This is a genomic window from Emticicia sp. 21SJ11W-3, from assembly GCF_024138715.1.
Taxonomy (GTDB): domain Bacteria; phylum Bacteroidota; class Bacteroidia; order Cytophagales; family Spirosomataceae; genus Emticicia; species Emticicia fluvialis.
Map to the genome: position 1 here is coordinate 749,730 of NZ_CP092074.1, position 57,671 is coordinate 807,400.

Below are 57,671 nucleotides of genomic sequence, written 5' to 3' on the forward strand. Positions count from 1 at the left end.
AAGATATTACCATGCTAACGGCAACCGAGTTTAAGCTGAGCCCGGTTACGGCGGCCTTAAACGGAGGAGAAGACTACCAGCTGCTGTTTACCATCAAGCAGTCTGACTTTGATAAAATCAAGAATGTAACTGATATAACGCCTATTGGCTACATGACAGAAAGCAAGGCCGTAGAACTGGTACTGAACAGCGGCTCAAAAGTGGGTATCACAGCCCAGGGGTGGAATCACTTACAATAGTAATAGAACATGTATTGCAACCTGAAAACTTTTCGCAAACTTACATTAGTACTTATTTTTTTAGCGACGGGCTTCAATCTTATGGCGCAGGTAGCGCAAGCCCCCCTTGCGCACCCAACAGTACCGGCTATAATTGAGCAGGTAAAGAAAAAATATGCCCCTGATAAACGCGTAGCTGTTTTTCAGGTTGAGCTGGATAGCAACAAACTGAGAGGCAAGACCAATTTGCCCCTTGCCAAAAAAGAATTGCTGGGCAGGTTGAAAAATAATGGCTTCGAGCTGATTGACGAAGTAAAGCTTTTGCCTGATGTAAAAGAACTGGAAGATAAAATATATGCGATAGTAAATGTATCGGTGGCTAATATCCGCACGCAACCCAAGGAAGCAGCCGAGCTGGCAACACAGGCCCTGCTGGGTACTACACTTAAAGTGCTTGATAAAGACCGTTACTGGTATCTGGTACAAACGCCCGATAACTACATTGGCTGGGTAGAAGGTACTACCATTAAGCGATTCGTTAAAACAGATATAGAAGTATATAGCAGTAAACCAAAACTGATGTTTGCCAAGCCATTCGGCTTTGCGTTCACCGAGGCAGATGAAAACACTCAAACGGTTTCTGACCTTACCTGGGGCAACCTGCTAACCGTAAAAGACACCCTGGCCAATTATTTTGAGGTGGCGTATCCGGATGCACGCAAAGGATTTGTGCTGAAACACGAGGTAGTCTCTTATCAGGAATGGAAGAAAATAACTTCACCAAGCCCTGAGTCATTAACAAAAACTGCTTACCGCATGATGGGCCTGCCGTATCTGTGGGGTGGTACCTCATGGAAAGGTGTAGATTGCAGCGGTTATATGCGCATGGTTTTTCAGACCAGCGGCATTCTGCTGCCCAGAGATGCTTCTCAGCAGGCCTTTGTAGGCGAAGAAGTAGCCTATGAAAACCTGCAGGTAGGCGACCTGCTGTTTTTTGGTGAAAAATCTACTGCCGATAAACCCGAAAGAGTAGTACACGTAGGTATGTGGATAGGCAACAATGAGTTTATACATTCTTCGGGTATGGTGCGCATCAGTAGTTTTGATAAAGAAAGTACCCGCTATGATGCCGGTAATGCAGCACGTTATCTGCGTGCCAGGCGTATCCTGGGTCTGGGAACTGACAAAGGTATCGTTTCTCTCAAAAATTAGTCCTCGTACATTTTATTTGTCAGATTGACACCAATTCCGTACTTTTAAAGTATCTATTCAAAGCCTTTAACAATGTATTTACCTGCAATGAAAAAATCAATCATTTTTTCTATCACTGTTCTATTGTTATCAGTTGCCTTTAGGCAAGACTCAGGGAAACTCTCAGACGAAGAATATGCCAAACTGACAGAAGAAGATAAACGGAAAGTGCAATATGCACTGGATGGCGTAAAACTGGCCGACCCTGAACTGGAGGTAACACTTTTTGCCTCTGAGCCAATGATGATGAACCCCACCAACATGGATATTGACGCCAAAGGCAGGGTATGGATTTGCGAAGGCTACAATTACCGCAATCAGCTAAATCCAAAGAATCCATATAACAAAAAGGGCGACAGAATTTTGATTCTGGAAGATACAGATAAAGATGGAAAAGCCGATAAAACCACTGTGTTTTATCAGGGTGAAGAGATTAACTCGGCTTTAGGCGTATCGGTGCTGGGCAATAAAGTAATTGTGTCTTGTAGCCCTAATGTGTTTTTGTTCACCGATGAAAACGGAGACGACAAGGCAGATAAAAAGGAAGTGATTTTTACCAACCTGAAAGGGGTACAGCACGACCACGCCATTCATGCCTTTACATTTGGGCCTGATGGTAAGTTGTACTTTAATGGGGGTAATGAGATAGAAACCCTGAGTGATAAAAACGGAGTAGAGCTGAAAGACGACCTGGGCAGACCTTTTTCAAGCTACAAGCAGGGGAAGATTTTCAGATGTGATGTGGATGGCTCGAACGTGGAGATTCTTGCACACAATTTCAGAAATAATTATGAAGTAGCCATTGATTCTTACGGCAGAATGTGGCAATCTGATAACGATGATGACGGCAACAAGGGCGTGCGTATCAACTACGTAATAGATCATGGCAACTATGGCTATAAAGATGAAATGACCGGGGCAAGCTGGCAGGAACGGCGCACGAACTGGGAAAACGAAATACCTTTGCGCCACTGGCACCTGAATGACCCCGGCGTAGTGCCTAATCTGCTACAGACAGGGGCAGGTTCACCAACCGGCATGATTATCTACGAGGGCGATTTGCTACCGCAAAAGTACCGCAATCAGATGATTCATTGCGATGCCGGGCCAAACATTGTGCGCTCTTACGCAGTAGAAAAAAGTGGCGCTGGATTCAAGGCCACCATCAACAATATTCTGGATGGCTCAACCCGAGACAAGTGGTTCCGCCCGTCTGATGTAACAACAGCGCCCGACGGCTCTATTTTTATTGCCGACTGGTACGACCCGGGCGTGGGCGGCCATGCCATGGGAGACAGCCTTCGCGGGCGAATTTATCGTGTAGCACCCAAAGGAAGCAAATTCTCGGTACCGGTCTTTGATTTTGAAACGCCTGAAGGCTGCGTAAAAGCCCTGCAGAATCCGAATCTGGCTGTGCGTTATTTGGCCTGGACAAAACTAAACCAATGGCAGGAAAAAGCTGAACCTGCATTGCAGACCATGTGGACTTCTGAAAACCCGCGTATACGCGCCAGAGCCTTATGGTTGCTGGCTAACATAAAAGGCGAAGAGAAGAAATATATTAATGCCGCTCTGACAGACAAAAACGAAGATGTACGCATGGTTGGTCTGCGTTTGGCGCAGGAGCTTAAAATGACAGATTTTGCAGTACTGACCAAATTGGCGCAAGACCCTTCGCCGCAAATCAGAAGGGAAGTGGCATTGGCTATTCGTCATAGTAAAAATCCGGAGGCTGCCAATATCTGGGTATCACTGGCTAACCAATACGATGGCACCGACCGATGGTATCTGGAGGCGCTGGGTATTGCTGCCGATAACCAATGGGATAGCTTTTTTGCCAAATACATAGAAAACATAGGCGAAAGCTGGAAATCTGATGCCAAAGCCAAAGATATGGTGTGGAGAAGCCGCTCGACCGACAATATTTACCGGCTCGCTGAATTAGCCAAAACTTCAGAAGGCGAGGCCAGACTAAGATATTTCCGTGCTTTTGATTTTCAGTCGAATCCGGAAAAAACCACAGTGCTGCTGGGTATGCTGGATGGTGGCAAGGCACCTGCCGATGTAATGACCTTGGTTTTTAAGCATCTTGATGTTGAAAGTGCTAAAAAAGATGCGCGCTATGCTGCGCTTTTGCCTAAAGTGCTGGCGGGTATTCAATCGCCCTCCGATTACCTGGATATTGTAAAACGTTATCAGTTGAAAGACCAGTCAACTCGTTTGGTGAATATGGTAATGGACGACAAAACATTTGGTGGTGAGGCAGCCAGACTACAGATTAGATTAAATGGGCTGGATGCATTTAAGAAACTGACCACCAGCAAGGATGAAAAAACAGTGCTGAAAGCGATAGATATGTTTGGCGGCGTTGACGAAAAGCCAGTTACCGATTATCTGATAACCTTATACAACAATAAAGCGAAGAGCATGGCAGTACGCGAAAGAGCCATGTGGGCCATGACTGGCTGGAACAGTGAAGAGATTCTGTGGAATCTGGTGAAAGCCAATAAGGTGCCCGAAGATGTAATGCCGATTGCACAGAAAATACTATTGAAAACCTGGCATGGCGACATCCGTTCAGAGGCCATGAAAATGTTCGGAGCAAGTGTTGATAAGTCGGTTGGTAATATCAATGACCTCGTGAAACTGACCGGTAATGCATCAAAAGGACAGGAAGCATTTAAGATGTATTGTACTTCATGCCACGTGGGTAAGGGCGAAGGCGTTAATTTTGGCCCTGCCTTGACCGAGATTGGTAGTAAATTATCTAAAGATGCTTTGTATTCTGCAATTCTGAACCCAAGTCAGGGTATCAGTTTCGGTTTTGAGGGCTTTACGGTAAAATTTAAAAACGGCACTGAAGTAGACGGAATGATATTGACCAGAACCGAAAACGACGTTACAATGAAAACGCTTGGCAGCGCTAACCCTTCCTCATACAAGCGTTCTGAGATTGTATCTATCAAAGAACACAAAGAGTCGCTGATGCCACAGTTTCCGTTGCAAAAACAAGAACTTGTTGACCTGGTAGAATACCTGTCGACCTTGAAAAAATAATCACTGCCACGGTTTGCCTTCAAACCGCGGCAAGGTTGAATTTAGTAATTATGAAGCCCAAAATTACACTGGAATATTGTCCGAAATGCCATTGGCTGTTGCGTTCGGCATGGTTGGCACAAGAGTTACTCACTACCTTTGAAGAGGAGCTGGGCGAAGTAAGCCTACGCCCAAGCGAGGTGCCCGGTAGTTTCAAGGTTTTATTGAATGAAGAGGTAATCTTTGACCGTAAAAGAGAAGGACACTTTCCGGAAATAAAGGAGCTAAAGCAACTGGTAAGAGACCTGATTGCACCGGCGAAATCGCTAGGGCATAGCGACAGGAAGTAGCGCCAAGGTAGCCGAAATTCAAATGGCAGTAAAAATTTAAAAACAAACGGAGCAGGTAGTATTACCAGGCTCCGTTTTTGTTTTCAACTTTATCAGGTACAGCAAACTAATTTCTTTCTAAAACAACTTTGCGAACAAATGTTTATATAATGGATGAAAGCCAGGCATAAGGCTCAGGACTTCTTCATTTGTTTAATCCACTCTTTTATCAGCTCAATGCCCTCTTTGTGATTGGTTTTACGGCCTACCTCGGGCATCATTTCACCCGGGTCGGTTGATTCAATCCTATACAGCAGGATAGACTCTTCGGGTTTTCCAGGTACAATATCAAACTTCCTGTTTCCGGAACCTCTCCCGGCAGCTACCGGGGTTTTCATGATACCATAGGCAAGCTGGTCGGTCTCATGTATACTCAGATTAAGGCCTGAGGTTTGCGCAGGGCCCCCTAATCGGTGGCAGTGGGCACAATTGATGTCAAGCCATATTCTGGCTCTTTCGTCCAGGGTCCCGGTTTCAGGTTTATTCCAAACCGGCGCTTTGGGTACCAGTTCAAGAGCAGGCAAATGCTGCAGTTCTCCTGTTTTTTGCCAGGCAATAAGCTGGTTTTCAGTTTCTTCCTTTGTTCCCCATGCTTTGTAGCTTCCATTAAGTTGCCGGGCAGAAGGCCCAATGGGCGACATCACCTCGTTTCGGTTATGGCAACCTTTGCACTGGTTCAGGTTGGGTACGCTATACTCGTGCTTTTTCTTTTTACCGTTCAGGTCAATGTAGCTTACTTCTTTGGTGTCACCCGCCACCTCCAGATAAGCCTCTGTTTGCTCGTCGTTCCATACATAAGCCAGTGCTTTCCAGCCATCGGGTTCATGTATCAGCAGGCGGGTTTCCATAATTCTTCTGCCTTTATCAGTATTTCTGAAATCGTTGGGGTAATAAAACGTTTTTATAAGGGTTGAACCAACCGGGAAATCTAACACTTCTGTGGCATTATAAGGCACTTTTGCACCTTCGGGTAGTTTTAAGAATCTCAATTTCTCGGCGTAATCACTAAACAAGGGCGTATTTAAAGAGTAGGGTACTACACCTGCCGCAGGTTTCTGAGCAGCCATGTTACCCTCAAAAAAATGATAATCTGATAGTTTCTCCCTGGGCATGCTTGCCTTTACCTCTTTTGTTGCAGTTTCCTGCTTCAAAGAAGTAAAAGCAAAAATGCCAAGTGCCAGGAGTAAAAAAACAATTTTGTGCATTAAAGAAAGAGAGGTCAAACGCTTAGGTCGGAAAAAAATAATTAATCAATTGAGGCCACTTTCAGACTTTCCAGCGAACAGTTATGAACTGAGGCATCGCGTGAAACATTCTTGAAATTATGTTCCACATCAAGATTGGCAAAAGAGGTATTTTTATTGTTTTTAATACACAAAACTTTCTGATTATTTTTGGCGTCAACAATGCCATCCCACTGGATATGCGGCACATTTTTGCCGAATCGTAGTTTAAAACGATACATCTGTCCGAAACGCCCTTTACTGGTAGCCTTTACATGCTGGCGCTCAAAAACATTGTCATGAATATTGATGGCCACCGGATACGGATAATAAGTTGGGTCTTTTATGGGGTTTTCGGTAGTAAAATAACTGATAATGCCAGTACTTACCGATTTGTTATTTATAATCTGATTATTGAATATTTCCACATTATTGGCAGCCAGAATCAGCACTCCTGTGCCATCAGGTACCTTACCCACAATATTACCTTTCGGGGCAAAATTGCGCAGATTGTTATGGTGAATATTGTTGTTGAACACACGGGTATAACCACCTTTTTTAAGAATCAGGTCTGGCAGGTCAAATACCAGAATACCGCCTGTGTTTTCAGTGGCTTCGTTTTCATACACATCTGCATTGAGCGAGTTTTCAATTTCTATGCCTGCCACATTACGAAAAGCACGCGATTTACGGACAATAATATCTTTCGATTGCCCTACATAAATACCTGCATCAGAAGCGCCAATGGCTTCGCAGCCTTCAATGAGCACTTTTTCGCATTGTACCGGATATAGGCCATACGAACCATTTTCTTTTTTGGGGCCACCCGTCCATTCGGTTTTTACGTTTCTGAAAGTAATGCCTTTTACGTTCATGGTTTTTACGGCATCTCCTTTACTGTCCTGCACGGTCAGATCCTGTATAATAATATTTTCTGCATTTGACACACGAATACCCTCTGCACCTTCGGTCTGCCCTTTAAAAGACAAAATGGTTTTATCTTTCCCTTTTCCCTTGATTATGATGTTTTTCTTACCTTCCATAGAAAGGCTGGCCGTGAAAGTGAAAGAACCCTCGTCCAGCTCAATAGTAGAGCCGTTTTCAGCCATAATAAACTGTGTCTGGTAGCGTTTCTGAATATCTTTTTGCGCATAGACAACAGCCGAACAAGCCATTAGGGTAGTTATAAAAAAGGCAGTCTTCTTCATTTTGTTTAGGATTGAATGAACAGATTCCAAATCTTGCATTTTTTCGGGATATAATTGTTTGATAAATGTCAAATAATTAAAGGCTGCTCAAATAAAGAAGTTGTGCTGTTAATCTTTCTGCCCTCTTACCCGGCTGAGGGTTTCCAGCTTGATGCCTAAAAATGAAGCCAGATACTTAAGCGGTATGCGTTGCACAAATTCGGGTTTGTGTTGCAGCAGGTACTGGTAACGTTGCCTGGCTGTAAGCGTTTGCAGAATAATCTTCATCTCTTCTATTTGCACCAGATATTGCTCGGTTATTATACGGCCCAATCGCTCTATTTCATGAAACCTGCCATATAGTTGTTGAATATCATCATACTTCAAAACAATTGTTCTGGTGTCTTCCAGCGCCTGAATGTGCGTGAGGCTGGGTTTTTGAGAGAAAAAACTATGGGTTGAAATGGCGATTGCGTTTTCGAAGCCAAACCAGGTGTTTATTTCATTGGCATTGGCGTCTTCAAAATACTCTCTTACAGAACCTGAAATGATAAAATGAAGCTCATCAGATACATTGCCCTGCAAAACAAGAAAGTCTTTCCGGCTGAAGGTTCTCTGATGTAAGAAAGGAACAAGCGCATTGATGCTTTCCTGCGATAAGGGAGATAGTTTTAGAATAAACTGAAGGTAGTTTTCGTATTCGGGAAGCATAGTGAAAGAAATAGCTCTACAATATTAGTAGAAAAGTATCAGAAACAATATTTTTTTCCAACTTTGTAAATTATCCGTCTGTTAAACAACCAATTAAAAATTGCTCAATGAAAAAATTGTTTTTAATGCTATTTACCTCGGCTGTTATGTCTAATCTTTATGCCCAGAACGAAACTATTTTACTGTATTCTGATGCAGTACCCGGCTTAAAAAAGCAAGTACCGGAGGACTCTAAAACCACCGACGGCATCACGCGTGTAAAAGATATTACCCAGCCCGCTCTGATTGTTTATCCTGCCAAAAAGAAAACCACCGATGCAACCGTAATTATATGCCCGGGTGGTGGTTATGGTATTCTTGCCATAGACCACGAAGGCTACGATATTGCCAAATGGTTTAATGCCAGAGGCATGACAGCCTTTGTGTTGAAATATAGATTGCCGCAGGAAGAGTTGTTTGATAACGACGAGATCAGACCTTTACAGGATGCCCAGCAGGCCATTAGAATTGTACGTAAAAATGCCGCTAAGTATGGAGTGGCCGCCGATAAAATAGGTATTATGGGCTTTTCGGCAGGGGGGCACCTGGCCTCTACGGCGTCTACGCATTTTACAAGCCAGGTAGGAGAGCTTACCGACCCATCGGTAAGTGTGCGTCCGGATTTTTCTCTGCTCATTTACCCTGTTATATCATTTGGCGACAGGTTTACGCACATGGGCTCAAGAGACAACCTGATTGGAAAGAACCCGCCGGTAGATAAAATTGAACTATATTCAAACGACAAACAGGTAACCAAAGATACCCCTCCCACATTTTTAATCAGCACTACCGATGACGGCGTACAGCCTGAAAACAGTATTGCGTATTTTCTGGCCTGCAAAAAAAATAAAGTGCCTGTTGAAATGCACATTTATGAAAAAGGCGGCCATGGCTATGGATTAAAGAAAAAAGGAAGAGGCCCAGTAGAAACATGGGCCAACCGCATGGAAGACTGGCTGAAAGACAGAAAACTGATGAAGTAATCAACAAGGGGTGGAATAAAATTCCATCCTTTTTCTTTTACGCCAACCTCCGCATAATCAAACCCTTTATTAAATCATAAAACTGGTGGGGCTTTAGAGTCCGCCAGTTACCGACCTGTAGTGTTCCTCCGAAATTGATGTAAGAGTCCAGATGGTAACGTCTGAACTCGTCAAGAATAAAATCCCTGAAGTTAACGGCGGCTATCCAGCCATCTTCTACGTCTTCAAACCATTCTTCGTAGTAGTCTTCCTCTCCACCATGAAATTGTAACAGGTTTTCACCAATCAATATATATTGATTAATACCTTTCTTAGTAAGATGGTCTACTACGGTTCTTTTCAGAAACATGACATCATTATGAAGTGTGTCGTTCCATTCGCCGAATACTTCAATAATGGCATAATGATGTTCATAATCTGCCATCAGAATTTTACAATACAGTGTTTCTGAGCCAATAGAGTCCCAGTTAGGGTCAATATAATAACCATATATGGTATCCTCGTATTCAATACCATACGTGCGGCCATAAAAGGGTGAATTTTCGTCTTCTTCCGACAGGTAATATCTTTGCCAGTTATAAAAGGGTTCAATTTCGTGCATGCGGACTTGGGATTGATTTAATCAGAATAAGATTACCGGTTTTATGATTATTTTCTCTGAGTTTTGTGGCTGATGATAGTCATCTCAAACTTCAGAATAAATAAAAATAATGCAATTAAAGGCCAAATTTAAAACAGGAAGTTAAGCTGCCAAACAACTACAATTTATTAAAGATATCATCACAACATATTTTTCAAAAGAGTGTTTAAATTCTTTATCTTGGCGGGGCAGTTGCAAAACCTTTCTGGTAAACAAAACTAACTCTTAATACAATTTTAAACTTTAATGTAAAATGAAAAGGACTCTGATTATTGTGTTTTTGATGTGCCTATGCGCATCAGTATTTGCTCAGACTAAAGAAGAACCTAAAGTTAAGGCTGACCCTATGGATATATCAAGGCAATTGGAGATGATAGAAAAGTATGGTGTGCCTACCATTGCTAGTGTAGATGCAATGAAAAAGAAAGCAGATGCCTTATATGAGGCACAATCGTGGAAGGAAGCAGTCACTGCTTATGAGGCTTACTCTAAAAATGTAAATTGGCTTGCAAATTTGCTATCACAATGTGTTGAGCCGTACTATTCTGCCAGTTATGATGAAAAAAATAGATTTTCGATTTTTAAAATAAAGTCTATCGTACAATTTGAAAGAAAAGCTAATGAGTGCAAGGCTAATAGAAACATAGCTTACGTGAAAATAGGGTTGTGTTATAAAAATTTAGGAGACACAAAAAATGCTGTGGTTTACCTGCACAAAGGGCTTGATTTGATAGGTATAGATGAAACTGAGTATTGGACATTGGCAAGAAATGCAATGGCTGAAATAATCCAGTTTACACCCGAAAAATAGGTTATTAATTTAGCAGAGGGCCATTTATAGTGCTTCTGAATTTATTTTTTCAACCCGTAGTACATCAGAAATTCCAATATAACGTTCTGTGTTTGCTATCTGGAAGAACAATTTCTTTTATGTGCCAATAACCCTTTTCATTGCTTTTGTTGGTGAAAATCGGGATAAATGAAGCATGTCTCTACAAATGTACTACGGGTAATTTTATACTTGACTTTAAAGATACTATTGGCATTAGTAACAAAAATATAAGGTTGTACCCTGAAAACGCGAAGCGGATTTAAGAAAGGCTAATCAACTGATAAGAAAAGAAATACGGTAATTTACAGCTGATAAATTTTAATAATACCAACGCGCGTGGGTAGGAGAACAACACCTGCAATAGTGCTCAAAAGGGCAATCTATGTTGTGTACTTTATCTTTTTTTGTAATTTCGCCCCTGAAAAAATTGCACAGGAACTTCTGATTAAAACGAAATCGATTTACAATGAGTGCAATTTAGTTTAATCCACTCACATTCATCAACAATAGAATTCTACTCAATTATGAGAAAAAATCTTTTTTCAATCTTAATGATTGTCATTTCGTTCACTTCATTTGCGCAGGATAAAGTAAATTTTTCAGAGAAATTCAAAAAAGAAAATCAGGGGAAATATAAAATTGAAATCAACGAAGTAAAAGAGTTGATTAATATCATGGTTGCCATTACCAATACCGGCAAAGAAAACGATGATATGGTTCAGCAGAAAGGGCAGTATTATCAGGACCTACGTACTTATTTTAAGCCATACGAAAATGAAAAAATTATCAAGACTTTTGATTCATTAATGGTCTCCTCTATCTTCAATTATATTTTTCTTACAGGAAACGCAATTTCATATAATTTCAAAGGGAATAAACTTGTAAAAAGTGACGTTTTCATTTTTCCGGCTACCGGCGTGGCCAATATGAAAATTGATGAAAATCCGATTACCAGGTATAGAAAGGATATAGAAGATTTTGCAAAAAAATCTAAATTCAGAAAATTCTATTCTAATCATCAGCCATTTTATGCAGGAATTATTTCTGACTATGAAAAAAATGCTAATCTCGGAAGACAATGGAAATGGTTAGAAAATAATTTTGAAACAAAAAAAGACAGTTACATTATATTGTGCTCTCCGTTAATAAACGGATTGAATTATACGGGACAATTTGACAACAATAATTTTTCGTTGATTCACATGAATCTACCACCTGTTGATAATTATCCGAATCTTACACCTCTTGAAAACGAGTTGCTGAACACCAGGGTCATGTTTACTGAAATTGACCATAATTACGTTCATGCCCCGACAGAGGCTAACAAAGACCTTATCAATAAAATTTTTGCAGACCGAAAAACCTGGGTAGATGAAAAAGTGGAAGGAATATTTGCTTATCCTAAGCCTGTTAGTGTTTTTAATGAATATATGACTTATGGTGTTTATGTGCTTTATTGCAAAGACCAGTATGACCAAGCCACCTTTGAAAAGGTTAACAAAGATATTATTTCAATAATGACTGAAAGGGGTTTTACAAAAATGAAATTATTCTCGGAAAATCTTCTTAAAATCCGTCAGGCGTATCCGAAAGAAAAGATTGATAAGTGGTATCCCGAATTTATAAAGCTGTTTGCTGAGTAAATTACAAGGCACTGTTTTTAACAAAAGAAGATAGTTTTCTTGTAAGCCACATAGTGTTTGGCTAGAGAAAACTATCTTCAACAGCAGTTTAATAGCTGCCTGCCTTACCAGTTCAATTGTCAGGCAGATTGCCTATTTTCTTTCCAGAACTCGCTTCATTCGTTCTACAGCCTCTACCAGCCGGCTCATTTGTGTGCCGAAATTAAGACGGATGAAACCTTTGCCGTCAAAAAAGAATTCACCTTCCGAAATACCAACCCCGGCATCTTCCAGTTTTTGAGCCAGATTTTCAATCCCGCTCTCGCGTACATCTATCCAGGCCAGGTAAGTGGCCTCTAAAGGCAGCATTTTAAAGCCCTTGAAGGCATTCATTTCTTTCAGAATATACGCATAGTTTTTGCGCAGATAAGCCAGCAATTGCTGGTGCCAGTCGGCGCTGTCGCGGTATGCTGCCAGTGCAGCTTCATAGCCGTAGGCAGACACCATAGGTTCAAGAATATATCTTAAATCAGCATATCTGGCTCGTAATTTATCGTCAGGAATAACCGCAAAAGAGCAGCCTAGACCTGCAATATTGAAGGTTTTGCTGGGAGCCAGTAAGGTAACTGTGTTCTTTGCAATTTCCGGACTAAGCGTGGCAATTGAAATATGCCTTTTGGTTTCGTCCAGTATCAGATCGCAATGAATTTCATCTGCGCAAATCACTATATTGTTCGCTACGCAAATATCTGCCAGTGTTTGCAGTTCTTCTTTAGAAAAAACCGTACCGCCCGGGTTATAAGGATTACACAACATAAATATCCGGGTGCGCGGAGTAATGGCTGCCTTTATGGCTTCAAAATCAAACGTCCATCGGTTATTTTCTTCTTTCAAGGGTACTTTTACCAGTTTTTTACGGGCAGCAACGGGCGCTTTCATGAATGGCCCGTAAACGGGTACAGTGGTTATAACCTCGTCGTCGTCATTACCTACGCTCATACAGGTCAGTGTCAGGCCGGGTACCATTCCGGGCAGCCATACCAGCCATTCTTTAGGCACTTTCCAGTTATGCCGTTCTTCCAGTCGTTTCAGAGTTACCTCCACCAGCTCGTCTGGTATCTGCCAATAGCCAATTACTCCTTCTCTGGTTACTTTATCAAGCGCTTGTAATATGGCCGGCGACGCCTTGAAGTCCATATCTGCCACCCATAGAGGTATAATGTCTTTTCCCGCATATTTTTTCCACTTGGCGCTGTCTGTTTGTGTGCGGTCAATTAGTTCGTCGAAATCGTAGGTCATGTAATATTTATAATTTTTTTAATATCTCCTTTACCAGGGTTGCCGAATTGTCGGAGGCAATTTTTTTAAAGGTCTGAAAGTCTACCGATGCTTTTTCATTGGCTTTATCACTGATGCTTCTGATAATCAGAAACGGGATATTCTGCTGATAACAAACCTGTGCTACTGCAGCACCTTCCATTTCGGTGGCATCGGCCTGTAAGGTTTTCTTAAAAAGGCTTACTGCCGTGCTTGAAGTAACAAAGGTGTCTCCTGTTACAATAGTTCCCACCGATACCGTTGGTTGTGGGCTATCTGTTGAGATTTTAAGTAAGCGGATATCTCCTGATGCCTGTATGGCTTTAGAAACCAATAACGAGTCAGAGGAAAAATAGACCGGGTTCAACTGCTTGGTTATCGGGTTGCGTGTGGCATTGGTGCTTAAGCCTTCATTGGTTAACCGGCCGTAATCATGGTAAGTCAGACGATTACCAATGACAATGTCGCCCTGATTAAGGTTTTCGCTAATTCCCCCGGCAATACCCGTAAAAATAATCGATTGCGGACGAAACTCTCTGATTATCAAAGTAGTAACAACGGCTGCATTTACTTTTCCGATGCCTGTTTCGGTAAGAATTACCTTTTTGCCGTTTAGTTTTCCGGTTTTAAACTGAAAGCCGAGTATATTCTTTGTACGAACCCGCGTCAATTGCGATTCCAGCAATTGAATCTCCTCAGGCATGGCGCCCAGAATGGCAATTTTTTGCGCTACCGCCAACTGAGGGGCACAAATGCTGAGAAAAGCAGTAAGCAATAGTAAATAAACAGAACTCTTTTTCATTTTATGCGGTATTAATGACCCAGATACAAGGCCCAAAGTGCGAAAATATCTATTATTATTAATGTATACGAAACTTCCTTCGACTTTCCGGTAATCAGCTTAATGATGGTCCATGACAGAAACCCCCAGATGATTCCCTGCGTAATAGAGTATGTGAAAGGAATCAGTACCATAGCCAGAAAGGCAGGAATAGCATCATCAAGTTTATCCCAGTTTATTTTAATAATGGGTTTTATCATTAAAACACCGACTATTATCAGCGCAGGAGCCGTAGCAATGGCCGGAATGATGCTAAGCAGAGGAGACAAAAACATGAAGGGCAAAAACAGTATGCCGGCAGTTATGGCGGTTATACCCGTGCGCCCTCCCTGGCTGATACCCACGGCAGATTCAATATAAGCCGTACCCGGGCTTGTGCCTAGTAGCCCACCCAGTGTGGTAGCCACTGCATCTGTTAATAATGATTGTTTAATATTGCGGGGTTCTCCATCTGCGTCGTATAAATCAGCAGCTTCGGCTACTCCTACAAAGGTAGAGAGGCTATCGAACAAATCGGTGAAAACAAAAGCAAATATGACCGGTATGAGGCTTATTTTCAGTGAATTAATTATGTCTAGCTGAAATAATAAACTGAAATCAGGCGCAGCAAATACTCCCTGCCAGGTTACCAGTGTCGCCTGCCCGAAATTAATGGCTGAGGCATCGCCCCACCAACGGCCTACAGGTATGGCCAGCAGGGTGGTAGCAAGAATACCCATAATAATGCCGCCCTGCACACGCTTTACCAGTAAAACCATGGTAATGGCAAGGCCTGTCAGAAAAGTGATAATGATAGGGTTGTGCAGGTTAGTGATGCCAATGATGGTGGCTGGATTGGGTACAATAAATTTGGCATTGGCAAAGCCAATAAGTGTAATGAACAGCCCTATACCTGCCGAAATGGCATAGCGCAAAGGTTTGGGAATAGCCTTAACAATTTGAGACCTGATATTGAAAACTGATAAAAACAAAAACAGTACACCTGCCCAGAAAACCGCCCCCAGTGCCACCTGATACGAAATACCCATGCCTTTTACGGCTGTAAAGGTAAAAAAGGCATTCATGCCCATTCCGGGCGCTACCACAATGGGGTTTCGGGCATAGATACCCATCATCAGGCTACAGAAAAACGAGAGCAGAACCGTGGCAGTAAGCACACCGTTAAACGGCATACCGGCCTGGCTCAGAATAGCCGGGTTTACCACAATGATATACATAGTTGCCAGAAAAGTAGAAACACCGGCGAGGATTTCGGTTTTGAGCTGAGGTTTCGTAGGCATTGTGCAATCTTTTATAAATTGTTTTGCAAGATAAAGCGATAAAACTTAATTTTCTGAAATTCTATTCAAAACACTTAATTAAATGATGAATCGTAAAGAATTTATTCGCACTTCTGCATTGGCAACGGGGGCGCTTGTCTCCCGTCCGCTTATAACTTATGCCTCACAGGCCAGATATAAAACGGCTTTGATTGGCTCAGGATGGTGGGGAACCAACATCGTTAGAGAGGCTATCAAATCAGGCGAATGCCAGATTGTAGCCATTTGTGACGTAGACGACAAACAAATTAAGCAATGCCTGGGTGAAATAGGGAAACTGACCAACGACCAACCTAAGATTTACAAAAACTATCAGGAACTTTTGCAAAAAGAGAAACCTGAAATTGTAATAAATGCCACACCCGACCACTGGCATGCGCTGATAGCCATTGATGCCATGAAAGCCGGTGCGCACGTGTATCTGGAAAAACCTATCGGGCATACCATCAATGAGGGTAAGGCCATTGTAAAAACTGCCCGCGATACACAGAGAATCTGCATTACAGGGTTTCACCGTCGGTATTCGCCACATAACGTGAGCGGGCAAGAGTTTCTGAAGTCGGGTAAGGTAGGTAAAATAAAAGAAGTGCGTGCTTTTGTAACCTATGGCTTTGGCCAGGGTAAAATGATACCTGACGAGCCAACCCCAGCCGGTATTGACTGGAACATGTGGTGTGGCCCGGCACCTCTGGTGCCGTATAATCCGGCCATACATCCGCGCAGTTGGCGAAACCACGTTGAGTTTGCCAACGGCACCGTAGGCGACTGGGGCCCACACTGGTTTGACCAGATATTGTGGTGGACAGACGAAATTGGCCCGAAGAAAGTGTTTTCAATAGCCACAGATAAGTTCAATACAAACAATAACAATGCCCCTGAAAGCCAGATAGTAGTGTATGATTTTGAGGACTTTACCTGCACCTGGGAGCACAGCACTTTGAACGGTAGACCGACCTCAAAAAGTGAAAATGTGGGTGTGTATTTTCATGGAACCGAAGGTACCTTTCACATGGGATGGATGAGCGGCTGGACGTTTTATCCGCGTGATACCCGAAAAGAGGTGATTCATCAGAATCCGGTGCTGAATATGCCTGACCAACAGAACATAGACCTGGTTTTTGCCGATTTGCTAAAGTCAATTAAAAGTAAAGAACTGCCATTTGCTGATATTCTGAAAGGCCACAGAGCTACCAACATGAGCTTATTGGGAATGGCGGCTTTGAAGGCAGGTAAAAGCCTTGAATGGGATGCCCGCAAAGAGGTATTCACTAACGACACGGCTGCCAACAAGTATCTGAGCCGCCAGTATAGAAATGGCTGGGTGTATCCGAAAGCCTGATAATAGCGATTCTAAAAATTTTTATTAACAAGAGGCAAGTCTGTTATCAGGCATGCCTCTTGTGTTTTTAATACCTCTTTTTCTATCAGGTAAATTCAGGACCTGTTCCTGCTTTTCGTGCTGCTCATCATTTATTCTATTGTTTTAAACTAAATTATAGGCGTAATTTAGACCAACAAATTATCTGAATGAAATGCCGACCTACGGACAAATCAAGCGACAAATAGATTTAAACCCTTTTGCTATTCTCATGCTCCGCAATGAATTAAAGGCGCTGCCTGAGATTATTATGGAAGACGAATACATTGATGCCTCTGTACATGGCTACTGGAATAACCGCCATGCCCTGTTACTGGCTACCACGCAAAGAATTTTGCTGGTTGACAGCGACACACAAGGTGATGTGGAAGTTATAGAATTTCCTTACGATAACACTGTTACCGTGCGTTGCCCCACACCCGACTCGGTGGTGTTTGGAACCGAAACCAGAAAAATAAGGATTGATAACACCATTGAAGAATATATAGCAGCTTTTTATAAGGTGGTGAATGACAGGTTGGATGGCAAAGAACCACAGATTTACCGTGAGCGTGATATTTACTCAAAGGTTAGCAAAGAGCAGCAGGATTATCCGGAGCAACCACAACAGGAGCAAGGCAGTAATCCTTTCCATGTGCTTTTAAAAGGGCTGGATGGTATCACTAAAATGATTAATCCGGATGTGCGGGTGAGTCAGTCTGATAAAACGGCTGAGAAGCCTACTGCCCACAGCCAGCCTGCCGAACCCGAAAAAACTCTGGACGAATTGCTGGCAGAACTGAATGCACTGATTGGCTTGCAGGATGTAAAAGATGAAGTTAGCAGCCTTGTGAATGTGCTGAAGGTTGAAAAAATAAGAAAAGAACAGGGTATAAAAGTGCCTGAGCGCTCGTTACACATGGTTTTTCATGGCAACCCCGGCACGGGTAAAACCACCATTGCCCGTTTACTGGCCAGAATTTTCAAGGCTTTGGGCGTTTTAAGCAAAGGGCATTTGTATGAAACCGACCGTAGCGGATTAGTGGCTGGATATACAGGGCAGACGTCGCTGAAAACAATGGAGGTTTGCCAGAAATCGAAAGGTGGTATTTTGTTTATTGATGAGGCTTACGCTTTGAATACCGACGATACCTATGGCCCCGAGGCGGTAAACACCATTGTGAAGTTTATGGAAGATCACCGCCACGATTTTGTGGTAATTGTAGCCGGATATGAAGAGAAAATGACCGAATTTATTAATTCAAATCCCGGGCTGCATTCCAGATTCAATAAGTACATCGGCTTTAAAGACTACACGCCAGAAGAGATTTTAGAAATATTTCTGATACAGGCACAGAAAGTGCAGTTGACCGTTGAAGAGGCCGCCAGAAAAAAAGCTTACAAGCTTTTCAAGAAGCTGTATGAAGGCCGCGATGCCTCGTTTGGAAATGGCCGCCTGGCCCGGAATGTCTTTGAAAAAACCTATGAAAAGCAAGCCAACAGGCTTGTAAAAGAGGGTGTTGAAATTGCCGACATAAGCCTGATAAAAGAGGCAGATATACCCGTGATAGAAGATTAACCACATCCTTCAAAAAGACCTGTTATCCATAGGGTAGTCCGTCTTTATAAATTTAATAGATTTTGTCAGGTTAAAGTATATTTTTACCTTATAAATACAGAGATAAGATGAGAAACACGTTCAACTACATAAAAAAGGCACTGGATAATAAAATTGGAATTCTTGAAAGAGAAACAGAGGTAGGCTTTGTACAATTTGGCAATTTCAAGACAGATGTGGCCGGGGTTTTTAAAGATAAGAAATACCTCTTCAAAAAGAAGAGCTTCTGGAGCTCAAACTACGTTATTTACCGCGACGATAACCAGCAATTGATTGGTGAGGTGATTTTTTCGAACTGGAAGCGCAAAGCTGAAATTAGCCTGGCTAATGGTGAAAAGTTTGTGATGCAGTCTAAAAATTTCTGGAGTACTCAATGGAGCCTTGATGATACCAACCGAGAGGTGGTAGATTTTGTGCAGACCAGAAACTTCTGGACAAATGAAGGAACTATAACAGCAGACGTGAAAGACAACGAAAAAATGGGGCTGCTGGTGCTGTTGAGCACTTTTGTGAACTTCGTTTATAAAAGAAGAGCTGCAGAAGCTGCGAGTTAAGTTAGAATCCGGACGAGCATTCTGCTATGCCTCTACGCCCATCAGGTATTTTTTCTTGAAATTAGAAGGGCTTTCGCCCGTCTTTTGTAAGAACTGACGGCTGAAATAGGCGGGGTCTTCATAACCCAACTGATAGGCAATTTCTTTGGCGGTCAAAGAGGTATGAATCAGTAATCGCTTGGCTTCCAGCATAATACGGTCTTTGATAACCTCATTAGGCTGAGGCAGGTTAAGGCGCTTAAATTTATTGGTGATGGTCTTGGCAGCCATGCTCAGCAAGTCGGCGTAGTCGGCAACGCTGTGTTTTTCTTTATAGTAGGCATCAACCAACACACTAAAACGACGGAAAAAATCAAGCTCGTTGTTACTTTGCAATAGTTCCTGCCCCAGGTGTTGTTTCTTCCATATCCGGGTCGATTTAATGAGCAATTGTTTCAGATAGGTACGAATCATTTCTTCCTGCGATGTATCGTTCAGACCGAATTCTTCATCAATACAATTAAAAAGAGGGTCAATAGCCATAATTTCTTCATCTGCCACCCGTACCATCGGCATTTTGTTGATGTTGTTGAACAGCAGCCCGTCGCAAGCTACTTCGGCATCATGAATTTGAATACAATAAAAATCTCGGTTATAAAAAATCATGTACCCTTCTTCCTGTCCTACAGTTTCAATATGCAAAAACTGATTAGGCCCAACAAAGAAAAGGCTATTTTGCGTGGTAGTGTAAACGTTAAAGTCTACCGTTAGCTGGTAACCTGTCGGAAGGTACAGAATCTTGATATAGGCTTTGTAAGCGCCATTATTGATAACTTTACTGCTCTCGTTGTTGACGTTTAAAAGACCCAGTTTTTTAAGACTTGCTTCAAACAGACTTTGCTTTAACATATATGCTCTGATTTAAAAAAGAAACCGGTTAAGTTGATGCTCTACTGCATACGAACTATTACTAAATGAAACTTTAAATGTAGTAATTAAATAAGCAGAGGCCATGTAAACCTCTGCTTATTTGATAGCAGTGTTATTGTCTGGCAAATTTTTCCAGTTCGGTGTTGAATTTGTCCAGCTCCTCAATGAAAAGGGCATGGCCGCTGTTTTCAAATCTGACAATGTAAGCGTTCTTTATTCCTTTACGAGTTTGTTCTGCCAGCGAAAAATCATTCAGTTTGTCTTTTACACCGTGAAAAATAGCTACAGGTATGGTTATTTTAGCCAATTGTGGGCGAAGGTCGGTATCACGCAGGGCAATTATCGATTGGGTTGCGGCATACGGCGAAGCCTCCAGATTGATGCCGCCAAGCCAGTTGGCCAGACCTTTCGAGATGCCGTCTTCAGTGGCAGCAAACCCTTTACCGAAGTTTTCTAGCAATTGCGGGCGGTTAGTTCTGCTCAAATGTATCAACGCCGCTGCGGCTTCATCCGAAACGCCATACGGATAATCGGCTCGTTGTTTCCATGAAGGAGATGCTGTTCCGAACAATGCCAGTTTAGAAACATGAGCCGCATTGTACTTAGCCACATAATGTGTTACTACGGTTCCGCCTAAAGAAAAGCCACCTAAAACTGCATTATTTATTTTCAGTTTTTCAAGCACCACCTTAATGTCATCAGAGAAAACATCGAAATCATATCTGCCATAAGGTTTGTCTGATTTCCCGAAGCCCCTCAGGGTGATACCAATAACTCTGAAACCTTTTTGAACCAGATATTGATACTGGTATTCATACATGGCGTCGCTTAAAGGCCAGCCGTGTATCAGCACAATGGGCTGACCGTCTCCGAGGTCGGTAACATGCAGTTTTACGTTTTTTTCAACCTCAATGTATTCTTGTCTGCCGGCTGATGCAGGCTTGCGGGTAACCTGAGCGTTGACAGAACTTCTAAATGCCAGACCGGCTAAAAGTGCAATGATTAAAGATGTGGTTTTCATTTTCTTACTTGTGTTAATATAGTTTCTGATTGTCATAAAAGTTTAATACTGATTAATTGAGATAGGCTTCAAGCGTAATCTCCAGATTATAAGCCTTGCTCACAGGGCAGGTTTCTTTTGATGCAAAGGCAATTTCAATAAATTGTTCCTGCGTAATACCCGGCACAATGGCATGAACCGTAAGGGCTGAACGGGTGATAACACCATTATTTAAAGAAACCACGGCTTCGGTGCTTAGCTCTTGAGGTGTAAAGCCTGCGGTTGTGAGGTCGGCACTTAATTTCATGGTAAAGCATCCGGCATGAGCGGCGGCCATTAGTTCTTCAGGATTAGTGCCTGGCTGGTTCTCGAACCTCGATACAAAAGAGTAAGGAGTTTTATTCAATGTCTGACTTTGTGAGGTTAGTGTACCTTTGCCTTCTTTGATTGTGCCATTCCAGATGGCTTTTGCTGAACGATTCATTTTGTTTTTATTTTAGATGATTTACTGTTTTAATTTGATAGCACAAAGTTCGGCTGAATTTGCAGGCCAGCCAATGCACAGATTTCTATAGATATTGTACTTTTTTCCTTTTGAGGGAATAATTTAAAAATAGAACTAGAATTTTATTGATTATTGGTGATTGGAGGGAGTTGGTAGAAATAAGTCCGGATTGAGTTTAGGAAGCTTATATCACTCCTCCTAAAATGGTTAGAACCCAAAGAATGAAATTAAACCCGTAGATTTAAGGAATACTAAGAGATATGACTCATTTAAAACGAAACCTTAAAAGTAGTTTTTGGATTGCAATCGTGTTTTACATAAGTTCCTGTAATCGAAGTACAGAAGAAAAGGCTTATCTTGTAAGTGCTGATATGCAGAGCACGCTGGACAAGACAATTACTTCTGTTTTGGCAAGTGTACCCTATCCCGATTACGTGACCGTATATTTCACAGAATCGGAAGCAAAAAAGTACATTTTTGTAACGCCTCATCGAGCTATAGAGAACATTAGAAGCAAGTATTATTTTAAGAAAGACGATAAGTTGATAATTGTAGCCTATAAAAGCGAGATATTAGAAAAGACGTTTGCGAACTTAGAATCTTCAAAGCCTGAAAGAGTTTTCAATTTCACTAATAACAAAGCAGAAATATATGATGGCAGACGAGTTGTTTTCGAGATTTTAAACAACAACAGTATTCAGGAGATAAACCCTACCGAAGAAATTCTATTATTAAATAATTATGGCGGTGTAATGTTTATTCCACCTAATAAGAAAGATGCTGACCCAAAGTAATTTGTTATGGTAATTGGAAAATTAAATTTTCAGAGCGCAAATGTTCCGGATACTTCTATTATACTTGCGTTAAAGCCTGAAGTTGAAAAACTTAATGAAAATCATTTAACGGCAAATCATCTACAACATCCCATCCGGGTTAGGTACAAAATTAAGGAAGGAGTCAGAATGTGACCGGTACTTTTCTGTATCGAGTTTGTAAAGAAATGCGCCTTTTTTAGAGAAACCTTTCTGTTTTTCTTTCAGTTTGATTAGTAAACCTGTTGAGAGTATTTTTCTGCTGAAATTACGTTTATCGAAATTACTGCCATAAATGGCTTCGTAAAGATTCTGTATCTGAGGTATGGTAAAGGTCTCAGGCATTAGCTCAAAACCAATCGGGTGAAACGCCGCCTTGTATCGCAGGCGCTCAATGGCCATTTTTATCATGGTCGAGTGGTCAAACAACAATTCGGGCAGGTCATGCATCGAAAACCACTGCGCTTGGTAGGTGTCTGAAATTTTCGTTTCATAATCCATCACATTCACTAAGGCATAATAAGCCACGGCCACGGTTCTTTCCACAGGGTCACGGTTTGGATCACCGAAAGCACCCAGTTGCTCCAGAAATACACCAGTTAGTCCTGTCAGTTCAAACAAAATACGGTTAGCGGCCTGGTCGAGGCTTTCAGAAGGATTAAGCCACCCACCCATCAGCGACCACGTGTCTTTATCGGTCTGCACCCCACGTTTTACCAATAATAATTTTAATTCTTCGCCATCAAAGCCAAAAATAATTGAATCGAGGGCTACCAGACATTTCGTTTGCTGCTTGTAAAGTTCTAACATCTCAACGGTTGAGCTTGCGGTATTTTTTAGGTGGTTCATAATTTATCAACAATATTAGGAAAGTGAATGCCGTTGCACAACAAAAAACAGAAAAAAGACATAGTTTTGTAATAAAAAACCCATGCCCCTGCTTAAAATACAGAATTTGTCCAGATCTTTTGACGACAAGAAGGCAATTAACAACATTTCCTTTGCATTAAGGAAAGGAGAGATTCTGGCGATTCTGGGCGAGAGCGGCTCAGGTAAAACAACCCTGCTACACCTGATTGGCGCATTACAGGAACCCGACGAAGGAGAACTGCTTCTGGAGGGTAACCGTATCACGCCTCCATCGCGCAAACTAATTGCCGGGCACCCTGATATTAAACTGGTACGGCAGGACTACGGCCTTTTTCCTAATATTTCAATTAGAGAAAACATTGCGTATGAACTACGCTACTATGAAGAAAACTACAGGAATAAACGAGTAGATAAATTACTAAAACTAAGCGGGCTTGATAAAGTGCAGACTCATTTGCCGCGCGAAGTATCCGGCGGTGAGCAGCAAAGAGCCGTAATTGCCAAAGCCATTGCAGAGCAGCCAAAGTTGCTGCTGCTTGATGAACCTTTCAGCCACCTGGATGCCGTTAATAAACGCAGACTGAAAACCGAGATTCTGCGGCTGATAAAGGCTGAGGAAGTGAGCTGTATTTTTGTTACACATGACGTGAGCGATGCTTACGGTATGGCCGACCGACTGGCAATTATGCGCAAGGGGAAAATTCTGCAACTGGATAACCCCCAAACGGTATACCAGCACCCGGCAAACAGATATGTAGCTGAAATAACCGGAGAAGTAAACATAGTTAATGAAGATTGGGTGGCAAAGGCGGGTATCAAACATCAGTTTGTACGTCCTGAACAAATCAGATTAGCCCTATTGTCTCCGCTTAAAGCCACTGTTTTATCGGTTAAGTTTTTAGGCAGTTATTATGAAATTTCGCTCAAATGCCTTGAGCAGGAATTAAAGATGTTCAGCTTTGAGGCTTTGGTTGTAGGGGCAGAGATTGGTATAGAGATAAAGAACTAAACACAATATGTAGTTTCCCGATTAAGACGCTATACAATTCGAAAAACCTGCCTAAATTGCGCAAAATTTTACGTTATCTTAAAAGCATGCAGAAAATTCTTTTCATAGACCGCGACGGTACCATTATTGATGAACCCAAGACAGATTTTCAGATAGATTCTCTTGAAAAATTATTCTTCCTTCCCAAGACTCTTTCCAACCTTAGAAAAATAGCTGAAGAAACCGATTACAAATTAGTGATGGTTACCAATCAGGATGGATTGGGAACAGCCTCTTTTCCTGAGGATACGTTCTGGCCGGCGCATAATAAAATGATGCAGGCCCTTGAAAATGAAAACGTGTATTTTGAAGCTGTTCATATAGACCGTAGTTTCCCTGAAGACAACCTGCCTACGCGCAAACCAGGTACAGGCCTGCTTACCGAATATATGAACGGTGATTATGACCTGGCCAACTCTTATGTAATAGGCGACAGGCTGACAGATGTGCAACTGGCGGTTAACCTGGGAGCCAAAGCTATTTTTATTGGAGAAAATCCTACATTAACACCAGAACAGGAAAGGGCCACAGCACTTGTTACCACCGATTGGGATGCCATCTATGAGTTTCTGAAATTACCACCCCGCAAGGCCTCAATTGAGCGCAATACCAAAGAGACAAAGATTAAAATTGAACTGAATCTGGATGGTAATGGGAAATCTGATATACATACCGGGCTTGGTTTTTATGATCACATGCTCGACCAACTGGCCAAGCATTCAGGCGCCGACTTATCTGTTTTTGTAGAGGGTGATTTACACATAGACGAACACCATACCATTGAAGATACGGCATTGGCTTTGGGAGAGGCGTATCTGAAAGCGCTTGGCGATAAAAAGGGGATTTCTCGCTACGGATTCCTTTTACCAATGGATGATGCTTTAGCACAGGTAGCCATTGATTTTTCAGGCAGACCATGGATAGTATGGGAGGCAGAGTTTAAACGCGAAAAAGTAGGAGAGATGCCTACCGAAATGTTCTACCATTTCTTCAAGTCGTTTTCTGATACCTCAAAATGTAATCTGAATATAAAATGCGAAGGGCAAAACGAACACCATAAAATAGAGGCCATATTCAAGGCATTTGCCAAAGCTATTAAAATGGCTGTTAAACGAGACCTGAAAGACCTCGACAGCCTGCCTAGTACCAAAGGGGTACTATAAAGACAAAGGGTTTGCAGCATCTGCAAACCCTTCGCTTTTTATAGAAACTATTTATTAATAATTTACTGAGATACTTAGGTGTGATTAAAAAAACATTCGCTAATTCACGATTAACTCATTTAACCCTATCCGGATTCTCACTGGCAAAGGCTGCCCAGCCTTTCTTTTTTGATGAGTTACCCGTCAGCGCTTTGGTTTTGGCGTGCATGTAATGGCAAATGGCCACACCAATAGCATCGGTGGCATCATAAAATTCGGTTTCCAGTTTCATTTTCAGTGTTTGCTCAAGCATGTAAGCTACCTGCTCTTTGCTGGCGTTACCATTGCCGGTAACAGATTGCTTCACTTTTTTTGGCAGGTACTCAACAATAGGTACATCGCGGTTCAGTGCTGCAGCTATGGCTACCCCCTGCGCTCTCCCCAATTTCAACATCGATTGCACATTTACTCCGTAGAAAGGCGCTTCAATGGCCATTTCATCGGGCAGAAATTCTTCAATCAGTTGCGTCATTCTTTCATAAATCTTCTTTAACTTCAGTTCATGTGTACTATATTTGTCGAGTTTTAAAACACCATATTGCAGCAGGGTAATGGCGCTACCTTGTACGGCAATAATTCCATAGCCCATAATTCTGGTTCCGGGGTCTACGCCTAATATTATTTTCTCTTTATTCATACATGCAAAATAACTCAAAAATCTTAGACTTTAAGCCTGGTTTCTGGTTATGGATGTTAAAAAATGTCCTGTTTGCAGTAGTGTTGTGTTTGGTTTATCTGCTATTAAAAGAGAAAGGAGGCAATATCAACCAAATGCTGCAATACCTCAGCCAACTTCCGGTAAATACATCAATGGTAGCTATTGTAGCTTTGATACCTGTCAACTGGGCCTTTGAGGCCTGGAAATGGCAGCGGCTGGCCGCAAAGGTAGAAAAAATCAGCTTTGGGGATGCGTACCGGGGTGTGCTGGCTGGTCTGGCATTAGGTAACTTTACCCCCTTAATGATTGGTGACTACGCCGGAAAAATAGCCATGTTGAAAACAAAGAAGCGCAGCGCAGGTGTTGGCGCCATATTACTCGGTAATGGTTTACAGTTGTATGTCTCTCTGTTATTTGGGTTTATCAGTTATCTTTATTTTGTGTTGGTGGCCAATCCTGAGCCTTTTCCATTGCATATAAGTGTGCTAGTCTTTTTGGGTATTTTGTTAATAATAGGTATATGGATAGCCTTCAATTTGCAGAGGCTTGATTTTTCAGCATCTAAAATGGTTTTCAGTAAGTATGTATCCAGATACCTGATAATAGTAAAGGAATATGGTATGACCGAAATAAGAGATGTTTTTCTGATAGCTATCGGGCGATACATCATTTTTGCCTTACAGTTTCTGCTACTATTTCAGTTGTTTCAAATCAAATTGGCGGTTCCGGTGTTGCTGGCAGGTATCGGGGTAATCTTCCTGACAAAAACATTGGGCGCTGCTTTCAATTTTCTGGGCGATCTGAGCGTTCGGGCAGTTACATCAATGTATTATTTCGGGTACTTCGGTGTACAAATATCATTAATAACCACAGCCACCTTTACTATCTGGTTTATTAATGTTTTGGTGCCGGTTATTGTCGGTAGTCTGTTTATATTGTCCTTGAGGTTATCAACCAAACCCACAGCGGAGTCTGTCAGTTGAGTTTATCTTTAATTTCTTTAATCTGTGTTAGCCACTAGTCTCATTATTGTTACCTCTGTCTACTTCCTGATGAATATCGGGCTTATTTTGATATGGTTATCAGGCAAGCCTTACAAAATACAGGCTGGCGGTAAAGAGCCTTTGGCTATATCTGTCATTATCCCGGTGCGTAATGAAGCCGCTAACATAATCCGTTTGTTGCAGGATCTGGAAATTCAGAGTTATCCATTTGATAAGTTTGAAGTTATAGTAGCAGATGACGACTCAACAGATGGTACCCTTACGCTTGTTAAAGATTTTCAGAGACAAACCTACATGAGGCTGTTGATAAATCAGTTACCTGCCAAAACCAACAATACATCGCCCAAGAAAAGAGCCATTGATGCATCTATCCAGTTGGCAAAAGGCGAATTAATAGTAACCACAGACGGCGATTGCCGTGTAGGTAAAAACTGGCTGGCGGTAATTGCCAGTTTTCAGGCCGAGACCGGGGCATATCTGGTAAGCTCGCCTGTTACATTTATAAATGATTCCAATAGCTTTTTGGCAAAACTCTGGCAGCAGATGCAAACCATTGAGTTCAGTAGTCTTATTGGTTCCGGAGCCTGCGCCATGCTGATTGGCAAACCCAATATGTGCAATGGAGCAAATCTGGCCTATCTCAAATCGGTTTTTGGTGAAGTTGGCGGGTTTTCGGGTAATGAAAATCTGGCATCGGGTGATGACGAGTTTCTGATGCATAAGGTAGCAGCCGCGTATCCCGGCAAGGTCAGGTTTCTAAAACATCAGGAGGCCATTGTAGAGACGCAGGCACATCAGTCTCTGCAATCATTTTATTATCAGCGCAAGCGATGGGCAAGCAAATGGAGGCATTACAACAATCCGGTAAATACTGCCTTGGCGGTTTTTGTTTTCCTGTCCAACCTTACTGTAATACTTACTGCGGCGCTTTACTTTTTACAGGTAATTTCGGCAGAAAAGGCCGTTATCATCCTTTTTACTAAATTTTCGACAGAGCTGCTATTTTTAATATTGATTCTTAGCTTTTTGAACAAAAAAAGACTAATTTGGCTCATCCCGGTTGTCCAGCTCATTTACCCGTTCTATGTTAGTTTTTTCGGATTGATTGCCCAGGGTAAAAATGAATATATCTGGAAAGGGAGAAAACTTCAATAAGCTAACCGCTCACCTAACGTATCAGATGAAACACCTGTTCCTGCTGCTTTTACTGCCAATGGCTCTTTTTGCGCAAAGTAAAAAAGAACAACGCCTGTTGAAAAAGGCCGATAAAATCCATGCACGCGCTTATACAGTAGATACCCATGCCGATGTGCCCATTAACATGTTGGAGATAGAGGGATTTGATATTGGCATAAAGCATGATTATAGAAAAGACGGTACACAGATTGATTTTCCGCGTATGAAAGAGGGCGGCATGGATGCCATGTTTTTTGCTGTCTATATGGCGCAGGGCAAACGTACTACTGAAGGAAACGCAGAAGCCAAAGAAAAGGCATTGAAGATATTCAAGGCCATTCATGAGGCCGTTAAAAAATACCCCGACATGGCCGAACTGGTAACTACCGCCAGAGAAGGATACGCCGTGCATAAAAAAGGGAAACTGGGTGTTTTTATTGGTATGGAAAATGGTTGGCCGATAGGGCAGGAGTTATCAAACCTTCAGCTGTATTATGACTTAGGCCTGAGATACATTACCCTTGCTCACTCGTTTAATAATGATATCAGTGATTCATCAGGTGACCCCGAAGGGGCTGAGCATAACGGCATAAGTAAGTTTGGAGAAGCCTGCATTGCCGAAATGAACAGGCTGGGTATTATAGTTGATGTATCGCATCTTTCCGATTCAGCCTTTTATGATGTTATGCGTTTAAGTAAGGCACCAGTATTTGCTTCACACTCTTCTTGCCGGGCATTAAGTGATGTTAAAAGAAACATGACCGACGACATGATTAAACTGATGGCTTCTAAAGGAGGTGTTATTCAGATTAATTTTGTAGCCGATTTCCTGAAGAAGCCTTCGGAGGAAGTAGCGGTTTCTATCCGTACACTCAGAATGCAGGCCATGCGAGCCGATGCTACGCCGGAAGACAAAAAAAGAATCAATAACGAACTCCGCCAGTTAAAATATAAGTATCCCGGCGATGTACCCAATGTAAAAACCGTTGTTGACCATATTGACCACGTAGTTAAGATTGCTGGTATTGACCATGTAGGTATTGGGATGGATATGGACGGAGGCAGCGATGTAATGGGCTGTGAAGACGTAAGCAAAATTAAAAACGTTACAATTGAGTTGTTAAAACGTGGATATACGGCCCGGCAAATACGTAAAATTTGGGGTGGTAATACCATGCGAGTATTGGAGGCTGTTGAGAAAACGGCAATCAGATTAAACAAATGAATCTAAATAGCCATGCCTATTGATTGGGGGGGGGCTGTTAGATGAAATGTTGCTCTATAAATTGTAAGATTTTTTTTCTGCCCGGTACAATCTGATATTTTTATGCCAAAAAAAAATGATAAATTGACATATACCGGGTATTATTGTTATCTTTGTTGAACTATAACAATACTAATATTTTATATAACAAATGTGGCTCTGGATAGGGTATTATATAAAATTACTTAGAAAAATTTGGAAGCCTTATTCAAACTTTTTAATATTGTAACCAAATGATACAATAATACTTTAATAAAAAACGTAAATATTTACATGGATTATATTATACATTAACTATCTGTGATTAATCTGGTTCTCATTTATTTTCTATCAAAACTTCATCGTTTAAGGTTCAAAATGTTAAAATCCGCAATTGTAAAACTAAAAAGTAAGCATTGATTCATTGCGGTAGTGTTTTTTAAAAATTAAGCAAAATTTAGATGAACCCCGACCTCGGCATCCTTTTTTTGCTCCTCTAATTTCCACAGCTTCATAACTCAGTAGTAGATTTATCAAAAAAACAGTTTAAGACGTCTGCAAATTTATTTGTTCCGGATGTTTCATAGTATTTTTATGCTTTTTTTAATTTATAAAAAAAACATGAAAAATTTGGAAAATTTAAAGCATGCTTCTATAATTGTGCAAAATACACTTATCAGGATAATTCAATACTTTCCTTTTTAAGTGAAAAACAAAAATCTTTAATTACAATTTATTTTTTACTTTTTTTTTAACTAAAACAAAACTATGAAACAAAACTACTTTGTGCCCATAAGGGGTGCTCTGATTTGTGGACTACTCTGGATGATGTCCATAGTAGCATTTGCACAAAAATCTGTCAGTGGTAAAGTAAGTGATGCGAGAGGGGAAGCCATTCCAGGCGCCAGTATCTCTGTAAAAGGAACAACAACCGGTACAATTTCAGATGCAGAAGGTAACTTTAAAATTAATGTGCCAACTGCAGGTGGTACTTTGGTAATCAGCTCAATTGGTTACAAAACTGTTCAGGTTGCTCTAGCTAATCAGAGTACATTGAACATTACTCTTGAAGATGATGCATCAGGTCTTGATGAAGTAGTTGTAACCGGATACACGGTTGATAAAAGACGTGAGTCTACCGGTGCCATCTCTACTGTAAAAACGAAAGACCTTACTACGGTTCCAAGTTCAAGTGTTGAACAACAGTTACAAGGTAGAGTAGCGGGTTTAACAGTTGTAACCACCAGCCAGCCTGGTTCTGGCAGCCAGATTCGCGTACGCGGTTTTGGTGCATTTGGTGGTAACGAGCCTTTGACAATTATAGATGGTTTGCCAAGTACCGATGCAAGTTATCTGAACCCTGAAGATATCGAAACAACAACAGTTTTGAAAGACGCCTCGACAGCTTCTTTCTACGGTGCCAGAGCTGCTAACGGTGTAATTATTTACACCACTAAGAAAGGTAAGAAAAATGCGAAAAAACTAAACGTAACTTATGATGGTGTGTTTGGTTTTACAGACCCGGGCAAAGGTCAGCAAATGATGAATCCACAGGATCAGGCAACCTGGACCTGGACGGCATTAAAAAACTCTGGAGCCCCATTGTCTCACCCTCAATATGGTTCTGGAGCAACTCCAATTATTCCTGATTACCTGAAAGTTGGTGACAGAAGCGGTGTTGTGGGTACTATCGATTTAGCTGCTGAAAAACTGAAATACAACATAACCGGGCCAACAATCGGTGATTTCTATCAGGTTATTAAAGCAAACAAACAAGGTACTGACTGGTATAAAGAGCTAACCCAAACCGGAACAATTCAAAGACACTCACTTGGCTTTGAAGGTGGTGGAGATGCTTCTCGTTTTTTTGTTGGGTTATCACTACTAGACCAACAAGGTATATTGCCAAGCCAGAGAGCCAAACGTATTGCCATGCGTGTAAACTCTGAGTTTGATCTTTTCAAAAACGTAAGAATCGGTGAAAACATCCAGCTTACGTATCTTCAAATCCTTGGCCGTCAGGGTGGTAACAACGGTTTGCAATCATCTCAGGATGAAAACGACATCCTGGCTGCTTTCAGAGCCCCAACAATCCTTCCGGTTCGCGATGAGTTCGGTGGTTGGGCTGGTACGACTGCACTTGGATTTGGTCAGGGCTCAAACCCAGTAGCTAACCAACAGGCAGGTAAGTTAAACAAAAACTTTAATGGAATTGTTGCGGGTAACTTCTACGTTGAAGTAGATGTTATCAAAGATTTAACATTACGTTCTTCTATTGGTGGAACTTACAACAACTCTTATGGTTGGGGGTATGGTCGTCCGATTTATGAAACCCTTGAAAACAAAAGTGTGGTATGGTCTTATAACGAGAACGCCCGCTTTAATTTAGCATGGACTTTCACCAATACCATTGCGTACAAAAAGAAATTTGGTATACATAATCTAGAGGTTCTGGCTGGTCAGGAAGCACTTAATACCGGATTCGGTAAGAATATTTCTGCTGACGGTCGTGCGCCTTTCTCTGGTGACCCTAACTATATTACCATTTCTACGCTTGATATCAGAAACCCTGCAAACAGTGGTAAAGAGAATGGCGTTAATTTTAACGCGTACTTTGGCAGAGCAGTTTATTCCCTAAAAGATAAATACATTCTTACCGGGATTATCAGACGCGACGGTTCTTCGCGCTTTGGTTCCAATAACAGATATGGTGTGTTCCCTGCAGTATCTGCTGCCTGGAGACTTTCAGACGAACCATTCATGAAGAGCTTGTCTTGGGTAAATGACCTGAAAATCAGAGGGGGTTATGGTACAATGGGTAACTCAAACAACGTATCTCCGGTTAACCAGTTCAATCTTTACGAACAAAACGTTGGTACATCAGGTTATGACATTAACGGTACGAACGCTGGTATAGTAGGCGGTTTCAGACAGTCACGCATTGGTAACCCAAATGCTAAATGGGAAACCAGTATCACTAAAAACATTGGTTTTGATGGTTCATTCCTGAAAGGTAAATTGGATGTTATCTTAGATTTGTGGCAAAAAGACACCAAGGACCTACTATATACCTTGCCAATTACACAAACAGTAGGCGGAGCTACCGCACCTTCAGTTAACGTGGGTACAATGGTAAACAAAGGTATTGATATTCAGGTTATTACAAGAGGCAAATGGGGTACAGACTTAGGTTATTCATTTGACGTAACCGGTAGTTTCCTTAATAACGAAATTACAGAAATTGGTGGAGGTCTTAAATACCTTCAGGATGTGAACCCTGGTTTCAGAGGTGTAAACCCTATACGTAACCAATTGGGTTATTCGTTATCTTCTTTCTATGGTTACAAAGTTGTTGGCTTGTTTCAGACGCAAGACCAGGTTAACCAGGCTTTGTTAGAAAAAGCAACACCTGGCGCTGCAATACCAACGCAAGTAGGTGCTGGTCTTGGTCGTTTCCGTTATGCTGACCTGAACGGTGACGGCAAAATTGATGCTGACGACCGTACCTATTTAGGTAGCCCGGTTCCTAAATTTACAGGTGGGTTAAACTTCAGCCTTTCTTATAAGAATTTTGAGATGCTTGCCTACTTCTATACTTCAATCGGTAACAAAATCTTTAATATGTCTAAAAGATTTACAGATTTCTATCCGTTGTTTGCTGGTGCTGCTATCTCTGAGCGTGTTAAAAACTCTTGGAGCCCTGAAAATCCAAATACAGATATCCCACGTTTTGAACAAAATGACGGTTTCAGTACTGGTTCTCAATCAAGCAGTTTCTATGTTGAAGATGGTTCTTATTTAAGATTCCAAAACCTTTCAATTGCTTACAATGTGCCTAGTGCAATTGCAAGAAAAATGAAATTAGGAAGAATTCGCGTGAATGCCGCAGTTAATAACTTATTCACAGTTACTAAGTATAGCGGTCTTGACCCTCAAGTGGCAGGTGCTGCTGATACTAACTTTGGGGTAGATTTGGGTAACTTCCCAATGACTCGTCAGGTAACGTTTGGTTTAAATGTTGGATTCTAACCTAAGTCAAATTAAATTAAAACAATGAAAAAAGTTAAAATATTAATTTCCAGCTTCGTCCTGTTTGCAGGGATGTACGCTTGTAAAGATAGCTTCCTGGATGTGCCTGCTACAGGTACACTCTCTAAGGACCAATTGACCGGTACTGCTGGTCTTGAGGGTTCATTAATTGCAGCTTATGCACAGCTGAGTGCGCTTAGCCAAACTCACTCTGGTCCGTCAAACTGGCTTATCGGAAGTATCAGAGGCGGTGATGCCAACAAAGGAACTGACCCGGGTGATGGTACCGAAATGATTCCGGTTCAAAGATATGAGTATGTATCTACTGATCAGGTGGCTGGTAACGTTTACCAAAGTCATTTTGATGGTGTAGCCAGAGCAAATGCAGTATTAAGTCTGTTGAAAGATGCATTGCCAAGTGTGAAAGAGGCTGACAAAGCAAGAATTGCAGCTGAAGCGCGTTTTATCAGAGGCCATTTTTACTTCCAGTTGAAGAGAAACTTCAATATGGTTCCTTATGTAGATGAAAACATTGGCGTAGCGAACGGAATTGAGAAAGTTAAAAATGATACAGACCTTTGGCCAAAAATCGAGGCTGACTTTAAAGCAGCTTATGATGCTTTGCCAGAGACATCTTCTTCGGTAGGTCGTGCTAATAAATGGGCTGCCGCAACTTACCTGGCAAAAACGTATTTGTATCAAAAGAAATATGCAGAAGCAAAAGCACTTTTTGATTTGATTATTGCTAACGGTAAAACAACCGGTGGTAAAAAGTATGCGCTGTTACCAAAGTATTCTGACCTGTACAGAGTTGCCAACGATAATAACGCAGAGTCAGTTTTTGCGGTTCAGGCAACTGTAAAATCAGGTAGCGGTAATAATGCTAACGGCGACTTGCAGCTTAACTTCATTCAAGGTGTTGACCCTGGTACCTGTTGCGGTTTCTTCCAGCCGTCGTTCGAGTTTGTAAACTCATTCCGTACTGATGCCAATGGTTTACCATTGTTGGATAACTCTTACAATCTTGACGCAAATGCAGTTAAAAATGATATGGGTATTAAATCTGATGAGCCTTTTACATTAGATGCTGGTCCGTTAGACCCAAGATTAGACCATTCAGTAGGCCGCAGAGGTATTCCGTTCCTTGATTGGGGTCCTCACACTGGTTTCAGCATGATTCGTAACCAACCTAACGGTGGCCCTTACTCTCCTAAAAAGTACATCTTTACTAAGGCAGAGAAAGCAGCAGGTTTGACAGAAACAGGAGGTTGGGGACACCAGACCTACAATGCCTACAACGTTACTATTATCAGATTTGCAGACGTTCTGTTAATGGCTGCAGAAGCAGAAATTGAAGTGGGTACTTTGGCCAAAGCTTTGGAATATACTAATATGGTAAGAGGTCGCGCTACTAATGCATCTGATTTTGTTTCAATCAACGGCCAACCAGCCGCTAATTACAAAATTGGTTTGTATAGCTCGTTCCCAACTAAAGAATATGCAAGAGCCGCTGTTCGTTTTGAAAGAAGATTAGAGTTGGGTATGGAAGGTTATCGTTTCTATGACCTTGTTCGTTGGAACGAAGACGTAGAAGCTATCAACCGCTATCTGAAATATGACCAGAAGTTTTTACCAGGTGCATTAGGTGGAGCGGTTTACACAGCTAATAAAGCTTTGTTCCCGATACCACAATCTCAGATTGACCTTGTAGGTTCTAGTGTATTAAAACAAAATCCTGGATATTAATATCTAAGATATAATAGGATTACTTCATATAGGAGATGGCTGACCGCCATCTCCTATTGTTTTTTAACCACCTCAAAAATTGATAATGGAAAATTTGTTGATTTTTTTGCCTTTTGATGTTGTTTTCTTGCAAAAAGGAGCAGAATATATTGGGAGAACTAACTGGTGATAAGTTAAAGAACGTTTACTTTAAAAACAATACTTAACGCTCGCGGAACCAGTGGCATTATAGTGATTAGGTTAATTAGATTGAAAGCAGACTAGTTTACAATTGTCAGGCGTTTGGGTAAAGTACAGGTTATAGAGATATAATAATACAAATCAGGTAAGATAATCAGGCTGAGGGAAAAGTAAGTTTCTTCGTTTATTGTAACCGTTGAGAAGTTTACAGATTCCCTTTTGATTGAGAGTAGAAAGATAAAAACAAAGATAGTAGTAAGATAAGCCTTGTTCGGCTGCTTTTATGCCTTGCTTTAAGCCTGGTTTTTAATTTTTTTTAATAAATGAGTTGCTTTTTTTAAAAAACACAAGCCCTAGATTAAAATTTATAAAATAAATGGAAAAATTTGGAAAAATTAAAGAATTGACATAATTTGCTCCCGTAATGGAAGAGAACGCGATAAACGCATAATTTTTTAACCAAAAACATACTTAACCTATAAAATATTCTGCATTAAGGCATTTTTATTTTGTCTGAAGCCTGATTTGTAATAATATATTTGACCTAATTTTAACTAATACTGATATAAGCCTATGATAAATTTCCCTTGCATCTACTCGTAAAGCATTTGGAATTCTCGGAGCTAACACTTTTGTATTTCAGGTATTAATACTGCCTGAGTTTAGATTATAATTTATAAGCGTATGAAAGATAATTTCTTTTCGTTCACTGCACGATAAATCCGGATTATCTTAATAAAAATAAAATTTTTAAGCATGGTAAAACAGGGGCTGAATGTATTTTTCTTCGCCTGTATGTTGCTGTGTCTAATGATTTTCCACAACTAGTTTTAAAACCCTGTTTTTTGTCTGATTTTTTAAGCGTATGAAAGATTAAGTTCTTTCCCCGGTTATGTTCTGTCATTAACGGCAGGATATACTGTTTTTTACAATTAATTTTTAATTTTTAACCAAACAAAACAAGCGTATGAAAGAAAACTACTTTGTACCCATTAGGGGTGCTCTGATTTGTGGCGTACTTTGGCTAATGTCCATTGTAGCTTTTGCCCAAAAATCTGTTAGTGGTAAGATAAGTGATCCAAAAGGTGAGGCGATCCCTGGTGCCAGTATTTCATTAAAAGGAACTACTACCGGAACCATTTCGGATGCTTCAGGAAATTACAAAATTAATGTTCCAACCTCTGGTGGGGTGCTTGTGGTGAGTTCGATTGGCTACAGAAATCAGGAAATTGCAGTCGGCAATCAGACAACCCTGAACATCGTATTAGAATCAGACGAAGCGGCTCTTGATGAGGTGGTTGTAACCGGTTATGGTACTCAGTCAAAAAGAGATATTACAGGCGCTGTAACAACAGTAAATGCAAAAGACCTTCAGTCGGTTCCTGCTACAACCTTTGCACAACAATTACAAGGGCGTGCATCTGGTTTGAGTATCGTTAACGACGCAACTCCCGGGGGTAATGCAACAGTACGTATACGTGGGTTTGGTACCATCGGTAATAATGACCCTCTGTTCATTATTGACGGTGTACCTACTGAAAATCAGGGTAACTTAAACCCCAATGACATTGAGACTATCCAGATTCTGAAAGATGCCTCTGCTTCTTCAATTTATGGTTCTCGTGCAGCTAACGGGGTAGTTATCATTACAACAAGAAAAGGTAAAATTGGTCCGGCTAAAATTAACTTCTCTGCTTATTATGGTTCACAGAAAGTTTCAGAAAATGTTGAGTCTCTGAATGCCAAGGAACTCGGACAATACCTTTATCTGGCTGATAAATATGCAGGCAAAACGCCTTCACACGGCCAGTACACTTATGGCCCTAATGGAGAAGTTACCATTCCTGATTACGTGTTTCCAAGTGCAGGTAAAGAAGGCGCTGCCAACACCAACCCTGCCTTGTATTCATTAACACCAGACAACATCTACGCCATTACTAAATCGGCAGATACCTACTGGTGGGGAGAACTTACCCGCACTGCGCCTATTCAAAACTATCAGTTATCGGCAAGTGGTGGTTCAGAAAACAGCCGCTATGCTTTGTCGGTAGGTTATTTCTCTCAGGACGGTGTGGTTAAATTTATCGGCTATGACCGTTACACTCTACGCTCAAATACTGAGTTCTCAGCCATTAATAAAAAACTGAGAGTAGGCGAAAACTTTACCGTAGCGCTTGATAACCGTAAAGGTGGTTTTAGCAACAACGAAGAGCAAAATGCGGTTTCTGGTTCATACAAACACCATCCGTTGCTTCCGATTTATGACATCAATGGTTTCTTTGCGGGTTCTCGTGGTGCCAACCTGGGTAACAACTCTAACCCTTATGCAACTTTGGCGCGTCAGGCTGATAACAGAAGATACAGACTGAGAGGGTTCGGTAATATTTACGGTGAATACGATATCCTTCCGTTCCTTACTTTCAAAACCAGCTTAGGTATTGATATTGTTGGTGAAAACGGTAAATATATCAGCCGTGCTAACCCTGAGTACATTGAAGGTAGCTTCAACAACGGTTCAGAATCTAACACCAGCTACGACTACCAATGGGTATGGCAAAATACCTTATCGTTCAGCAAAGTGTTTGATAACGTACACAAAGTGGATGCTTACATAGGTACTGAGGCCATCAAACAATTTGGCGAATACTTTGGTGCAACCCGTAATGGCTATGCTTTTGAAACCTTACCGATTATCAGCTACCTTGATCTTGGAGATCCAACCAGAGTTGGTAACTATGGCCGTGTTGGTAACGACTACACCCTGTCATCGCAGTTCGGTAAATTCAACTATGCTTACAATGATAAATACCTTGTTCAGGCGATTATCAGAAATGACGCCTCTTCACGTTTCTTGTCAGCATCACGTAACGCGCTTTTCCCTGCGTTCAGTTTAGGATGGCGTTTGTCTGAAGAGAAATTCATTTCAGGTAACCTGCCTTTTGTTTCAGACTTGAAACTTCGTTTCGGTTGGGGTAAAACCGGTAACCAGAAAATTGGTAACTACAACGCCTATACTACTTATCGTTCTGATATTTACCATGCAGGGTATCCTATTGATGGTAGCCAAACTACTCCGACAATCGGTTACGATACACAAGCATTTGGTAACCCTAAAGCAAAATGGGAAGCTACAACCTCAACTAACATTGGTTTAGATGCGTCGTTCTTCAAAGGTAAATTGAACTTTGAAATCGATTTGTGGAAACGTGTAACGTCTGATATGTTATTCACTACTCCATTAACTTTCACAGTGGGTGATGCTAACGCTCCGGCTTTCAACGTAGGGCAGATGACAAACAAAGGTCTTGATATTGGTATTAACTATAAAAACAGCATCAATAACTTCCGTTATAGCATTTCTGGTAACTTGTCAACTTACAGAAACAACGTAGACCAACTAGATGCAAGCCCTAACACTCGTTATTTCGGATATGGTTCTCGCGTACCAGCTGTTACTTTAACTCAGGCTGGCTTACCAATCTCATCATTCTACGGTTACAAAATTCTGGGTATCTTCCAGACACAAGCAGAAGCAGATGCTTGGCCTAAATATGAAGACTACAACAAACCTGGTAAATTTAAAGTGGCTGACATTAACGGAGACGGAAAAATCACGGATGCTGACCGTACCATTATCGGTAACCCTCACCCTGATTTCGTTTACGGTTTGAACCTGAACCTTGGTTACAAAGCGTTTGACCTGACTATTTTTGCCAACGGCACACAAGGTAACGATGTCTTTAACTATACCCGTTATTTCTCTGATTTCAATACTTTCCAGGGTAACCGTTCTAAACGCGCATTGTACGATGCATGGCAACCAAACCATACTTCAGGTACTGTACCTATTATGGATGCCAACGACCAGGTTAGTAGCCGTCCTTCAAGCTATTTCATTGAAGATGGATCGTATTTCCGTATCAAAAATGTACAGTTAACATATAATCTGCCTTCAAAAGTTGCTAAGAAAACAGCTTTAGACAATGCACAGATTTACCTTCAGGTTCAGAACTTAGCTACATTTACCAAGTATACCGGTCTTAACCCTGAGATTCAGACAGGATCCGATAATACGCTAGGTTTTGATGGTGGATACATGCCTGTATCAAGAACATTTATTGTAGGTGTTAACTTTGGTTTCTAATTAGAGTAGCAGTAAAAATTAAAAGCCAACACATTTATTACATTTAAACAAATACAATTCAAATATGAAAAGTAACAATATTGTTAAAATATTTCTGGCAACAGGACTAACGGTAGGACTCGCAGTTGGATGTAGCGATGAATTCCTTACCCGCGAGCCACAAGCCCAATACAGCCCTACCTCGCTGAAAACAGCTAAAGGTGTTGAAGGCGTATTATTGGGAGCCTATGCAATGATTGACGGAACAGGGCTTGACGGTCAGGACGCCTGGAATAATGATATCCATAACTGGGTTTTTGGTGGTATCCCATCAGATGATGCCTACAAAGGTACTGACGCCGGTGACCAACCTGAGCAATCGTTCCTTGAAAAATGGGACTTCCAACCTACCAATAACCACATCAAAAACAAATGGAGAGGTTTATTTAAAGGTGTGGCACGTGCCAATGACGTAATTAATACCCTTGCTGATGTGAAGGATATTACTGACGCCAGAAAAGCACAGATTCTGGCTGAAGCGAAGTTCCTTAGAGCTTTGTTCCATTTTGAGGCTAAGAAAATGTGGAAGAATATTCCGTACATTGACGAGAAAATCTTCAATCTTAACGACCTTGAAAGTACCAAAGTACCTGTAGATGCAAACGCATGGGCAAAAATTGAGAAAGATTTTGCTGACGCCGCATCGGTTCTTCCTGCAACACAGGCCCAGGTAGGCCGCCCTACCAAATGGGCTGCCAAGGCTTTTCAGGCTAAGGCTTTGATGTTCCAGGGCTTTGATATCAGCACTGGCGCGGCTAATACAGCTAAACTTACAGCGGCCAAAGCACTTTTGGAAGAAATTGTAAACAGCGGTAAATTCAGATTGGTTGATGTGTACAGAGATAACTTTGATGCAAGCACGCGTAACAACGCTGAGTCAATCTTCGAAGTACAGTTTGCTTCTTCAAGCGCTACCGGCGACGCCGCCAACCAAGGTGTAGGTCTGGCTCACCCTTATGCGTCTCCTTGGGGATGTTGCGGGTTCTACCAACCATCACAAAACCTGGTGAATGCATTCAAGACAAGTTCAGACGGATTACCATTAATTGATAATTTCAATGATTCTGACGTTAAAAACGACCAGGGCTTAAAATTGGAAGATCCATTCACTCCTTATGATGGTGCGCTTGACCCTCGCTTAGACCAGACAGTTGGTCGTCGTGGTATCTTGTTTATCGACTACAAAATTCATAATGTAGACTTTATCCGTGACCAAACTTATGCGGGTCCGTACTCGCCTAAAAAACACATTCCTTCTAAGGCATTTACGGGCGTAAACGGTTGGGGTAACTTAACCAGCAACAACTACCGTATTATGCGTTATGATATGATTTTGCTTTGGTTGGCAGAGTGTGAAGTGGAAGTAGGTAGCCTTGAAAAAGCAAGAGAGTTGGTTAACATGATCAGAACCCGTGCAGCTAACCCTGCCGGATTTGTTCAGAAAGCTACTCAGGGTGCAACACGTGACGCTTACACGCTTGTTTATGATTCACAAGGCAATCCTGTACCTGCTGCTAATTATGTAATTAAAAACTATACCTCCCCCTGGACCAGCAAAGATGTTGCCCGTAAAGCGGTTCGTTTTGAAAACCGTCTGGAGTTTGGTATGGAAGGACACCGTTTCTTTGACCTCGTAAGATGGGGTATTGCTGCCGATGTATTGAACAAATACAATGAGGTAGAAGCTAACAAACGTGTTTATAAGAAAGGTGCCAGATTTGTTAAAGGTAAAAACGAGTTTTATCCAATTCCGCAAGAGGCTATCGACCGTTCAGAAAAAGACGGCAAGCCAACTTTGGAGCAGGATCCGGCTTACAAATAATTTTAATGTGATTGTTTTAGAAAAAAAAGTTTATTTTTACAGAGATGGTAGCTTTGCCATCTCTGTTTTTTTTAATACTACCTGATTTTGTAATGAAACTACATTCTATTAGCCCACTTTTTGTAAAATCCTTGCTTTTGCTTTTAGTACCCTTTGCTTTTTCGTGCAGTAAGAAAACAGATACTGTTTTTAGTAAACTACCAGCCGACGAAACGGGTATTCAGTTCTCAAACCGTATTACTGAAAATGATACGATGAACATTGTATCGTTTGAGTATATCTACAACGGTGGTGGAGTAGCCATTGGCGACTTCAACGCTGATGGTAAACCAGACGTCTATTTTACAGGTAATCAGGTTCCGAATAAATTGTACCTGAACGAAGGTCTGGATGCCAAAAATAAACTTAAGTTTAAAGATGTAACTGCCGAGGCCAAAGTAAGTGGCGAAGGCCGCTGGTGTAATGGTGTTTCGGTGGTTGATATTAATAATGATGGCCTGCCTGATATTTATGTTTCTGCCTCAGTAAAGAAAGTGGCCAGCCAACGTGCCAATATGTTATATGTGAATCAGGGCGTAGGGCGGAACGGTGTTCCATCGTTCAAAGAAATGGCGGCTGATTACGGAATTGCAGATACTACACACACAACCAATTCGGTGTTTTTTGATTATGATAACGATGGCGACCTCGATTTGTACATATTGGTAAATCAGATGGAAGACATCAATGTACCTAATATGTACCGCGAAGCACTGAAAGACGGAAGCTCTAAACGCACCCACCGGCTTTATAGAAACGATTGGGATGAAACCAGAAAGCACGCCTATTTTACCAATGTATCAAAAGAAGAAGGTATTCTCGTTGAAGGCTTTGGTCTGGGGGTTAATATTACAGACATCAATCAGGACGGCTGGAAGGATATTTATGTTACCAATGATTTCCTTACCAACGACCTGCTCTATATAAATCAGCACAAAGATGGCAGGCATACAGGTTTTACCGAGCAAGCGGCCAGTTACTTTAAGCATACCTCATATTCGGCTATGGGCAACGAAGTGGCCGACATCAATAATGACGGCCTGGTAGATATTATTGCGCTTGACATGATGCCCTTTACCAACAAGCGGAAGAAAATGATGACCATGGCCAATAACTACCAGACTTTTCAGAATAACGACCGCTTTCATTATGTTTATCAGTATCCGCGCAATACGCTTCAGGTAAATCAGGGTAAAGACCCTGTAACAGGCAAGCCAATTTTCAGTGAAGTAGGCCTGTTATCAGGTGTAGCACAAACCGACTGGAGCTGGACACCCATGGTAGTAGATTTTGATAACGATGGCCTCAGAGACATCATCATTACAAATGGTTTTCCGAAGGATATCACCGACCTCGATTTTATGGCTTACAGGCAATCAGTGTCTCATCTGGCTTCGGCTTCTTATCTGAGTGACTATATCCCTTCTGTAAAAATTCAGAACTTTGCCTATCATAACAAGGGGAATTTTCAGTTTGAAGACGTAACCAAAAAATGGGGAATGGCCGAGCCTTCATTTTCTAACGGAGCCGCCTATGCTGATTTGGATAATGACGGAGACCTGGATTATATTGTTAATAACATTGACGACTCCGCCTCAGTTTACCAGAATAACTCAATTCAGCTAAAACCGCAGGAAAGCAATTACCTGAGGGTGAGCTTTAAAGGCAATACCCCGAATCTGATGGGTTTGGGTGCATGGGTTGAAATTGAATATGATAACGGCAAAAAGCAGGTATATGAGCATACGCCTTATCGTGGATACCTGTCGTCGGTTGAACCGGTGGCTCATTTTGGACTGGGTAAAATTCAGAAAATTGACCAACTCAAAATTACCTGGCAGAGCGGTAAAATCCAGATTCTGAAAAATATTAAGACCAACCAGGTTTTAAACCTCAAAGAAAGTGACGCCTCGGTGCATCCGGCAGAGGCTAAAACAAGTCAGCCGGTTTTGTTTACTGACATCAGCACACAACTGCAGGTGCCTTATAAACATGAGGAAGAAGACTACATAGATTTTAACGTACAGAAACTCTTGCCACACAAACTCTCGCAGTATGGCCCTGCCATTGCCGTTGGCGATGTAAATGGAGACGGATTGGAAGATATGTTTGTGGGCGGCTCTAAATTTCGTAAAGGTAGATTCCTGATTCAGAACAAGGATGGTAAATTTAATGTGCAGGACTGGCTACCCGGCGAAGAAGGCTTTAAAAAACCGCAGGAAGACGCCGGCGTTTTACTGTTTGATGCCGATAACGACAAAGACCTTGACCTGTACATTGTAAGTGGTAGTTATGAGTTTAAACCAGATGCACCCGAACTGCAAGACAGGCTCTATATAAATGATGGGAAAGGGCATTTTACATTAAACACAGAGGCCTTGCCGGCGTTTCTGAAAAGCGGCTCTTGTATAAAAGCGGCAGACTTTGACCATGACGGAGACCTTGATTTGTTTGTGGGCGGCAGAGTTGAGCCTAACGCTTATCCGAAACCTGTTTCAAGCTATGTTTTAAGAAACGACAGCCGTAACGGGCAACCTAAGTTTACGAACGTAACAGCCAGTTTAGCTGCGGGTTTACAGAATATAGGCCTGGTTTGTGATGCCGTTTGGAGCGATTATGACAACGATGGCTGGCCGGATTTGGTGCTGGTAGGAGAGTGGATGCCTGTAACCATTTTTAAAAACAATAAGGGCAAACTTGAGCCACTGGCTAAAAATGAGGGGCTGGCTGCCAAAATTGGCTGGTGGACAAGCATAACGTCAGGGGATTTTGATAATGATGGAGATATTGACTATATAGCCGGAAATTTAGGTCTGAATACCCTGATGCAGGCCAGTGATGCCCAACCGGTGGGTATTTATGCCAAAGATTTTAATAACGATGGTTTCTACGATGCCATTCCGACGGTGTATTTCCCTGATGATGAGGGCATACGGAAGGAATTCCCCTACAATACCCGCGATGACCTGGCCAAGCAGTTTATTCAGACACGCCAGCGTTTTCAGAACTACCAGAAGTTTTCTGAGGCTACGATTGATAAAATTCTGAAACCGGAAGAAATGAAAGATGCTTTGGTGCTGAAAGCCAACTGGATGAAAAGCTCATACATTGAAAATAAAGGCAATGGAAAATTTGAAGTAAGGGAATTGCCGATTCAGGCACAGTTTGCACCTTTAAATGGAATGGTTACCGGCGACTTTGACCAGGATGGTAATCTGGATGTGTTGATAGCAGGTAATGACTATGGTACCGAGGTGCTGGTAGGAAGACATGATGCCTTGAACGGATTGATGCTGAAAGGAGATGGCAAAGGTAATTTTACAGCCGTGCTACCCGAAAAAAGCGGCTATTGTGTAACCGGAGACGCCAAAGGACTGGTACGCCTGAAGAACGCCAAAGGCGAATTGTTATTGGTTGCCTCTCAGAACCGCGACAATCTGAAGTTTTTTAGTTCTAAAAATCTGGTAAGAACCATAGATTTATTGCCATCAGAAACGGCAGCTCTACTTACCTTGAAAAACGGTAAAGTAAGAAAAGAAGAAGCCGCTTATGGCTCATCTTTTCTGTCGCAGTCGTCGCGCAGTGTCATCATTCCTTCTGATGTTTCACAGGTAGAAATTCTTGATAACTCAGGAAAAAAACGGATAATAAAACCATAAAACAAATCATTAACTGAGGGCCGGTAATGCTGCATTACCGGCTTTTTTTGTTTATATGCGTACATGTGTTATTGTTACATTATGAATCAATGGCTGTGATTGTTATAATGGCATATTAGAAAAATCATATATTGGGCTTTTTGGTATTACATTATCGTCATAAAATCTTCTTTTATATGCTGATTCTTGGCATAAGTCGATTCTTCAACTGTATTCAATTAACTGGGTTGTAAATTGAAAAGTATTTCAGCCAAACCTGATATACCATCCATCATTCAACTGAAACAAAACTATATGAAATCTAACAGAAGAAACTTTATTCAGAAACTCGGGTTAGGTGCAGCCGGGGTAGGTACAATGGGTATGGGCAGTGCTATGCCCTTAACTGCCCATGCGCAAGCGTTCGGAATTAAAGAAAAAGACGATGAACAGATATTGTTTGTAGGTGATAACATAGCTGTGGCCAACACAAGTTATGGCAAAATAAGAGGCTATATTTTAAGAGGTATTCATACTTTTCTGGGTATTCCTTATGGCGCAGATACAGGCGGCGAAAACCGTTTTATGCCTCCGCAAAAACCAAACCCCTGGGCCGGTATCAAGCCAACCGTTTGGTGGGGTAATACGGCTCCGCAAATAATGGAAAAACGCTATGCCGATCAGTATGCCTCTTTTGTTGACCACTGGAATTATGATGATGTGAGCGAAGACTGCTTGCGCATAAATGTCTGGACACCGGCTCTGGACACCAAAAAAAGACCTGTAATTGTATGGCTACATGGTGGCGGCTTTGTAAACGGAAATGGTATTGAGCAGGATGGATACAATGGCGAAAACATCAGCCGCCTGGGAGACGTGGTTTTTTGTTCGCTCAACCATCGCCTTGGGTCTCTGGGTTTTACCAATCTGGCTGGTGTAGCCGGTAGCAGGTTTGCTGCATCTGGCAATGTAGGTATGCTTGATATCGTAGCGGCATTAGAATGGGTTAAAGAAAATATTGCCAATTTTGGCGGAGACCCCGGCAATGTAACTATCATTGGGCAGTCGGGTGGTGGTGCTAAGGTATGCACCCTGATGGCCATGCCTTCTGCCAAAGGGTTGTTCCACAAGGCTGTGGCATTAAGCGGTACAACCCTGAGCGGTGTCAATAAAGAATATGCCGAAAAACTAGGCGCAGTTGTGCTAAAAGAGGCAGGTCTGGGGCCAAACGAGGTAGGCAAACTACAGCAGATTCCGTGGAGACAATACATTGATATAGCCAACCGTGCAGTGGCCTCTTTGGCTGACGAAGCCAAAAGACTTAACCTGCAAAGAGGCGGCTACGCTCCTGTGGCAGACGGGCAGTTCCTGAGCGATAAACCCTTCTTCTCAGACGCCGGACATTTTTCGGCTGATGTACCTCTTATCATTAGTACTACTTTCAACGAGTTTGCCCCAAGCAGAACGGACGCTTCTCTGGAGAAAGTAACGCTGGCAGATGTACAAGAAAAGCTAAAACCCAGATTTGGTGATAAATCGGCTGATATTGTAGATGCCTATTCAAACGCATTTAAAGATAAAAAACCCATTGAAATCTGGTCAATGATTATTAGCAACCGGAAAAACGCCATCGCAGCAGCCGATGCCAAGGCGTCTCAGAAGGCGCCGGTATATGTTGCCTGGTTTGGCTGGCAGCCTCCGCTGTTTGATGGCCGCATGAGGGCGTTCCATTGTGACGACATCTGTTTCTGGTTCTATAATACAGACCTGATGCTTACCCACACCGGTGGTGGGGCAAGGCCACGGCGGTTGTCAGAAAAAATGGCGAAATCTTTTCTGAATTTTGTTCGCACAGGTAACCCGAACGGTGGTGGCCTGCCTGCATGGGCACCTTACACTTCTGCCAAAGGCGAGACCATGATTCTGGATGACGTATGTATGCTTAAAAACGATCCGGATCGTGACGCCCGAAAGGCAATAGTTTAGATATAGAAAACGGATGCAGCTTATTGAGCGGTTTTTATCTGTAAAACATTGGTAATGAATATAAAATAAACTTTTAGAGTAATGTTAAACAGAAGAGATTTCCTTAGGAATTCAGGGGTATTAGCGCTCGGAGGCCTTGCATGGCAGGGTCAGGCAAAAGACCTGTTAAACTTCAAAACAAAATTTGAACCGGGCGTTCAGTTGTTTACCACTTTGTCAGTAATTGATAAAGACGTAAGCGGTACGCTTAAGCAGATAGCAGCTATAGGCTATAAAAATATTGAGTCGGCATTTAGCATGAAAGGCGGCTACTACGGCATGAAACCCAAAGAATTTGCCACACTGGTAAAAGACCTGGGCATGACCTGGCAGTCGCACCATGTAATGGGGGCTCCGTTCAGAATGCTTATGCCTGCACAAACCGACCCCAAAGCCCCTGCAAGACCAATGCCCAAACTGCCGCCAATAAAAGACCTGATGAACAATATGCAGGAAGTAGTAGACGATGCAGCCGAAGGCGGAGTGAAGTACCTGGTATGTGCTACCACCCCGGTTAAAACGCTCGATGAAGTAAAACAGTCGCTTGAAGTGCTGCAAAAAACAGGTGAGGCCTGTAAAAAAGCCGGTATTACCTTTGCTTTTCATAACCACAGCGCTGAGTTTGAGCCAGTTGAAGGCCAGTTGCCGTTTGATATTTTTGCCTCTCAAACCAGTGCTGATATATTGAAGTTTGAGCTTGACATCGCCTGGGCTATCAAGGCAGGTATAGACCCTGTGGCTTTGTTTGCCAAACATAAGGGGCGGTTCCCGCTCTGGCATGTAAAAGACCTTAGCAAAGACAAACAGATGCCTGTTGAAATTGGCAAAGGATACATTGATTATACACCTGTGTTTGCTGCAGCCAAAACAGCCGGAATGAAATACTATTTTGTTGAGCAGGATGGCGCTCCGTCGCCGGTTGATAACCTCACTACCAGCTACAATACCCTGAAAAAGGTAGTAGGGGCATAATTTCAAAACACTAATTACTCCCGACCCTGAACGAACGAACAGCCGTATTTGCTTGCAAAAGCAAAACGGCTGCATTCGTTTTTTGTATTAAACTGGTTTGAAATTGTTTTAAATTTGGATTGAAGCACAATCTCTTACTATATTTACTACGTATTCACCCTATAACCTTTACCTATGCAATGAAGCACACTTTTATTGTGTTGTTTGTATTTTTGTCCCTAACTGCATTGGCACAGAAAGGTACCGTAAAAGAAAGCCTTACCATCCCGAGTACCATTTTAGGCAAAGATGTAAAGTATAACATTTATCTGCCGGCAGACTACCAGGCGTCTAATCGTTCTTATCCTATACTCTATCTGTTACATGGTTTTGGTGATGATGAAACCGGCTGGGTTCAATTTGGTGAGGCCAACAGTATTGCCGACCGGATGATTGAAAACGGCGAAGCAGCACCTATGATAATTGCCATGCCTGATGGCGGAGTAACCGGATATGTGAACAGTTTTGATGGTAAAGTGCGCTACGAAGACTTTTTTATCAATGAGTTTATTCCATACATAGAGTCTCACTACAGAGTACGAAGTCAAAAACGGTATCGTGCCATTGCCGGGCTCTCAATGGGGGGCTATGGTACCCTGATTATGTCAACCAAACATCCTGATTTATTTGCGGCTGCGGCCCCTCTTAGTGCCGGAGTACGCACCGACGACGAAGTACTTGCCATGCCAGACGCCCAATGGGCCAGTTCTTATGCTCAGCGTTATGGCAGCAATCTGGTTGGGGCAGCCCGTTTAAACGCGCATTATCAGAAGAATTCAATCCTTAAAATTGTTGAGACGGCTAATCCTGACGAAATCAAAAAAGTGCGTTATTATATTGATTGCGGCGACGACGACTTCCTTATTAAAGGTAATATGGCCCTGCATGCACTGATGATTGATAAAAAAATACCACATGAGTTCCGGGTTCGTCAGGGTGGGCATACCTGGACCTACTGGCGCACCGCATTGCCGGAGGTTCTGAAATTTGTGAGTGAAAGTTTCCATCAAAAATAATTGTTCAGTATCATGAAAAAACTAAATCTGCTTCTGCTGTTATTCATTTCAAGCCTTTCTTTTGCCCAGCAAGGCATAGTTAAAGAAAGTTTGAAACTAAAGAGTAGTATCTTAGGTAAAGATGTAAAGTATAATATCTACCTGCCTGCCGACTACGAGAAGAATAATCGTATGTATCCGGTGCTGTATCTGTTGCACGGCTATACCGATGACGAAACCGGCTGGACACAATTTGGCCAGACACCCGAAATTGCAGATAAAACCATTAATAGTGGCGATGCTCCACCCATGATTATTGTAATGCCAGATGCCGGGGTAAGCTGGTACATGAATTCGTTCGACGGAAAAACAAAATTTGAAGATTTTTTCATAAAAGAGTTTATTCCTTATATTGAAACCAGCTACCGGATACGTTCTAAAAGGGAGTTCAGAGCGGTAGCAGGTCTTTCGATGGGTGGTCTGGGAACGCTGCTCTATGCAACCAAGCACCCTGATATGTTTACGGCAGCAGCGCCATTAAGTGCAGCCGTTTGGACAGACGAAGAGGTGGTGTCGGGCAATCAGAATCAGGACCAATGGAATTATGTTTTCGGCGATTTATACGGTAAGAACCTGAAAGGCAAAGAACGCCTTACCGAGCATTATTACAAAAACGCTCCGATAAAGATTGTAGAAACGGCTAATGCCGAAGATCTTAAAAAAGTAAAGTTTTATATTGATTGCGGCGATGACGACTTCCTGATTAAAGGTAACATGGCCTTGCATGCCATGATGATAGACAAGAAGATACCACATGAGTTCAGGGTGAGAGATGGCGGGCATACCTGGTCTTACTGGCGAACAGCTTTGCCCGAGGTGCTGAAATTTGTAGGAGACAGTTTTCATCGGTAAGCATTTAAGCATTTAGTGAATGAGTGATTTAGTGATTGAGTGAATTAGTGAATGACGAATGAGTGAATGAGTGAATTAGTGAATGGTGAATCAGCGGATTGATAAATGAGCAATAAATACAATGGGTAGCTTGCCACAATGTAAACTGAGTTACAACCCTTCACAATTAAAACAATCACTCATTCACTCAATCACTCATTCACTAAATCACCAATCACTCAATAAATTTCCAGACGCGTTTTTTTTACATTATCCATATTATTTAATCTTAATCTATAATGAATCGTAGAGAAGCTGTTCAGAGACTTACCCTCTTAGTAGGTGGGGTATTATCTCCGCCGGTAATAGCTGGCGTAATGGGACAAGTACTTAATACCGGCGAAAGCGTTGCTATTACCGCCGACCAGGAGGCATTGGTAGCAGAAGTGGCCGATGTCATCATCCCGACAACAGATACTCCGGGCGCAAAAGCAGCCGGAGCAGAGAAATTTATTGTCAGAGTAATGCGCGATTGCTATGTGAAAGAAGACCAGGATAAGTTTTACGCAGGTCTTGCCAGGTTGGATGCCGACAGCAAAACCAAATATGGTAAAAACTTTATGAGCCTGAGCGTTGCCGAAAAGAATGAAATGGTAAAACAAACCATGACAACCGACAAGGCTTTCTTCTTAAGAATGAAAGAACTAACCACCGTAGGTTATTTTACCTCTGAAATTGGCGCTACGCAGGCATTAGCCTATTTGCCGATACCGGGTAGATTCGATGGAAGTGCGCCTTATAAACCCGGCCAGAAAACCTGGGCCATTTAATTCTTAACCTATTCACAGTTAAACGTACCGACAAATCAAATGAACTTAAATATAGATGCTATTAAAGCCCAGACCTACGACGCCATCGTGATTGGCTCGGGTGTTACCGGTGGTTGGGCAGCAAAAGAACTGACAGAAAAAGGCCTGCGTGTAATTATGCTTGAAAAAGGCAAACAGCTTGAGCACGTAACCGGTTATGAAAACGCCATGAAAGACCCATGGCAGATGCAATATAACGGCCGCCTGACCATTGCGCAGAAGGAATCTCATCCGAAATTGTCGCGCGATTACCCTTATAATGAAATGACAGAAAAGTACTGGATGAACGATTCAGACTCTATGTATAAAGAAGATAAAAGATTTGACTGGTTTCGTCCGGGTATTGTAGGTGGTAAATCTATTATGTGGGGGCGTCAGTCGTATCGTTGGAGTGACCTTGATTTTGAAGCCAACCTAAAAGACGGAATTGCCGTTGACTGGCCCATCCGTTATAAAGATGTGGCACCGTGGTACTCTTATGTAGAAAAATTTGTGGGTATATCTGGCGAAAAACTGAATCTGCCTCAATTGCCTGATAGCGAGTTTCTGCCTCCGATGGAAATGTACTGGGTAGAAAAAGAAGTGCGTAAACGCATTGAGAAGAACTTCCCGGGCAGGCACATGACCATTGGCCGTGTGGCTAACCTTTCTGAGGCAGCCAAAGCACAATTGGGTATCGGCCGTACCTCATGCCAGTACCGTAACAAATGTTCTTTGGGGTGTCCGTATGGCGCCTATTTCAGTACGCAGTCTTGTACATTGCCTCCGGCAGCTAAAACTGGTCGCCTTACCTTGCGTCCTGATTCGGTTGTAACCGAAATCATCTATGATGAGAACAAAAAACGTGCAACAGGCGTAAGAGTAACCGATGCCGTTACGCTTCAGCCAACCGAATATTATGCTAAAATAGTATTTGTTTGTGGTAGCGCTTTGGGTTCAACTTCTATTATGCTTAACTCAAAATCTAACCGTTTCCCTAACGGGTTGGGTAATGACTCAGGCCAGTTGGGTCATAACCTCATGGACCACCACTTCCGCACAGGTGCATCGGGTATCTATGAGGGTGGCCTTGATAAATACTCTTATGGCCGCCGTGCCAACGGTATTTATGTGCCTCGTTACCGCAATATTGGTACCGACAAACGTGAGTACCTGCGTGGTTTCGGTTATCAGGGTGGTGCCGGGTCTGGTCGTCAGGGATGGCAGCGCAACGTAGCCGAATTGAGCTTCGGTGCAGAATATAAAAACGAAGTTACCCAACCTGGCGCATGGACAATGGGCTTGAGTGGTTTTGGTGAAACCCTGCCCTATTATGAAAACAGAATGTATCTGCACCCTACCGAAAAAGACAAATGGGGTATGCCAATAGTGGTGTTTGATGCAGAGTTGAAAGAAAACGAGAAAAAAATGCGCATTGATATGCTGAACGATGCCAAAGAAATGTTGGAAAGCGCAGGCGTTAAAAACGTAAGAGGCTACGACAACGGCTCTTATCTGGGCATGGCCATTCATGAAATGGGTACCGCCCGTATGGGTAGAGACCCTAAAACTTCAGTAGTAAATGCCAATAATCAGATTCATGATGTGAAAAACGTATTTGTAACCGACGGAGCCTGTATGACCTCGGCCTCATGCGTTAACCCATCGTTAACCTACATGGCGCTTACTGCCCGTGCAGCAGATTTTGCTGTGAAGGAGCTGAAGAAGAAAAACCTATAATTGCCTTGATAACAGGTGTTTTTTTAACCTCTCCGGCATGATGCAGGAGAGGTTAATTTATTAATAAATAAGATTGACACAATGAACCTATTCAGGATAATAAGCTTTCTGTCTTTTTTTAGTTTATTATTTGCCATGAGCTGCAACAACCAGCAGGATGCCAGCCAGAGTACCGGTGAGCAACTGGCCAGAAAACATTGTGCATCATGCCATTTGTTTCCTGAACCTGAACTACTGGATAAGTCGGCCTGGCAGCAAGGTGTGTTGCCCGAGATGGCGCTGCAACTGGGCTTTCAGATGAACGGAGGTAAGATTTACCCCGATGTACAGCTGGAAACCAACGGAGACTCAAGCTATTTTGTCAGCAAATCGGCCATGAGTATTGAAGATTGGGAGTTGCTGGTAAAGTACTATGTTGATAACGCACCCGAAAAATTAAAGCCACAGAACCGCCCACCTATCAAAGATATTACCGGGTTATTTGAGGTACGTGCGCATTATGCCAGAAAAGGCAGTTTCCCCTCAACAACCTATATCAGAATTGACGAGGGCAACCAGCAGATTTATGAAGCCAGCCTGGCTGATAGTTCGCTGAATGTATTGGATAAAAATCTGAAAGAAGTTTCGGCCAGAAAAATTGATGCCACAATTGTAGATATCGACTTTGATGGAGACCTGAAAAAGCCCGGTAAACGCAGTGGTTTTATGAGTAGTATCGGCATCTTGCATCCTAACGATTTACGGACAGGCAAATTACTTGATCTTAACGCCACAGCCCAGACCCCGCCGTTGATTGACAACCTGCAAAGACCCGTACAAAGCCTTGCTGTTGATATGGATAACGACGGTTGGAAAGACCAGCTGATTTGTAGCTTTGGTAACACAAACGGGGTGCTGGCCTGGTATAAAAACCTGAACGGCAAGGGCTACGAAAAACGGGTAATAAGAGAGCTGCCCGGGGCCATTAAGGCCTATATTGCTGACGAAAACAAAGATGGCCTGCCGGATATTTGGGTTTTGTTTGCACAGGCACAGGAAGGTATATTTTTATTGTTGAATAAAGGTAATGGAAACTTTGAAACCAAAGAAATACTGCGGTTTCCGCCCGTTTATGGCTCTGCCTACTTTGAGTTAACCGATTTAAATAAAGACGGCCATAAAGATATTGTGTATGTAAGTGGAGATAACGCCGATTTCTCCAGAAACGTATTGAAGAATTATCACGGCATATACGGCTACCTGAACAACGGCAGATATGAATTTAAACAGGCTTTTTTCTTTCCTGTAAATGGTTGTTTTAAGGCTATTCCGGCTGATTTTGATAAGGATGGCGATGTAGACCTGGCAGCGATATCGTATTTTCCGGATAGAAAAAATCAACCCACCGAAGGCTTTGTGTATCTTGAAAATCAGGGGAACTTCAATTTTAAACCTTATACGATTAAAGAGGTGAAATCTGGCAACTGGTTGCTATTGGATGCCGGAGACCTGGATGGCGATGGCGATAAAGACCTGGTAATTGGCAGCCTTGATTTGAACAAACAAAACCGGAATGGGTCTCGGAGAGATACCTCGTTTCTGTTATTAACAAACAAGCTGATAAAAAAATAACCATAAGGGCAGGTTTTTGTACGCTGCCCTTATAATTTATTAATTGCAGCCTTTGGTGTAGGCGTGCAGGTGTTCGTCAAATTTTATCCAGCTATGGTTGCCTTTTAGTTTATCAACCAGTTGAGGGCAGTCTTTGTATAGCACGGCATACGCCTCTTCATAATCTTTCTTTTTCAGTTTTAAGGCTGCGGCATCACCTATCTTTACATAGTAAGATTTGTTAACTTCATCTTCAATGGCAAAACCATTTTTAAATTCCATAGTTCTGGTTGAAACCCCCAGCGGATTATGAAATACCTTGATTTTCTCGCTGAATGTCGGGTTTACCAATTGCAGCAGTAGTTGGTCTATTTTTGCATGATTGGCAATACTGGTTTTTTCAAAATAAGCATAGCCCTGTTGTATCACCTCATTGTTTACGCCTTTTCCCCTCCATTTGCGTGGATCGAAAGTCAGGTTTATGGCATTATTTATCTTGTTGAATTGGCTGATGGGCAAATACATCGCTGTAATGCTTTCTGCTTTTACTTTGGTCTTTTTGCTTTCTCCGCTCGGCTTTAGCACAAGGCTCTGGATAAGTCCGTTTTTTTGATTGACCGAACTGACGGTTCCTTCCAGCGTGTTGCCGTCTGCCAGATAAATGTAGGCGGTCTCCTGGGTAGAAAACTGCTCATAAGCCGGTGTAAACAACTGGCCAAATGCGGTGGTGCAGCTTAGTAAACTTAAAAGCAATACTATCTTTTTCATAATTGTTTATAATTGTTGTTAATAAATAAAAGGTTTTGTTTCATCACTGCCTGATGCGGTGTTTAAGCAAGACAACCCTGATGCCCACTACCCCTATGTGGCGTTATGAAATTTTTTAAGATACAGAAAGCTAATGCCTGAGCATGGCTGAACACCACGGCTTTCCCATCAGGCTGTGCAAGATAGCCTGGCAGCGGTATGCAGGTAAATCAAACCTTTTTTAACGGCAGTATGGCCGTAGCGAGCGGTTATTTCAGCTTGTTGTATTTCCGGCTTAGTTCCAATACCTTGTCGGTAGGTAAAGCTTTGATGGTGCCGTTGGCGCCTTTGGTGGTTTGTGCGGCAAACATGGCATTAATGATGGCCTCTTCGGTGGCCTCAATGGCAGCCAGAAAGAGCGGAGATACGTCATCATTCCGCAGTTCAGTAGCTTCATAGAATCGGGTAGAAGCGTTATGAGCCACCCGTAATGGTTTGGCCGTTGAGAAAGCAATTACGTAGTCGCCACTTCCGTTAGAGGCAATGCCCCCGGTTTTGGCCAGCCCGAAGATGGCCCTTTTGGCCAGCCTTTCCAGATTACGCGCCGTAATGGGCGCATCGGTAGCCACTACTATCATACAAGACCCGTCGGCAGGGTCGTTCAGTTGGTCGTTCAAAAAATACTGGTTCAGTTCTTCACCCACAGGCACACCGTTTATTTGTAATACACCACCAAAATTGGTTTGCACAATTACGCCCACCGTATAGCCGCCAGATTTGGCAGGCAAAACCCTTGATGCCGTACCGATGCCGCCTTTCCAGCCGAAACAGACAGTGCCGGTGCCTGCACCCACGTTGCCTTCCTGCACTTTGCCGGTGGTGGCGGTTTCTATGGCTTTCAGTACGTGTGCTTTGGTAATGTGCCTGCCGGTTATGTCGTTCAGGTAGCTGTCGTTGGTTTCGCCGATAACCGGATTCACCGACCGCACCTTTTCGTTGCCTTTTTGTGCCAGGGTGTAGTCAATCACGGCGTCGGCAGCGGTGGGTACCGAAAGCGTATTGGTAAGCACAATGGGCGTTTCAATATTGCCTAGTTCCTGCACCTGGCTAATGCCCGTTAGCTTGCCAAAACCGTTGGCTACAAAAATGGCGGCAGGTACTTTATCCTGAAAAAGATTGCCCTCGTGCGGAACAACGGCCGTTACGCCTGTATGAATCTTCTCTCCGTCTGCCAAGGTGGTATGCCCAATTTTTACGCCGGCCACATCTGTTATGGCATTGTTGATGCCGGGTTTCATAACCCCTGTTTTGATGCCCAGTTCTCGAGGGCGTTTTTGTTGAGCTTCAACCGCTATGCTTAACAAAGGCAGAAAAAAGAGAAGTAGTTTCATACATTTAATCTATTAATTGGAAAGGCCTAACGGCCAAAAGTGTCTTCATAAATAACCTGGCCGTTGCCTCTTGAAAGTTTAACAGCATCTACAAGCCCTGCACCCTGAAACTGATACGTAAGGCCAATAATTTTGCTACCTGCGCCTTTATGGGGGAAATCGAACGCCAGTTTATTGTCTACAAATATTTTTACATGGTTATTGACTGCCTCACACCGAACTGCTACAAAGTGGTTGAAGTCAACCCCAAAACCTGATAAGTCGTTGGTTTTACCAGGTATTTCTTTGTCGATATAGAACAGGGTGTTTTCTGAAATACAACCTTTGGCCGACAGCCGGATGAGGATAGCCGAACCTTCGGTAAGCAGGCCTATTTCTGAATACTGGCAAACGGCTGCACCCTCTTTATAGGTGTTTTGTATGGTGGTTTCATAAATGAAACTATCAGTGCTGATGTCGCCGAAATCCTTCAGGTTCATGTATTGCACCGATGGCGCGGTGGGTTGCAGGTTGATATGCCGTGCCTCTATTTTTTCAACTGTCAATCCCAGTTTTCCGTCTTGAATTGCCTCCTGCTGTTTGAAATATACCGGAACAGGCTCCTGGTTTATCAGCGGCAGCCAGCCGTTGGTTTTTATAAAAAGCTGATGCTCTTTGATAACCTGATGGCCTACTACCAGCTTGGCCTGAAAAAAGCCCGGGTAATAATAGATAGAGGTATGCTGATGCTGATTGCGCGCAACACGGGTTCGTTTGGAGGAATCCCAGCTTTGTTGAATATACACCGAATCTTCAGGTGCTTTGGAGGCATCATAATCAAAAATAACTGAATTAGGTACGCCCGATGCCACCACTTTTTTGCTGCTGAATTGGTAATCGGCAGGGTTCAGCTGCGCTGATGTGTTTACGTCTTTTTTTGCAAGCAACAACCAGCCTACAATGCCTGTTGCCAGTAAAATGGGCAGAATAAACGAGAAAAGATACGGGCGTTTGCGTACCTCGGGTTTGTTGGCAGGTATTTGAGCCGCTGTAACGGCAGACGCCTGCTGTGGCATTTCGGCTGCCTGGTGCTGACGGAAATCCCGCCAGTTTTCAAAACCTGTGTACTGTGCCAGCGTGTTCAGGGTAGTGGCGGTAGGTGCAGACTCATACTTTACCTTGCCCCAGATGCGCTTCAACGTGGTGGGGCTGAGGGTTACAGAGGTAACATCAAATATCTGTTGTGATAACTC

43 protein-coding genes (2 of these 43 cut by a window edge) are annotated in these 57,671 nt (G+C 42.3%); 28 read left to right on the plus strand and 15 right to left on the minus strand.

All coding sequences use genetic code 11. The annotated features are described in order from the left end of the window. The 4 genes from thiL to MB380_RS03125 all read left to right on the plus strand — a co-directional run. Positions 1-239 carry the 3' portion of a thiamine-phosphate kinase gene (gene thiL / locus MB380_RS03110; RefSeq protein ID WP_253533208.1) on the plus strand. It extends 784 nt beyond the left edge of the window, so the window shows 239 of its 1,023 coding nt (coding positions 785-1,023); the start codon falls outside the window, past its left edge; its stop codon occupies positions 237-239. An 81-nt stretch (positions 240-320) separates the two neighbouring features. Then, complete coding sequence (locus tag MB380_RS03115) at positions 321-1,430, plus strand: C40 family peptidase (RefSeq protein ID WP_253533210.1); 1,110 nt, start codon at positions 321-323, stop codon at positions 1,428-1,430. Positions 1,431-1,517: 87 nt separating this feature from the next. Beyond that, positions 1,518-4,526: a PVC-type heme-binding CxxCH protein gene (locus MB380_RS03120; protein ID WP_253533212.1), complete on the plus strand. Its 3,009-nt coding sequence runs from the start codon at positions 1,518-1,520 to the stop codon at positions 4,524-4,526. Between the two features lie 50 nt (positions 4,527-4,576). Next, positions 4,577-4,855: a SelT/SelW/SelH family protein gene (locus tag MB380_RS03125; protein WP_253533214.1), complete on the plus strand. Its 279-nt coding sequence runs from the start codon at positions 4,577-4,579 to the stop codon at positions 4,853-4,855. A gap of 173 nt (positions 4,856-5,028) precedes the next feature. On the opposite strand, the gene MB380_RS03130 is transcribed toward MB380_RS03125, so the two are convergent. From MB380_RS03130 to MB380_RS03140, 3 genes are all read right to left on the minus strand, one after another. Further along, complete coding sequence (locus MB380_RS03130) at positions 5,029-6,099, minus strand: SO2930 family diheme c-type cytochrome (RefSeq protein WP_253533216.1); 1,071 nt, start codon at positions 6,097-6,099, stop codon at positions 5,029-5,031. A gap of 41 nt (positions 6,100-6,140) precedes the next feature. Beyond that, on the minus strand, positions 6,141-7,325 hold the full coding sequence (locus MB380_RS03135) for a parallel beta-helix domain-containing protein (RefSeq protein WP_253533225.1): 1,185 nt from the start codon (positions 7,323-7,325) through the stop codon (positions 6,141-6,143). A gap of 108 nt (positions 7,326-7,433) precedes the next feature. Continuing rightward, positions 7,434-8,015: a Crp/Fnr family transcriptional regulator gene (locus MB380_RS03140; RefSeq protein ID WP_101727272.1), complete on the minus strand. Its 582-nt coding sequence runs from the start codon at positions 8,013-8,015 to the stop codon at positions 7,434-7,436. Between the two features lie 107 nt (positions 8,016-8,122). On the opposite strand from MB380_RS03140, the gene MB380_RS03145 reads away from it, so the two are divergent. Next, on the plus strand, positions 8,123-9,037 hold the full coding sequence (locus tag MB380_RS03145) for an alpha/beta hydrolase (RefSeq protein ID WP_101727273.1): 915 nt from the start codon (positions 8,123-8,125) through the stop codon (positions 9,035-9,037). A gap of 37 nt (positions 9,038-9,074) precedes the next feature. Here the strand turns inward: MB380_RS03145 and MB380_RS03150 are convergent, their stop codons facing one another. Then, the gene (locus MB380_RS03150) at positions 9,075-9,638 is read right to left on the minus strand and encodes a hypothetical protein (protein WP_253533227.1); all 564 of its coding nucleotides are present in this window, start codon (positions 9,636-9,638) and stop codon (positions 9,075-9,077) included. Positions 9,639-9,930: 292 nt separating this feature from the next. On the opposite strand from MB380_RS03150, the gene MB380_RS03155 reads away from it, so the two are divergent. Next, positions 9,931-10,488: a tetratricopeptide repeat protein gene (locus MB380_RS03155; RefSeq protein ID WP_253533229.1), complete on the plus strand. Its 558-nt coding sequence runs from the start codon at positions 9,931-9,933 to the stop codon at positions 10,486-10,488. Between the two features lie 545 nt (positions 10,489-11,033). Further along, positions 11,034-12,152 carry a DUF4932 domain-containing protein gene (locus tag MB380_RS03160; protein ID WP_253533231.1) on the plus strand — a complete coding sequence of 373 codons (1,119 nt, stop codon included), beginning with the start codon at positions 11,034-11,036 and terminating at the stop codon, positions 12,150-12,152. Positions 12,153-12,284: 132 nt separating this feature from the next. Here the strand turns inward: MB380_RS03160 and MB380_RS03165 are convergent, their stop codons facing one another. Genes MB380_RS03165 through MB380_RS03175 form a run of 3 tightly spaced genes read right to left on the minus strand, consistent with a single transcriptional unit; the run spans position 12,285 to position 15,569 of the window. Beyond that, positions 12,285-13,430 carry a MalY/PatB family protein gene (locus tag MB380_RS03165; RefSeq protein ID WP_253533254.1) on the minus strand — a complete coding sequence of 382 codons (1,146 nt, stop codon included), beginning with the start codon at positions 13,428-13,430 and terminating at the stop codon, positions 12,285-12,287. A 7-nt stretch (positions 13,431-13,437) separates the two neighbouring features. Beyond that, positions 13,438-14,250 carry a 5'-methylthioadenosine/adenosylhomocysteine nucleosidase gene (locus MB380_RS03170; protein WP_253533256.1) on the minus strand — a complete coding sequence of 271 codons (813 nt, stop codon included), beginning with the start codon at positions 14,248-14,250 and terminating at the stop codon, positions 13,438-13,440. 11 nt (positions 14,251-14,261) lie between these two features. Further along, complete coding sequence (locus MB380_RS03175) at positions 14,262-15,569, minus strand: NCS2 family permease (RefSeq protein ID WP_253533258.1); 1,308 nt, start codon at positions 15,567-15,569, stop codon at positions 14,262-14,264. Between the two features lie 85 nt (positions 15,570-15,654). Here MB380_RS03175 and MB380_RS03180 point away from each other — a divergent pair, with 85 nt between their 5' ends. From MB380_RS03180 to MB380_RS03190, 3 genes are all read left to right on the plus strand, one after another. Beyond that, a complete protein-coding gene (locus MB380_RS03180; protein ID WP_253535514.1) occupies positions 15,655-16,947 on the plus strand; it encodes a Gfo/Idh/MocA family protein in 1,293 nt (430 codons plus the stop codon). A 193-nt stretch (positions 16,948-17,140) separates the two neighbouring features. Beyond that, positions 17,141-18,544 (plus strand): AAA family ATPase, encoded by a 1,404-nt coding sequence (locus MB380_RS03185; RefSeq protein WP_253533260.1) that lies wholly within the window; start codon positions 17,141-17,143, stop codon positions 18,542-18,544. Between the two features lie 107 nt (positions 18,545-18,651). Continuing rightward, positions 18,652-19,137, plus strand: coding sequence for a hypothetical protein (locus MB380_RS03190; protein WP_253533262.1), 486 nt, complete (start codon positions 18,652-18,654; stop codon positions 19,135-19,137). A gap of 24 nt (positions 19,138-19,161) precedes the next feature. Here MB380_RS03190 and MB380_RS03195 read toward each other — a convergent pair whose 3' ends face one another. The 3 genes from MB380_RS03195 to MB380_RS03205 form a co-directional block, all read right to left on the minus strand. After that, positions 19,162-20,025, minus strand: coding sequence for a helix-turn-helix domain-containing protein (locus MB380_RS03195; protein WP_253533264.1), 864 nt, complete (start codon positions 20,023-20,025; stop codon positions 19,162-19,164). Between the two features lie 133 nt (positions 20,026-20,158). Further along, the gene (locus tag MB380_RS03200) at positions 20,159-21,067 is read right to left on the minus strand and encodes an alpha/beta fold hydrolase (protein ID WP_253533266.1); all 909 of its coding nucleotides are present in this window, start codon (positions 21,065-21,067) and stop codon (positions 20,159-20,161) included. A gap of 52 nt (positions 21,068-21,119) precedes the next feature. Then, entirely contained in the window at positions 21,120-21,530 is a 411-nt protein-coding gene (locus tag MB380_RS03205; RefSeq protein WP_253533268.1) for an OsmC family protein, read from the minus strand. A gap of 281 nt (positions 21,531-21,811) precedes the next feature. Here MB380_RS03205 and MB380_RS03210 point away from each other — a divergent pair, with 281 nt between their 5' ends. After that, positions 21,812-22,345 (plus strand): hypothetical protein, encoded by a 534-nt coding sequence (locus MB380_RS03210; protein WP_253533270.1) that lies wholly within the window; start codon positions 21,812-21,814, stop codon positions 22,343-22,345. Positions 22,346-22,465: 120 nt separating this feature from the next. Here the strand turns inward: MB380_RS03210 and MB380_RS03215 are convergent, their stop codons facing one another. Further along, positions 22,466-23,173, minus strand: a complete 708-nt coding sequence (locus tag MB380_RS03215; protein WP_253535516.1) for an NrtR DNA-binding winged helix domain-containing protein — start codon at positions 23,171-23,173, stop codon at positions 22,466-22,468. A 121-nt stretch (positions 23,174-23,294) separates the two neighbouring features. Between MB380_RS03215 and MB380_RS03220 the strand changes: the two genes are divergently transcribed. Next, positions 23,295-24,242, plus strand: a complete 948-nt coding sequence (locus tag MB380_RS03220) for an ABC transporter ATP-binding protein (RefSeq protein WP_253533272.1) — start codon at positions 23,295-23,297, stop codon at positions 24,240-24,242. An 86-nt stretch (positions 24,243-24,328) separates the two neighbouring features. Next, positions 24,329-25,444 carry a bifunctional histidinol-phosphatase/imidazoleglycerol-phosphate dehydratase HisB gene (gene hisB, locus MB380_RS03225; RefSeq protein WP_253533274.1) on the plus strand — a complete coding sequence of 372 codons (1,116 nt, stop codon included), beginning with the start codon at positions 24,329-24,331 and terminating at the stop codon, positions 25,442-25,444. 115 nt (positions 25,445-25,559) lie between these two features. Here hisB and ruvC read toward each other — a convergent pair whose 3' ends face one another. Further along, complete coding sequence (gene ruvC / locus MB380_RS03230; protein WP_253533276.1) at positions 25,560-26,120, minus strand: crossover junction endodeoxyribonuclease RuvC; 561 nt, start codon at positions 26,118-26,120, stop codon at positions 25,560-25,562. 2 nt (positions 26,121-26,122) lie between these two features. Here ruvC and MB380_RS03235 point away from each other — a divergent pair, with 2 nt between their 5' ends. From MB380_RS03235 to MB380_RS03305, 15 genes are all read left to right on the plus strand, one after another. After that, the gene (locus MB380_RS03235; RefSeq protein ID WP_253533278.1) at positions 26,123-27,124 is read left to right on the plus strand and encodes a lysylphosphatidylglycerol synthase domain-containing protein; all 1,002 of its coding nucleotides are present in this window, start codon (positions 26,123-26,125) and stop codon (positions 27,122-27,124) included. A 24-nt stretch (positions 27,125-27,148) separates the two neighbouring features. Continuing rightward, the gene (locus MB380_RS03240; RefSeq protein ID WP_253533280.1) at positions 27,149-28,300 is read left to right on the plus strand and encodes a glycosyltransferase; all 1,152 of its coding nucleotides are present in this window, start codon (positions 27,149-27,151) and stop codon (positions 28,298-28,300) included. Continuing rightward, entirely contained in the window at positions 28,266-29,546 is a 1,281-nt protein-coding gene (locus tag MB380_RS03245) for a dipeptidase (protein ID WP_310587364.1), read from the plus strand. The genes MB380_RS03240 and MB380_RS03245 overlap by 35 nt, the downstream gene beginning before the upstream one ends. Positions 29,547-30,332: 786 nt before the next feature. After that, positions 30,333-33,593 (plus strand): TonB-dependent receptor, encoded by a 3,261-nt coding sequence (locus MB380_RS03250; protein WP_253533282.1) that lies wholly within the window; start codon positions 30,333-30,335, stop codon positions 33,591-33,593. Between the two features lie 24 nt (positions 33,594-33,617). Continuing rightward, positions 33,618-35,339: a RagB/SusD family nutrient uptake outer membrane protein gene (locus MB380_RS03255; RefSeq protein ID WP_253533284.1), complete on the plus strand. Its 1,722-nt coding sequence runs from the start codon at positions 33,618-33,620 to the stop codon at positions 35,337-35,339. A 1,147-nt stretch (positions 35,340-36,486) separates the two neighbouring features. Beyond that, positions 36,487-39,663 (plus strand): TonB-dependent receptor, encoded by a 3,177-nt coding sequence (locus MB380_RS03260; protein ID WP_253533285.1) that lies wholly within the window; start codon positions 36,487-36,489, stop codon positions 39,661-39,663. A 64-nt stretch (positions 39,664-39,727) separates the two neighbouring features. Beyond that, entirely contained in the window at positions 39,728-41,524 is a 1,797-nt protein-coding gene (locus MB380_RS03265; RefSeq protein WP_253533287.1) for a RagB/SusD family nutrient uptake outer membrane protein, read from the plus strand. 92 nt (positions 41,525-41,616) lie between these two features. Continuing rightward, positions 41,617-45,222 (plus strand): VCBS repeat-containing protein, encoded by a 3,606-nt coding sequence (locus MB380_RS03270; RefSeq protein ID WP_253533289.1) that lies wholly within the window; start codon positions 41,617-41,619, stop codon positions 45,220-45,222. A gap of 294 nt (positions 45,223-45,516) precedes the next feature. After that, a complete protein-coding gene (locus MB380_RS03275; RefSeq protein ID WP_253535519.1) occupies positions 45,517-47,187 on the plus strand; it encodes a carboxylesterase/lipase family protein in 1,671 nt (556 codons plus the stop codon). Positions 47,188-47,268: 81 nt separating this feature from the next. After that, positions 47,269-48,198, plus strand: coding sequence for a sugar phosphate isomerase/epimerase (locus MB380_RS03280; protein ID WP_253533291.1), 930 nt, complete (start codon positions 47,269-47,271; stop codon positions 48,196-48,198). Between the two features lie 179 nt (positions 48,199-48,377). Beyond that, positions 48,378-49,253 carry an esterase family protein gene (locus MB380_RS03285; protein ID WP_253533293.1) on the plus strand — a complete coding sequence of 292 codons (876 nt, stop codon included), beginning with the start codon at positions 48,378-48,380 and terminating at the stop codon, positions 49,251-49,253. Between the two features lie 12 nt (positions 49,254-49,265). After that, the gene (locus tag MB380_RS03290; RefSeq protein WP_253533295.1) at positions 49,266-50,144 is read left to right on the plus strand and encodes an esterase family protein; all 879 of its coding nucleotides are present in this window, start codon (positions 49,266-49,268) and stop codon (positions 50,142-50,144) included. A 278-nt stretch (positions 50,145-50,422) separates the two neighbouring features. Beyond that, the gene (locus MB380_RS03295) at positions 50,423-50,953 is read left to right on the plus strand and encodes a gluconate 2-dehydrogenase subunit 3 family protein (RefSeq protein ID WP_101727376.1); all 531 of its coding nucleotides are present in this window, start codon (positions 50,423-50,425) and stop codon (positions 50,951-50,953) included. A gap of 39 nt (positions 50,954-50,992) precedes the next feature. Continuing rightward, on the plus strand, positions 50,993-52,711 hold the full coding sequence (locus MB380_RS03300) for a GMC oxidoreductase (protein ID WP_253533297.1): 1,719 nt from the start codon (positions 50,993-50,995) through the stop codon (positions 52,709-52,711). 81 nt (positions 52,712-52,792) lie between these two features. Further along, complete coding sequence (locus tag MB380_RS03305) at positions 52,793-54,322, plus strand: VCBS repeat-containing protein (protein ID WP_253533299.1); 1,530 nt, start codon at positions 52,793-52,795, stop codon at positions 54,320-54,322. 39 nt (positions 54,323-54,361) lie between these two features. Here MB380_RS03305 and MB380_RS03310 read toward each other — a convergent pair whose 3' ends face one another. From MB380_RS03310 to MB380_RS03320, 3 genes are all read right to left on the minus strand, one after another. Continuing rightward, positions 54,362-55,069 carry a hypothetical protein gene (locus tag MB380_RS03310; RefSeq protein WP_253533301.1) on the minus strand — a complete coding sequence of 236 codons (708 nt, stop codon included), beginning with the start codon at positions 55,067-55,069 and terminating at the stop codon, positions 54,362-54,364. A 248-nt stretch (positions 55,070-55,317) separates the two neighbouring features. Continuing rightward, positions 55,318-56,439 carry a P1 family peptidase gene (locus MB380_RS03315; RefSeq protein ID WP_253533303.1) on the minus strand — a complete coding sequence of 374 codons (1,122 nt, stop codon included), beginning with the start codon at positions 56,437-56,439 and terminating at the stop codon, positions 55,318-55,320. A 26-nt stretch (positions 56,440-56,465) separates the two neighbouring features. After that, on the minus strand, positions 56,466-57,671 hold the 3' portion of the coding sequence (locus MB380_RS03320; RefSeq protein WP_253533305.1) for a hypothetical protein. It continues 105 nt past the right edge of the window; the window shows 1,206 of its 1,311 coding nt (coding positions 106-1,311); the start codon falls outside the window, past its right edge; the stop codon is at positions 56,466-56,468.

Bases quoted from the DNA above. Each gene is read 5' to 3' on its own strand.
- MB380_RS03115 (WP_253533210.1), top strand. From the start codon at position 321: ATGGCGCAGGTAGCGCAAGCCCCCCTTGCGCACCCAACAGTACCGGCT.
- MB380_RS03120 (WP_253533212.1), top strand. From the start codon at position 1,518: ATGAAAAAATCAATCATTTTTTCTATCACTGTTCTATTGTTATCAGTT.
- MB380_RS03125 (WP_253533214.1), top strand. From the start codon at position 4,577: ATGAAGCCCAAAATTACACTGGAATATTGTCCGAAATGCCATTGGCTG.
- MB380_RS03130 (WP_253533216.1), bottom strand. From the start codon at position 6,099: ATGCACAAAATTGTTTTTTTACTCCTGGCACTTGGCATTTTTGCTTTT.
- MB380_RS03135 (WP_253533225.1), bottom strand. From the start codon at position 7,325: ATGAAGAAGACTGCCTTTTTTATAACTACCCTAATGGCTTGTTCGGCT.
- MB380_RS03140 (WP_101727272.1), bottom strand. From the start codon at position 8,015: ATGCTTCCCGAATACGAAAACTACCTTCAGTTTATTCTAAAACTATCT.
- MB380_RS03145 (WP_101727273.1), top strand. From the start codon at position 8,123: ATGAAAAAATTGTTTTTAATGCTATTTACCTCGGCTGTTATGTCTAAT.
- MB380_RS03150 (WP_253533227.1), bottom strand. From the start codon at position 9,638: ATGCACGAAATTGAACCCTTTTATAACTGGCAAAGATATTACCTGTCG.
- MB380_RS03155 (WP_253533229.1), top strand. From the start codon at position 9,931: ATGAAAAGGACTCTGATTATTGTGTTTTTGATGTGCCTATGCGCATCA.
- MB380_RS03160 (WP_253533231.1), top strand. From the start codon at position 11,034: ATGAGAAAAAATCTTTTTTCAATCTTAATGATTGTCATTTCGTTCACT.
- MB380_RS03165 (WP_253533254.1), bottom strand. From the start codon at position 13,430: ATGACCTACGATTTCGACGAACTAATTGACCGCACACAAACAGACAGC.
- MB380_RS03170 (WP_253533256.1), bottom strand. From the start codon at position 14,250: ATGAAAAAGAGTTCTGTTTATTTACTATTGCTTACTGCTTTTCTCAGC.
- MB380_RS03175 (WP_253533258.1), bottom strand. From the start codon at position 15,569: ATGCCTACGAAACCTCAGCTCAAAACCGAAATCCTCGCCGGTGTTTCT.
- MB380_RS03180 (WP_253535514.1), top strand. From the start codon at position 15,655: ATGAATCGTAAAGAATTTATTCGCACTTCTGCATTGGCAACGGGGGCG.
- MB380_RS03185 (WP_253533260.1), top strand. From the start codon at position 17,141: ATGCCGACCTACGGACAAATCAAGCGACAAATAGATTTAAACCCTTTT.
- MB380_RS03190 (WP_253533262.1), top strand. From the start codon at position 18,652: ATGAGAAACACGTTCAACTACATAAAAAAGGCACTGGATAATAAAATT.
- MB380_RS03195 (WP_253533264.1), bottom strand. From the start codon at position 20,025: ATGTTAAAGCAAAGTCTGTTTGAAGCAAGTCTTAAAAAACTGGGTCTT.
- MB380_RS03200 (WP_253533266.1), bottom strand. From the start codon at position 21,067: ATGAAAACCACATCTTTAATCATTGCACTTTTAGCCGGTCTGGCATTT.
- MB380_RS03205 (WP_253533268.1), bottom strand. From the start codon at position 21,530: ATGAATCGTTCAGCAAAAGCCATCTGGAATGGCACAATCAAAGAAGGC.
- MB380_RS03210 (WP_253533270.1), top strand. From the start codon at position 21,812: ATGACTCATTTAAAACGAAACCTTAAAAGTAGTTTTTGGATTGCAATC.
- MB380_RS03215 (WP_253535516.1), bottom strand. From the start codon at position 23,173: ATGTTAGAACTTTACAAGCAGCAAACGAAATGTCTGGTAGCCCTCGAT.
- MB380_RS03220 (WP_253533272.1), top strand. From the start codon at position 23,295: ATGCCCCTGCTTAAAATACAGAATTTGTCCAGATCTTTTGACGACAAG.
- hisB (WP_253533274.1), top strand. From the start codon at position 24,329: ATGCAGAAAATTCTTTTCATAGACCGCGACGGTACCATTATTGATGAA.
- ruvC (WP_253533276.1), bottom strand. From the start codon at position 26,120: ATGAATAAAGAGAAAATAATATTAGGCGTAGACCCCGGAACCAGAATT.
- MB380_RS03235 (WP_253533278.1), top strand. From the start codon at position 26,123: ATGCAAAATAACTCAAAAATCTTAGACTTTAAGCCTGGTTTCTGGTTA.
- MB380_RS03245 (WP_310587364.1), top strand. From the start codon at position 28,266: ATGAATATATCTGGAAAGGGAGAAAACTTCAATAAGCTAACCGCTCAC.
- MB380_RS03250 (WP_253533282.1), top strand. From the start codon at position 30,333: ATGAAACAAAACTACTTTGTGCCCATAAGGGGTGCTCTGATTTGTGGA.
- MB380_RS03255 (WP_253533284.1), top strand. From the start codon at position 33,618: ATGAAAAAAGTTAAAATATTAATTTCCAGCTTCGTCCTGTTTGCAGGG.
- MB380_RS03260 (WP_253533285.1), top strand. From the start codon at position 36,487: ATGAAAGAAAACTACTTTGTACCCATTAGGGGTGCTCTGATTTGTGGC.
- MB380_RS03265 (WP_253533287.1), top strand. From the start codon at position 39,728: ATGAAAAGTAACAATATTGTTAAAATATTTCTGGCAACAGGACTAACG.
- MB380_RS03270 (WP_253533289.1), top strand. From the start codon at position 41,617: ATGAAACTACATTCTATTAGCCCACTTTTTGTAAAATCCTTGCTTTTG.
- MB380_RS03275 (WP_253535519.1), top strand. From the start codon at position 45,517: ATGAAATCTAACAGAAGAAACTTTATTCAGAAACTCGGGTTAGGTGCA.
- MB380_RS03280 (WP_253533291.1), top strand. From the start codon at position 47,269: ATGTTAAACAGAAGAGATTTCCTTAGGAATTCAGGGGTATTAGCGCTC.
- MB380_RS03285 (WP_253533293.1), top strand. From the start codon at position 48,378: ATGAAGCACACTTTTATTGTGTTGTTTGTATTTTTGTCCCTAACTGCA.
- MB380_RS03290 (WP_253533295.1), top strand. From the start codon at position 49,266: ATGAAAAAACTAAATCTGCTTCTGCTGTTATTCATTTCAAGCCTTTCT.
- MB380_RS03295 (WP_101727376.1), top strand. From the start codon at position 50,423: ATGAATCGTAGAGAAGCTGTTCAGAGACTTACCCTCTTAGTAGGTGGG.
- MB380_RS03300 (WP_253533297.1), top strand. From the start codon at position 50,993: ATGAACTTAAATATAGATGCTATTAAAGCCCAGACCTACGACGCCATC.
- MB380_RS03305 (WP_253533299.1), top strand. From the start codon at position 52,793: ATGAACCTATTCAGGATAATAAGCTTTCTGTCTTTTTTTAGTTTATTA.
- MB380_RS03310 (WP_253533301.1), bottom strand. From the start codon at position 55,069: ATGAAAAAGATAGTATTGCTTTTAAGTTTACTAAGCTGCACCACCGCA.
- MB380_RS03315 (WP_253533303.1), bottom strand. From the start codon at position 56,439: ATGAAACTACTTCTCTTTTTTCTGCCTTTGTTAAGCATAGCGGTTGAA.